Below are 57,671 nucleotides of genomic sequence, written 5' to 3' on the forward strand. Positions count from 1 at the left end.
TCCCTGGGCACGAACAGTCCGCACACCAGGAATTGCGGCAGGATGGCGGCGGGGAGGAACTGCACGGCCTGGAATTCGTTGCGCGCGAAAGCGCTGACGAGCAGTCCGAGTGCCAGGCCGAGCAGCGCGCCGAGCATGGCGATGACCATGAGGAGATACGCGGGCCCTTTGATGTCCAGCCCCAGTGGGCCGATCGCCAGCAAGGTGGAGAGCACTGCCTGGAGCATGGCCAGGAACCCGAAAGCCAGGCTGTATCCCAGAATGATGTCGAGGCGTTGCACCGGCAGTGTCAGCAGGCGCTCTGCGGTGCCCGAGGTCCGCTCGCGCAGCGTGGACACCGAGGCGACCAGATACATCACGATGACCGGGAAAACCCCGAAGACACGGGTGCCCACTCGCTCGAAGGCCTCGTCGGCGTCATGGAACATCAGCCTGAGCAACACCATGAGCATGCACGGGATGACCAGCATCAGCGCGGCGCTGCCCCGGTCCCGGGATAACTGCTGGAGCACTCTGCGGGCGGTGGCCGCGGTGATGCCCGGTGAAAAGGGCAGCGGGCGGCCCCCCAGCCGTGGCACGGAGGGATGGTCCGGGGTCACCGGGCGGCTTCCGAGGCGAAGTAGGGAGTGTTCTGGTCGGGCAGGACATCGGTGATCGCCGGAATACCCTTCTCGGCCGGCCGCGGCCCGTTCTCGGCCTTCGCCGCGGAGCTCACCACGGACATGAAGGCCTCCTCCACGCTGGTACAGCCTGTGTGCAGCAGCAGATCCTCGCGCCCCGCGGCGGCGATGAGCCGGCCCCCACGCATCAGCAGCAGCCGGTCGCAGCGGTCGGCCTCGTCCATGACATGGCTGGAGACCAGCAAGGTCGTTCCCTCCTCCGCCAGACGCCTGAAGACGGTCCAGAGTTCGGAACGCACCATGGGGTCGAGCCCTACGGTTGGTTCGTCCATCACCAGCAGTTCCGGAGTACCCAGCAGGGCCACCGCCAGTGAGACCCGCGAATACTGCCCGCCCGAGAGGCGTCCGACGGGCTTGTCGGCGTAGTCGGCCAGATCCACTTCCTTCACCACACGGACGACGGCGTTCTCACGCCGCCACCCCCGCAGGCCCAGAGCGGCGGAGAAGTACTTCAAATTCTCCAGGACCGTGAGATCCGAATAGACCGAAGGCGCCTGGGTGACGTATCCGACCCGTCTGCTGAGCACCGGGGATCCCGCGGGGAATCCCAGAACCTGGACATGGCCCGCCGTGGTCGCCTGAATTCCCATGACGGACCGCAGCAACGTGGTCTTACCGCAGCCGCTGGGGCCCAGAAGCCCGACGATGGCGCCCTGTGGCGCCGTGAAGCTGATGTCCTGGAGCAGGGTGTGCCTGCCGCGCATGACGTGCAGGCCGTACACGCTGACGGCCAGGGGGCCCGACACGTCTCCGCCCCCTCTCGTGTGAATATCGTGGAATTCACGATCCACGATTCTCACCGGTCGATGATTACGCTCCCTGAAGAGGAACGCACCGGCGACGCCCTTGGTTACGGACAACAAGTCGCCGCATCAAGGCACTTCCCGCCGACGCCTCGCGTCAGCGGTCCCGGGCCGTCAGAAGCGTGGCGAGCCCGTGCATCTGGCCGTACACCTCCGCGTTCGGTTCCGCTCGTGACAGGGCCCGCATGGCCGCCGTGGTCTGGCGCTTCACTTCCTGTTCGGTCCGTTCCCGCCCTCCGGCCTGTTCGATGAGTTCGGCCGCGAACGCGACGGTCGCCTCGTCCAGTGGTTCCGGGCGTTCGTAGAGAGCGGCCAGACGCCTTCCCGCGGATCCGTCATCGGCCAGAGCGGCCACCACAGGCAGCGATTTCTTGCGTGCGACCACATCCGCCCCGACGGGCTTGCCGCTGTGCACGCTCTCCCCCCAAATGCCGAGGAGATCGTCCACGCATTGGAAGGCCACCCCCAGACAGCGGCCGAACTCCCTGAGCCCCGAGACGCGTTCGTCTTCCGCGCCGGCCAGGACGCCGCCCAGCGCACAGGCGCACCCCATCAGCGCGCCCGTCTTGCCCGCGGCCATGGACAGGTACTGCTGCACCATGACGTCGGAGCACTTCTCGAAAGCCACGTCCTGGCTCTGTCCCACCATGAGTTCGCCCAGCGTTTCCAGCGCTTCGCGCACCGCCGTGTCCGCGAACGGAGCGGGCGAAGCCGCGAGTGTGCGCAGCGCGCTGACCAAAAGGGCGTCACCGGTCAGTACGGCCGCGGGTGTTCCGTAGACCATCCAGGCGGTGGGCCGGTGCCGGCGCAGCGTGTCACCGTCGATCACATCGTCGTGCAGGAGCGAGAAGTCGTGAATCAACTCCACTGCCACAGCGGCGGGTACGGCACATTCGGCGGAACCTCCCACCGCTCGAGCCGCCAGAAACACCAGGGCCGGCCGCACGGCCTTACCGCCGCGCTCGCCGGCCCGTGGGTCGCGGGGCGGACTGCCGTCCGCCTCGTGCCAGCCGCGGTGATAGCCGGCGACGAGACCCTCCGGCTCCGGCATGCGGGCAATGGTGTTCCTCAGTGCCGGCGAAACGATTCCGCGGGCCCATCTCAGCAACGACTCGACGGACGAGACGGTCGTCCGGGTTTCCATGGTGGTCAGACCCGTCATGCACGGCCTCCGATCAGTGCGCCAACGCAGCGGTCCTGATCGCATGTTGCCCGTCCGCGCCGCCCCGGGGGCGGTGGGAGGCGAAAGGTCACCTCACTGGCACAAGAAAACAGATCGGCCGGTTATCTCTTCCGCCCGGTTATCTCCGTCGACTCCGCCCGGTTGTCTCCGTCGACGGCGCGTGAGGGGCCGCCCCCTGCCGGCGGCGGCCCGTCGGATCACCAGCCCCGGGCTCGCCACTCCGGCAGGTGCGGGCGCTCGGCGCCCAGCGTGGTGTCGTTGCCGTGGCCGGGGTAGACCCAGGTCTCGTCCGGGAGCGTGCCGAAGATCTTGGTCTCCACGTCGCCGATGAGGCTGGCGAAGGCCTCGGGGTCGTCGTGCGTGTTGCCCACGCCGCCGGGGAAGAGGCAGTCGCCGGTGAAGACGTGCGCGTGGCCGTGCGGGTCGTCGTAGACCAGCGCGATGCTGCCCGGCGTGTGGCCGACCAGGTGGCGGGCCGTCAGCTCCACGCGGCCGACCTTGATGGTGTCGCCGTCGTCGACGAGGACGTCGGTGGCCACCGGGATGCCCTCGGCGTCGAGGCGGCCGGCATGGGTGCGGGCCCCGGTGGCGTCCACGACCTCCCGCAGCGCGCCCCAGTGGTCCGCGTGCTGATGGGTGGTGACCACCGAGGCGATGCCGCTGTCCCCGATCAGGGAGAGCAGGGTGTGCGGCTCGGCGGCCGCGTCGATCAGCAACTGCTCGTCCGTCGCGCGGCAGCGCAGCAGATAGGCGTTGTTGTTCATCGGCCCGACCGCGACCTTGGAGATCATCAGGTCGGCCAGCTCGTGTACGTCCGCAGGTCCGCCGACCTCTACCACTCCGCTGTACGTCATGAGTTCACCCTATAGCGCGGGCAGAACGGGCAGCGGAGCGCCACCTGTGTCGAGCTTCGCGCCGTCGCGCCGTCCGGCCAGCCAGCCCAGCAGGTCGGCCGCCGGGCCGGTGACGGTCAGCGGGGTGCCGTCCGATCGCCCGGTGTGCCACCGGCGGCCGTCGGACGCGGTCACGGTGATCGCCGGGACGGCGGGGTTGCCGGAGAAGCGGTCGGTGAGGAAGTCGATCTCCCGGCCGGTGAACTCGTCCGGCAGGTCCTCCAGCTCGTAGCCGACGCCGAGGTCGACGTGGTGCAGCTCGAGCTCGATCAGGCGGCGGAAGGGGACGCGGGAGGCGCTGTCCGTGACGCCGTTGCGCAGGGTGACCGTGCGGTTCCAGTCGGCCGGCGCGGCGGCCGTGCGCTCGAAGCCGGCGGCGCTCTCGCGCAGGTCGGCGAGGTGGACGTCGAGCGGGCGCGGGGCGTCGCGCTCGATGTCGGCGTCGCGGACCTCGCCGCTCGCGTACATGGGGCGCCCCTCGAGCACGTTCACCAGGGCGTCGGCGTTGCGCGCGAGGTGGGCGAGCACATGGCCGCGGGACCAGCCCGGGAGCCGTGACGGGGCGGAGACGGCGGCGTTGTCCAGTTCGCCGGCCGCGCGGAGCAGGCGGTCGGTCGCCTCACGTACAGAGTTCAGGTCGTGCACATGATCGATCATGCCGCCGACGATAGCCCCGCCACTCCTTCGGGTGAAGGAGTCGGCTCCCCGCCGTAAATCGAATGTGCGTGCTATACGCTCGTGGGTGGCATCGCTTACGACATCCGGGCGAACCGTGCTTGTCAGACGCCCCCCGTACTCTGGATCGAGGGGCGCGGCCCACCCCCGCAGCTCTCCAGAGCCGACTCTCACGAAAGGTGCCGACCCGCGTGGCTGACCGTCTCATCGTCCGTGGCGCTCGCGAGCACAACCTCAAGAACGTCTCGCTCGACCTCCCGCGTGACTCCCTCATCGTCTTCACCGGGCTCTCCGGGTCGGGCAAGTCGTCGCTCGCGTTCGACACGATCTTCGCCGAGGGGCAGCGCCGCTACGTGGAGTCGCTCTCCTCCTACGCACGGCAGTTCCTGGGCCAGATGGACAAGCCCGACGTCGACTTCATCGAGGGCCTGTCCCCGGCCGTTTCCATCGACCAGAAGTCGACCTCGCGCAACCCGCGCTCGACGGTCGGCACCATCACCGAGGTCTACGACTACCTCCGCCTGCTCTTCGCCCGGATCGGCAAGCCGCACTGCCCCCAGTGCGCGCGGCCCATCTCCCGGCAGTCCCCGCAGGCCATCGTCGACCGGGTGCTGGAGCTGCCGGAGGGCAGCCGCTTCCAGGTGCTCTCGCCGCTGGTGCGCGAGCGCAAGGGCGAGTTCGTCGACCTCTTCGCCGACCTGCAGACCAAGGGCTACAGCCGGGCCCGGGTCGACGGCGAGACGATTCAGCTCACCGACCCGCCCAAGCTGAAGAAGCAGGAGAAGCACACCATCGAGGTGGTCGTCGACCGCCTCACCGTCAAGGACAGCGCCAAGCGCCGCCTGACCGACTCCGTCGAGACCGCGCTGGGCCTCTCCGGCGGCATGGTGATCCTCGACTTCGTCGACCTCGCCGAGGACGACCCCGAGCGCGAGCGGATGTTCTCCGAGCACCTGTACTGCCCGTACGACGACCTGTCCTTCGAGGAGCTGGAGCCGCGCTCCTTCTCCTTCAACTCCCCCTTCGGCGCCTGCCCCGACTGCACCGGCATCGGCACCCGCATGGAGGTCGACCCCGAGCTGATCGTCCCCGACGAGGACAAGTCCCTCGACGAGGGCGCCATCAGCCCCTGGTCGCACGGCCACACCAAGGACTACTTCGCCCGCCTGGTCGGCGCGCTCGCCGACGCGCTCGGCTTCCGCACCGACATCCCCTGGGCCGGGCTGCCCCAGCGCGCCAGGAAGGCGCTGCTCAACGGGCACAAGACGCAGATCGAGGTGCGCTACCGCAACCGCTACGGCCGCGAGCGCGCCTACACCACCGCCTTCGAGGGCGCCGTGCCGTTCGTCAAGCGGCGACACTCCGAGGCCGAGAGCGACGCCAGCCGCGAGCGCTTCGAGGGCTACATGCGCGAGGTGAACTGCCCCACCTGCGAGGGCACCCGCCTCAAGCCGATCGTCCTCGCCGTCACCGTCCAGGGCCGCTCCATCGCGGAGGTCTCCGCGATGTCGATCAGCGACTGCGCCGACTTCCTCCGCGACATGCAGCTCACCGGCCGCGAGAAGAAGATCGCCGAGCGGGTGCTCAAGGAGGTCAACGAGCGGCTGAGGTTCCTGGTCGACGTCGGCCTGGACTACCTCTCCCTCAACCGCGCGGCCGGCACCCTCTCCGGTGGCGAGGCCCAGCGCATCCGGCTGGCCACCCAGATCGGCTCCGGCCTGGTGGGCGTCCTCTACGTCCTCGACGAGCCCTCCATCGGCCTGCACCAGCGCGACAACCACCGCCTCATCGAGACGCTCGTGCGCCTGCGGGACATGGGCAACACCCTGATCGTCGTCGAGCACGACGAGGACACCATCAAGGTCGCCGACTGGGTCGTCGACATCGGCCCCGGCGCCGGTGAGCACGGCGGCAAGGTCGTGCACAGCGGCCCCCTGAAGGAGCTGCTGAGCAGCGAGGCGTCGATGACCGGGCAGTACCTGTCCGGAAAGCGGTCCATCCCCACGCCGGACATCCGCCGCCCCGTGGACCCCGAGCGCCGGCTGACGGTGCGCGGCGCCCGCGAGAACAACCTGCGCGACATCGACGTGTCCTTCCCGCTCGGGGTGCTCACGGCCGTCACCGGAGTCTCCGGCTCCGGCAAGTCGACGCTGGTCAACGACATCCTGTACACCCACCTGGCGCGCGAGCTCAACGCCGCCCGCGCGGTGCCCGGCCGGCACACGCGCGTGGACGGCGACGACCTCGTCGACAAGGTCGTCCACGTCGACCAGTCGCCCATCGGCCGCACCCCGCGTTCCAACCCGGCCACCTACACCGGCGTCTTCGACCACATCCGCAAGCTCTTCGCGGAGACCATGGAGGCGAAGGTCCGCGGCTACCTGCCCGGCCGCTTCTCCTTCAACGTCAAGGGCGGCCGCTGCGAGAACTGCTCCGGCGACGGCACCATCAAGATCGAGATGAACTTCCTGCCGGACGTGTACGTGCCGTGCGAGGTCTGCCACGGCGCGCGCTACAACCGGGAGACCCTGGAGGTCCACTACAAGGGCAAGTCCATCGCCGAGGTGCTGGACATGCCGATCGAGGAGGCCCTCGGCTTCTTCGAGGCCGTGCCGACGATCGCACGCCACCTGCGCACGCTCCACGAGGTGGGCCTGGGCTACGTACGCCTCGGCCAGTCCGCGCCGACGCTCTCCGGCGGCGAGGCCCAGCGGGTCAAGCTCGCCAGCGAGCTGCAGAAGCGCTCCACGGGACGGACGGTCTACGTCCTGGACGAGCCGACCACCGGCCTGCACTTCGAGGACATCAGCAAGCTGATCTCGGTGCTGTCCGGGCTCGTCGACAAGGGCAACACGGTCATCGTCATCGAGCACAACCTCGACGTGATCAAGACCGCCGACTGGGTCGTCGACATGGGCCCGGAAGGCGGCGCCGGCGGCGGCCTCGTGGTCGCGGAGGGCACGCCGGAGGAGGTCGCCTCGGTGCCCGCGAGCCACACGGGCAAGTTCCTGCGCGAGATGCTGGGCGGTCGCGTGAGCGACGCGTCGGCCTCGGCGCCGGTGGCGCGGAAGACGGCGAAGAAGGCTGTGGCGAAGAAGGCGGCGCCCGCCAAGAAGGCGGCTCGGCGCGCCTAGCGGCCACCGGGCGCGGCCGGTCCGGCACCGCCGGGCCGCGCCGCGTCGGTCGCGCGCCGTCGCGGCGGGAGTTGTTTCCCCAGGCCCGCCCCTTTCCCCGAACCGGGGGCAGGCCCCCGGCCCCCCGGCTCAGACGCCGAGCTCCGCCGCGAACGGCGGTTCCGCCCCAGCCCTGGAGCACGTCGCGGCCGCCGCGCGGGCCGCGTAGGTGAGGGTGTCCGCCCAGGCCGGGCCGTCCAGGGCGGCCAGGGAGGCGGCCGACAGCGCGTCGCGTCCCGCCAGCCGGTGGAGCAGGGCGGCGTTCACCGTGTCGCCCGCGCCGATCGTGTCCACGATCCGCACCGGCTCCGCCGGGACGGCGTACGTCCGGCCGTCCCGCAGATGCACGGAGATCCCCTCCCCGCCCCTGGTCACCACGACCGCGGCCGGACCCGACGCGAGCCAGTCGGCAGGCGAGCCGCCCAGCCATCGCGCGTCCTCGGCGGACACCTTCAGCAGGCGCACGTCCGGCAGCCACGAGCGGAACCGCTCACGGTAGGCGTCGGCGTCCGGGATCAGGCCCGGCCGGACGTTGGGGTCGAGCAGGGTGAACAGCCCCCGCCCGGCCTCGCGGCGCAGCAGCGCCTCGTACGCGCTCGCCCCCGGCTCCAGCACCAGCGAGCACGTCCCCAGGCACAGCGCGCGGGCCCCGGCCGGCAGGGCAGCCGGCAGTTCGAAGAGCCGGTCGGCCGTGCCGCCCGCGTAGAAGCCGTAGCCGGCCGAGCCGTCCGCCCCGACCGCGGCCACCGCCAGCGTCGTCGGCTCGGGACCGCGCTGGACGAGCGAGACGTCCACGCCCGCCACCCGCAGCCCGTCCAGCAGCGCCTCGCCGAAGCCGTCCGTCGACACCCGGGAGCAGAACGCGGCCGGTGTCCCCAGTCTGCCGAGGGCCACCGCCGTGTTGTACGGGCCGCCGCCGCGCCGGGGCAGCAGCGCCGGAAGGCCGTCGTCGCCTCCGGGACCGCCGGGCACAAGGTCGATCAGCGCTTCACCGGCGACGACGATCACGGGGATTCCCTTCGGTGGGCGGGTCGGCGAGCGGGGCGACCGCTGCCGGTATTGTCACTGTGTCCGCGCGCCCGTATCACCGCTGGAGCCCCATATGTCCACCCCCGCTGTTCCGCCGGCCTCCCGCCGTACCGTGCTGCGCGGCGTCGCCCTGGCCGGGGCCGCCGGGCTCGGCACCGCCGCCTGCGCCGGTGGCGACGGGGCCCGGGGCAAGGGCCCCGCCGTTCCCACCGCCCCGGTGGACCTGGGAGCCGCGGGCGAGGTCCCGGTCGGCGGGGCGCGGCTCTACCGCGAGCAGCGACTCGTCGTGGCCCAGCCCGTCAAGGGGCAGTACAAGGCGTTCAGCGCCGTGTGCACGCACGCGGGCTGCGTGGCCGACAAGATCGTGGAGGGCGAGGTCAACTGCCCCTGCCACGGCAGCAAGTTCGACGCGGCCACCGGCAAGGTCCTCCAGGGCCCGGCCACCGTCCCGCTGCCGGCCGTACCGGTCAAGGCGGACGGCGGCAAGCTGATCGCCGGACCCGACGCCTGACACGGCCCGGACGCCCGGAACGGGCCCGCTCACGTCCAGTCCCAGGTGATCCCCAGGATTCCCGGCCGCACCCCCTGCTCCACCAGGTGCACCCCCCGGTGCAGTCCCGACAGTGTCAGCTCCTGCTGCCCGCACCGGGGTGCCGCCGCCGAGCTCTGCGCGAAGCGGCGGCAGCGCACGGGCAGGGCCTCGTCGTCGAAGCGCACCTGCAGCACGTACTGCCCGCCCGCGAAGCTGAACCCGCGTACGTACTCGCTGCTGGGGCCGCCCGTGCCGTCGTCGAAGCCGTAGCCGAACACGTACGTCTCCCCGGCCCGCAGCCGGGTGTCGAAGAGCAGTTCCGCCACCAGCACCCCGGACGCCGTGTGCCACCGCACGCGTCCCACCCGGCAGTTCTCGCCCGCCCGCACGATCACCCGCCCCGGGTCGCAGCCCGCGTCGCCGTGGTGGATGGCCACGTACCGGTCCACCCCGTCCCGGTGCGCCCGCACCACATGGTGCGAGTCGCGCACGCGCATCTCCCGCCCCGCGCCGATGAAGACCCGCTCCAGCTGGCAGACGGTGTGCAGCCCGCCGTCGGCGGGCGACTCCAGCTCGGCCAGCAGCCGTTCCACGGCGCCCGCCTCCTCCACCAGCGAGCGGTACGAGCGCGCCGCCGGGCGCTCCGGGCGCACCTGCGGGGGCGGGTCCAGCAATAAGCGGGTCAGGGCGTGGGCGGGCAGGTCCAGAACCTCCTCCAGCAGCCGCACGGCCTTGAGCGACTCCGCGCGCCGGGGCCGCCGGACGCCCTGCTGCCAGTAACTCAGGCTCGTCACCCCCACTTTCACCCCGCGCTGCTCCAGCCGGTGCTGCACCCGGTGCAGGGCCAGCCCGCGTGCCGACAGTGCCGTGCGCAGGGCCAGGTGGAACGGGCCCGTGCTCAGTGCCTGTGCCAGTTCGGCCTCGGCGGCGCGGGTGCTGATGCGTGCCATCCGCTCGCTCCTTGCGTGAATGTGAATATTCACGAACGGTGGAAGAGGGCCCGGTGGCCGGGGGTGCCGCATTCCTCCTGGGCGGGCACCGCTTGTTCACATCCGATTCGATCCGTTCACAGCGTGCTCTCACGCGGTATTGAAGCTGGTTGACCAGTCCTCGACAACACCCGATGCTCCTCACACGCGTCCGGACGCGCTCCTCCACCACAACCCCCCAGGCATGTGAGGAACGCGAAAATGCACCGTGCTCCGGCATCGGCACATACAGGAAAGACCCGCATACGCGGCAGACGGCTGTCCATAGCCGCTCTCTTCGCCTCCGCCCTGCTCGCCGTCCCCACAACGGCGACTGCGGCCACCACGGCGACGGGTGCGGCGACCACGACGGCGAGTGCGGCCGCCACGGCGACGAGTTCGGCCGCCGGCGAACAGGCGTCGCTGCGCGCGGTGAACAAGCTCGGCATCACCATGCAGGCGCAGCAGAAGACCAATTGGTGCTGGGCGGCCTCCGGAAACACCATCGCGACCTGGCTCGGGCGCAATTACAGCCAGAACCAGTTCTGCAATGCCGCCTTCAACCGCCAGCAGGGCACCACGTGCCCCAACAACCAGGCCACGCTCGGCAATGTGCAGAACGCCCTCTCCTGGGCCGGCATCAACCGCGGCTCGTACGTGAACGGCTGGCTGCGCTACTCCACCGTGCAGAGCGAGATCAACGCGGGCCGCCCGGTCGAGACCCGCATCCAGTGGTCCTCCGGCGGCGGCCACATGCACGTCATCTACGGGTACGACGACTCGGGCAGCATGGTCTACTGGGGCGATCCGTGGCCCTCCAGCAACCGCTACAACTGGGCGTCGCACAACTGGTACGTCAACAACAACCAGTTCTCCTGGACCCACTCGCTCTACCGGATCGGAGCGTGAGGGCGATGACCGAGCGCACGCACAGCTACTCGCGCGGCAACGCCGCCCGCGCGGCCGCGGCCGGTGCCCTGACCGTCGCCCTGCTCGGCCTGGCACCCCTCGCGCACGCCGCCCCGCCCCCGGCGGCCCCCACGCCCCCGCCCGCGGCGGGCGTCGCCGCCGCGCACGAGGCGGCCGCCGCTCCCGCGAACCTCGAGACCCTCTCCCGCTTCTTCGCCCGCGACGGGGCCGTCGCCAGGAGTCGGGCGAAGCCGCGGATCGAGGGCGCCACCGTGCCCGTCTACACCCTCTCCCCGCGGTTCGTGGTCGGCGGGACGGGCGCCGCTATCGCCGAGCTGGACTTCCTCGCCAGCGCGGCCGTCTCCTCCGACGGCCAGAAGGCCTCGGTGTGGACCGCGCGCACCGGGGACGGCTGGAAGGTCGTCAACATCGCCACCGGCGACGACGAGACCCGCTACGCCGCCGAGGGCGCGCGCCGGCTCAGCGGCGGCACCGTCTTCCGCGAGCCGCAGATCAACGCCTGGTACGTACAGCGCGGCGAGCGCGTGCTGCCCCTGGACGAGGACGCCGTCCGGGCGATCGGCGACAAGGGCACCACCGTCGACGCCTACCGGGACCGGGTCCGCCAGGCCTACGGCGACAAGCTGCCCGGCTCGGCCTACGCGAAGAAGGGCGCGGCCGGCGGCTTCGACGCGAACGCGGGGAGCGCGGAGGACACCGCTGCGGCCGGGTCCGGTGCGGACCGGCCGGCGACCGCGGCACCGCACGGTGACGGCGGTCCGTCGGTCGCGGCCCCGGCCGTGACGGCCGGAGGGGCGGCGGCCCTGGGCCTCGGCCTGGCGGTCGTGGCGGCGCGCAGGCTCCGGCGCCGCTGACCCCCGCCACGGGGCCCCGGGCCGAGCGCTCGGAGCCCCGGGGGAAATCGCCCCTCCACTCCGGCCCCGGCGGGTCACCCCCGCCGGGGCCGGAGCCATGCCCTCCGCATCCCCGCACCGGCCCGTCCCGCCCGGCTGGACGATGGAGTTGTCAGTGCCCGCAAGTAGGGTGTGTGACATGGCCGACCCCAGCAGCTACCGACCCAAGCCGGGACAGATCCCCGACTCGCCGGGGGTCTACAGATTCCGGGACGAGCACGGCCGCGTGATCTACGTCGGGAAGGCGAAGAGCCTGCGCCAGCGGCTCTCCTCGTACTTCCAGGACCTCGCCGGCCTGCACCCGCGCACCCGCACCATGGTCACCACGGCCGCATCCGTGGAGTGGACCGTGGTCTCCACCGAGGTCGAGGCGCTGCAGCTGGAGTACTCCTGGATCAAGGAGTACGACCCCCGGTTCAACGTGAAGTACCGCGACGACAAGAGCTACCCCTCCCTCGCCGTCACGCTGAACGAGGAGTTCCCGCGCGTCCAGGTCATGCGCGGCCCCAAGAAGAAGGGCGTGCGCTACTTCGGCCCGTACGCCCACGCCTGGGCCATCCGCGAGACCGTCGACCTGATGCTGCGCGTCTTCCCCGTACGCACCTGCTCGGCCGGGGTGTTCAAGCGCTCCCACCAGATCGGCCGCCCCTGCCTGCTCGGCTACATCGGCAAGTGCTCCGCCCCCTGCGTCGGCCGCGTCAGCGCCGAGGAGCACCGCGAACTGGCCGAAGAATTCTGCGACTTCATGGCCGGCCGTACCGGCGCGTACATCCGCCGTTTGGAACGGCGGATGCAGGATGCGGCCGAGGAGATGGAGTACGAGAAGGCCGCCCGGCTGCGCGACGACATAGAGGCGCTGCGCCGCGCCATGGAGAAGAATGCCGTCGTCCTGGCCGACGCCACCGACGCCGACCTGATCGCGGTCGCCGAGGACGAACTCGAAGCCGCCGTGCAGATCTTCCACGTCCGCGGCGGCCGGGTGCGCGGCCAGCGCGGCTGGGTCACCGACAAGGTCGAGGCCGTCGACACGGCCGGGCTCGTCGAGCACGCCCTGCAGCAGCTCTACGGCGAGGAGAGCGGCGACGCGGTGCCCAAGGAGGTCCTGGTCCCCGCCCTGCCGGCCGCCCCCGTCGCCCAGTGGCTGACCGGGCGCCGCGGCTCCCGCGTCGACCTGCGCATCCCGCAGCGCGGCGACAAGAAGGACCTGATGGCCACGGTCCAGCGCAACGCCCAGCAGGCCCTGGTACTGCACAAGACCAAGCGCGCCTCCGACCTGACCACCCGCTCCCGCGCCCTGGAGGAGATCGCCGAGGCGCTGGGCCTGGACTCCGCGCCGCTGCGCATCGAGTGCTTCGACATCTCCCACCTCCAGGGGCAGGACGTGGTGGCCTCGATGGTCGTCTTCGAGGACGGCCTGGCCCGCAAGAGCGAGTACCGCCGCTTCCAGATCAAGAGCTTCGCCGGGCAGGACGACGTCCGCTCGATGCACGAGGTCGTCGGCCGCCGCTTCCGCCGCTACCTGCAGGAGAAGCTGAAGACGGGGGAGTGGGCGGAGGAGACCGACGGCGAGGTGCCGGAGGAGGACGAACGGCCCAAGCGCTTCGCCTACCCGCCGCAGCTCGTCGTCGTCGACGGCGGCAAGCCGCAGGTCGCCGCCGCCAAGCGGGCACTGGACGAGCTCGGGGTCACCGACGTCGCCGTCTGCGGGCTCGCCAAGCGGCTGGAGGAGGTCTGGCTGCCGGACGAGGACGACCCGGTCGTCCTGCCGCGCACCAGCGAGGGCCTGTACCTGCTGCAGCGCGTGCGCGACGAGGCGCACCGCTTCGCCATCTCCTACCAGCGCGGCAAGCGCGCCAAGAGCATGCGGGCCGGCCCGCTGGACGCGGTCCCCGGCCTCGGCGAGACCCGCAAGCAGGCGCTCCTGAAGCACTTCGGCTCGCTCAAGAGGCTGCGGGCCGCGTCGCTCGAGCAGATCTGCGAGGTCCCCGGCATCGGCCGCAAGACCGCCGAGACGATCACGGCTGCGCTGGCCGCGGCGGCCCCGGCCGCACCGGCCGTCAACATGGCCACGGGCGAGATCATGGACGACGCGGAGGAATGATGGACCTGTCCGGACAGGACCTGGGCCCGCGGAAGCCGCAGTATGGAAGACGTGACGACGCCCGGAGCGTCGCCGGCAGAAACGGGGGAACGAGCAGCATGAACGCGACCGAGCGGGACGGAGCAAAGGTGAGTACGGGCACGACGGCGGACGCCACCGGCGAGACGACGGGGATCCCCGAGCTGGTGATCATCTCGGGCATGTCGGGGGCGGGCCGCAGCACCGCCGCCAAGTGTCTGGAGGACCTCGGCTGGTTCGTCGTGGACAACCTGCCGCCCGCCCTGATCCCCACCATGGTGGACCTCGGCGCCCGCTCCCAGGGCAACGTGGCCCGCATCGCGGTGGTCGTCGACGTGCGCGGCCGCCGCTTCTTCGACAACCTCCGCGAGTCGCTGGCCGACCTGGAGGCCAAGAAGGTCAAGCGCCGGGTGATCTTCCTGGAGGCGTCCGACGACGCCCTGGTGCGCCGCTTCGAGTCGGTGCGCCGCCCGCACCCCCTCCAGGGCTCCGGCCGCATCGTCGACGGCATCGCCGCCGAGCGCGACCTGCTGCGCGAGCTGCGCGGCGACGCCGACCTGGTCATCGACACCTCCAGCCTCAACGTCCACGAGCTGCGCGCCAAGCTGGACGCCCAGTTCGCCGGCGAGGAGGAGCCCGAGCTGCGGGCCACCGTGATGTCCTTCGGCTACAAGTACGGCCTGCCCGTCGACGCCGACCTCGTGGTGGACTGCCGCTTCCTGCCCAACCCGCACTGGGTACCGGAGCTGCGCCCCTTCACCGGCCTGAACGAGGAGGTGTCGGGCTACGTCTTCAACCAGCCCGGCGCCAAGGAGTTCCTGGACCGCTACACCGAGCTGCTCCAGCTCATCGCCGCGGGCTACCGCCGCGAGGGCAAGCGCTATGTGACCATCGCGGTCGGCTGCACCGGCGGCAAGCACCGCTCCGTGGCCATGTCCGAGAAGCTCGCCCACCGCCTGGTCTCGGAGGGTGTCGAGACCGTCGTCGTCCACCGGGACATGGGGCGCGAGTGACCGGCCGCACCTCCCGGATGCGCCGCGTCCGCAGGCTCGTCCCGGGCCGGGCGCGCGGTGGCGCCGAGGGCCGCGGCAGGCGCGGCGCGCAGCCCAAGGTCGTCGCCCTCGGCGGCGGCCACGGGCTGTCCGCCTCCCTCGCCGCGCTGCGCCGCATCACCGGTGACCTGACGGCCGTGGTGACCGTCGCCGACGACGGCGGCTCCAGCGGCCGGCTCCGCGACGAGCTGGGCGTGCTGCCCCCGGGCGACCTCCGCAAGGCGCTCGCGGCGCTGTGCGGCGACGACGAGTGGGGCCAGACCTGGGCGCGGGTGATCAAGCACCGCTTCGAGAGCCAGGGCGAGCTGCACGACCACGCCGTCGGCAATCTGCTGATCGTCGCCCTCTGGGAGCAGCTCGGCGACCACGTCCAGGCCCTGGACCTGGTCGGCAAGCTGCTGGGCGCCCACGGCCGGGTGCTGCCCATGTCGGCGGTCCCGCTCGAGCTGCAGGCGCTCGTACGGGGCCACGACCCGGCCGCGCCCGACGCCGTGACCACCGTGTGCGGCCAGGCGACCGTGGCGCTCACCCCGGGCGAGGTGCAGTCCGTGCACGTCGTCCCCGAGGACCCGCCGGCGGTGCCCGAGGCCGTCGCGGCGGTGCTGGACGCGGACTGGGTCGTCCTCGGTCCGGGCTCCTGGTTCTCCTCCGTCATCCCGCACCTGCTGGTGCCCGAGCTGCTCGAGGCGCTGCAGGAGACGAAGGCCCGACGGGTGCTGTCGTTGAACCTTGCACCACAACCCGGGGAAACCGATGGCTTCTCCCCGCAACGTCATTTGGAGGTTTTGGCCCGACACGCCCCTAAACTCGCCCTGGACGTGGTGCTGGCCGACGAGGCCGCCGTGCCCGACCGGGAGAGCCTGACGGACGCCGCCAAGCGGCTGGGTGCCACGGTCGAGCTGGCGCCGGTCGCCTCGCCCGACGGCTGCCCGACGCACGACCCGGAGCTGTTGGCCGCCGCGTACGACCGTATTTTTCGGATGCATGGAAGGATCGGCCCATGGCGATGACGGCAGCGGTGAAGGACGAAATCTCCCGGCTCCCCGTCACCCGGACCTGCTGCCGGAAAGCGGAGGTCTCGGCGATCCTGCGCTTCGCGGGCGGTCTGCACCTGGTCAGCGGGCGCATCGTGATCGAGGCGGAGCTGGACACCGGGATCGCGGCCCGGCGGCTGCGCAAGGACATCCTGGAGATCTTCGGACACGCCTCCGACCTGGTGGTGATGGCCCCCGGCGGGCTGCGCCGCGGCAGCCGGTACGTGGTGCGGGTGGTGGCGGGCGGTGACCAGCTGGCGCGCCAGACCGGCCTGGTCGACGGCCGCGGCCGGCCGATCCGCGGGCTGCCCCCGCAGGTCGTCTCGGGTGCCACCTGTGACGCCGAGGCCGCCTGGCGGGGCGCCTTCCTGGCCCACGGCTCGCTGACCGAGCCCGGCCGCTCCTCCTCCCTGGAGGTGACCTGCCCCGGTCCGGAGGCGGCGCTGGCGCTGGTGGGCGCCGCCCGTCGGCTGCAGATCGCGGCGAAGGCCCGTGAGGTGCGCGGAGTGGACCGGGTGGTCGTCCGGGACGGTGACGCCATCGGCGCCCTGTTGACGCGGCTCGGTGCCCACGAGTCCGTACTGGCCTGGGAGGAGCGGCGGATGCGCCGCGAGGTGCGGGCGACCGCCAACCGCCTGGCCAACTTCGACGACGCCAATCTGCGCCGCTCGGCGCGGGCCGCTGTCGCGGCGGGCGCGCGCGTCCAGCGGGCGCTGGAGATCCTCGGCGAGGAAGTCCCCGAGCACCTCGCTGCCGCGGGCCGGCTGCGCATGGAGCACAAGCAGGCCTCGCTGGAGGAGCTGGGCGCCCTCGCCGACCCGCCGCTGACCAAGGACGCGGTCGCCGGCCGGATCCGCCGCCTGCTGGCCATGGCCGACAAGCGCGCCCAGGACCTGGGCATCCCCGGCACGGAGTCCAACCTCTCCGACATCTCGGACCTCTCCGAGGAGATGGCCGAGGGCATGGTCGGCTGAGCCCGCGGTCCCCTTCGACGCCCCCGTCGCCCACCAGGGCGGCGGGGGCGTCGTGCTGCCCGCACCGGTACCGGATCCGGCGTGAAACGCACCGTTGACATGATCATGATGTGTTACGAGGCTGGCGGCCACGCACGCAGGTGGCAGACAACAGCAAGGGGGGCTCATGAGACGCAGGGCGGGATCGGCCCTCGTGGTGGCTTCGCTGTTCCTCGGCGGGCTCGCCGCGACGCCCTTCGCACACGCACGACCAGCCGCCGGAGCGGCCCAGGAGGCCGGCTCCGGCGCACTGTCCGTATGGACCGCCCAGGTCACCGCCGCCCAGGTCCCGCTGCTGCTCAAGGCGGGCGTCGACGGTCATGAACTGGGCGAGCGCGTCACCGGCGACAAGCCCGTACCGGTGGAGGTCCATCTCACCGGCGACCAGGCACGGGAGCTGCGCGGCCAGGGCGTGGCCCTCACCGAGAAGCGCGTCCCCCAGGGCGTCCGCGAGCGCACCGAGGCCGCCGGTGACGGCGTCTTCCGCCCGTACAGCGGGAAGAACGGGCTGCAGCGGGAGATCCAGGAGACCGGCCGGGCCCACCCCGGCCTGACCAAGGTCGTCAGCATCGGCAAGACCGTGCGCGGCCAGGACATCCTCGCCGTGAAGGTGTCGAAGAACGCGGCGAAGAGCCCCGACGGCGCCCGGCCCGCGGTGCTCTACATGTCCAACCAGCACGCCCGTGAGTGGATCACGCCGGAGATGACCAGGCGCCTGATGCACCACTACCTCGACCGCTACGGCAAGGACCGGCGGATCACCAGGATCGTGGACTCCACCGAACTGTGGTTCGTGCTGTCCGCCAACCCCGACGGCTACGACTACACCTTCCAGAGCCCGGCCACCCGGCTCTGGCGCAAGAACCTCCGCGACAACAACGGCGACGGGAAGATCACCCCCGGCGACGGCGTCGACCTCAACCGCAACTTCCCCTACAAGTGGGGCTACGACAACGAGGGTTCGTCCCCGCGCCCGGCGTCCGAGACCTACCGCGGCCCGGCGCCCGCCTCCGAGCCGGAGACCCGGGCCATCGACGCGTTCGAGAAGCGCCACCGCTTCCGCTACGCCGTCAACTACCACTCGGCGGCCGAGCTGATCCTCTACGGCGTCGGCTGGCAGGTCGCCACCCCCACCCCCGACGACGTCCTCTACCGGGCGCTCGCCGGAACCCCGGACAAGCCCGCCATTCCCGGCTACCGGCCGCAGCTCTCCTCAGAGCTGTACACCACCAACGGCGAGGCCGACGGCCACGCGGGCAACGTCAACGGCATCATGATGTTCACCCCCGAGATGTCGACCTGCCAGACCGCTTCCCGGGTGGATCCCGACGACCGCTGGAACCCCGCCGACTGCCGGTCCGGCTTCACCTTCCCGGACGACGAGAAGCTGATCCAGCAGGAGTTCGCGAAGAACATCCCCTTCGCCCTGTCCATCGCCGAGACCGCCGCCCGAGGCGACCGCCCCGCCTCCGCCGCCGGCCTGGACGCCCCCGACTTCACCCCGCACGCCTTCACCACCTCCTACGCGCGCGGCGGCGACCAGACCGTCGCCGTCACCGCCCGCAAGAGCGTCCGCGACAAACACCTCAACTACCGTGTGAACGGCGGCCGTACACACACCGAGGAGCTCAGGGCCTGGGACGGCGGCGACCGTTACGGCGGCGAGGACAACATCCGCTTCGACCAGTACCGCGCCACCGTCGAGGGCGCCCGCCCCGGCTCCACCGTCAGCGTCTGGTTCACCGGCCGCACCCGCGAGGGCAGGGCGACCGCGAGCGAGCCCTTCACCTACACGGTGGCCAGGACGCCCCGCGCCGACACCCTGGTCATCGCCGACGAGGGCGGCAAGGAGGCGGCACGCGCCGCCGGCCTGTACACCGCGGCCCTGAACGACAACGGCCGCAAGGCCGTCGTCTGGGACGTCGCCCGGCAGGGCGCGCCCCCCGCGCTCGGTGTGCTCGGCCACTTCGACACCGTGCTCTGGTACACCGGCACCGCCCGCCCGGACGGCGCCACCCTGCTGGCCGTACGCGACTTCGTCAACGAGGGCGGCAAGCTGATCACCGCCGGGGTGAAGGCGGGGGCCAGCTCCACCGTCGGCGCGGCGGACACCGACGACTTCGCCCAGTACTACCTGGGCGCCGGCAGGCGCACGCCGTTCGAGGGGGCCGCCCGCTTCACCGGCGCCGGCGAGCTCGCGGGCACCACGGCCGCCCTCGGCACCGGCGGAAGCCCGCTGGCGGCCGCCGGGGCCTACAGCCCCATCTCGCAGGAACTGCCGCCCGAGACCTTCCCGCAGTTCCGCAGCGCCGCGGGCGGCGAATACCGCTCGACGGTGACGCAGAGTGACGATCCGGGAGTGCGGGCGGGCCTCGCCGCGGCCGTCACCACCCGCGACACCGTGCTGCTCGGCTTCGGTCTCGAGCACGTGTCCGACCCGCGCGAGCGGGCGGGGCTGACCGGCGCCGCGCTGCGCGCCATCGGCGGCTGACCTGCAGCTGAGCGCGTCAGGGCACGGCTGAGCGCGTTCGTGTGGACCCGCCGCCAATGTCACGTACCTCCCCTGTTAGAGGTAGGGTCGGTGGTGGTCGGGGACATCCCAATACACCGCCGGCGGATAGTCCGGCACACCAACGAGGAGATCGGTTCGTGACGATCCGCGTAGGCATCAACGGCTTTGGCCGTATCGGTCGTAACTACTTCCGTGCGCTCCTGGAGCAGGGTGCGGACATCGAGATCGTCGGTGTCAACGACCTGACCGACAATGCCACCCTGGTGCACCTGCTGAAGTACGACTCGATCCTGGGTCGTCTGAAGCAGGAGGTCAGCCACACCGACGACACGATCACCGTCGGCAACATGACCTTCAAGACGATGGCCGAGCGCGACCCGGCCGCCCTCCCGTGGGGCGAGCTCGGCGCCGACATCGTCATCGAGTCCACCGGTATCTTCACCAAGCGCGAGGACGCGGCCAAGCACCTGGCCGCCGGCGCGAAGAAGGTCCTCATCTCGGCCCCGGCCAAGAACGAGGACATCACCATCGTGATGGGCGTCAACCAGGACAAGTACGACGCGGCCAACCACCACGTCATCTCCAACGCCTCCTGCACCACCAACTGTGTGGCGCCGATGGCCAAGGTCCTCGACGAGACCTTCGGCATCGTCAAGGGCATGATGACGACGGTCCACGCGTACACCAACGACCAGCGCATCCTAGACTTCCCGCACTCCGACCTGCGTCGCGCCCGCGCCGCCGCGGAGAACATCATCCCGACCTCCACGGGTGCCGCCAAGGCCACCGCGCTGGTCCTCCCGCAGCTGAAGGGCAAGCTGGACGGCATCGCCATGCGCGTCCCGGTCCCGACCGGCTCGGTCACCGACCTGGTCCTCGAGCTCGACCGCGAGACCAGCAAGGAAGAGATCAACGCCGCCTTCCAGAAGGCCGCCGAGGGTCAGCTCAAGGGCGTCCTCGAGTACACCGAGGACCCGATCGTCTCCTCGGACATCGTCAACTGGCCGGCCTCCTGCACCTTCGACTCCTCCCTGACCATGGTCCAGGGCAAGCAGGTCAAGGTCGTCGGCTGGTACGACAACGAGTGGGGCTACTCCAACCGCCTGGTCGACCTGACCGTCTTCGTCGGCGGCCAGCTCTGACCGCTGCCTGACGCGACGGCCGCGGGCAACGGGATGTAGATGTAGGGGACGGGGCTCGTACGACGCGATGACGCGCCGTACGGGCCCCGTCCCATGGCTGACACTTTGCAAGTCACCGGAGTCACTGCATGAAGACGATCGACGAACTCATCCAGGGCGGAGTCGAGGGCAAGCGGGTCTTCGTCCGCGCCGACCTCAACGTGCCCCTCGAGGGCACCACCATCACCGACGACGGCCGCATCCGCGCCGTCGCCCCGACCATCGCCAAGCTCGCCGAGGCGGGCGCCAAGGTGATCGTCGCCTCCCACCTGGGCCGTCCCAAGGGCGCCCCGGACCCCCAGTTCTCCCTCGCACCGGCCGCCGAACGGCTCGGCGAGATCCTGGGCAGGAACGTCTCGTTCGCCACCGACACGGTCGGTGACAGCGCGAAGGCCACCGTCGCCGCACTGGCGAACGGCGAGGTCACGCTGCTGGAGAACCTCCGTTTCAACGCGGGCGAGACCAGCAAGGACGACGCCGAGCGCGGCGCCTTCGCCGACGCCCTGGCGTCGCTGGCCGACCTCTACGTGGGCGACGGCTTCGGCGCGGTGCACCGCAAGCACGCCTCGGTCTTCGACCTCCCGGCGCGCCTGCCGCACGCCGCGGGCGATCTGATCGCCACCGAGGTCGGCGTCCTGAAGAAGCTCACCGACGAGGTCCAGCGGCCCTACGTCGTCGTCCTGGGCGGCGCCAAGGTCTCCGACAAGCTCGGCGTGATCGACAACCTGCTGGAGAAGGCGGACCGCATCCTCATCGGCGGCGGCATGTCCTACACCTTCCTCAAGGCCAAGGGCCACGAGGTCGGCATCTCCCTGCTGCAGGAGGACCAGATCCCGGTCTGCCTGGAGTACCTGGCGCGCGCCGAGAAGCGCGGCGTGGAGTTCGTCCTCCCCGTCGACGTCCTGGTCTCCGCCGACTTCCCGGACCTGAAGACCAAGGCTCCGGCCAACCCCGAGCTCGTCGCCTCGGACGCCATCCCGGCGGACAAGGAGGGCCTGGACATCGGCCCGAAGACCCGCGAGCTCTACGCCTCGAAGCTCGCCGATGCCGGCACCGTCTTCTGGAACGGTCCGATGGGCGTCTTCGAGCACCCCGACTACGCGAACGGCACCAAGGCCGTCGCGCAGGGCCTGCTGGACTCCGAAGGCTTCACCGTCGTCGGTGGTGGCGACTCGGCCGCGGCCGTGCGCATCCTGGGCTTCGACGAGAATGCTTTCGGCCACATTTCGACCGGCGGCGGCGCCAGCCTCGAGTACCTCGAGGGCAAGACGCTCCCCGGCCTCGCCGCACTGGAGGACTGAACCACTGTGAGTGCACGTACCCCGCTGATGGCGGGCAACTGGAAGATGAACCTCAACCACCTCGAGGCCATCGCGCACGTCCAGAAGCTCGCCTTCGCGCTCGCCGACAAGGACTACGAGGGCACCGAGGTCGCCGTCCTGACGCCCTTCACCGACCTGCGCTCGGTGCAGACCCTGGTCGACGGCGACAAGCTGAAGATCAAGTACGGCGCCCAGGACATCTCGGCCCACGACTCCGGCGCCTACACCGGTGAGATCTCCGGCCCGATGCTCGCCAAGCTCAAGTGCTCCTACGTCGCCGTCGGCCACTCCGAGCGCCGCCAGTACCACGGCGAGACGGACGAGCTCTGCAACGCCAAGGTCAAGGCCGCCTTCCGCCACGGCATCACCCCGATCCTGTGCGTCGGCGAGGGCCTGGAGGTCCGCAAGGCCGGCAACCAGGTCGCCTACACCCTGGCCCAGGTCGACGGCGCCCTGAAGGACCTCCCGGCCGAGCAGGCCGAGACCATTGTCATCGCCTACGAGCCCGTGTGGGCCATCGGCACCGGCGAGGTCGCCACCCCCGAGGACGCCCAGGAGGTCTGCGGGGCGATCCGCGCCCGTCTGGCCGAGCTCTACGACCAGGAGCTGGCCGACAAGGTCCGCATCCAGTACGGCGGCTCGGTCAAGTCCGGCAACATCGCGGCGATCATGGCCCAGCCCGACGTGGACGGCGCCCTGATCGGCGGCGCGGCGCTGGACGCGGACGACTTCGTCAAGATCGTGCGCTTCCGCGACCAGTAGCAACTATGACGACGGCCCCGCGCCGTCGTACCCTGTCGGGGCCGGGACCGGCGCAAACGCGCCCCCCGGCCCCGCAGCATTGTCCATCCGAGTCAGTCCGAGAGAGTTGGTCCAGCCGTGGTCATCGGGTTCTCGATCGCCCTCATCGTCTTCAGCCTGCTGATGATGATGCTGGTGCTCATGCACAAGGGGAAGGGCGGCGGCCTGTCCGACATGTTCGGCGGCGGCATGCAGTCCTCCGTCGGCGGTTCCTCGGTCGCCGAGCGCAACCTGGACCGGATCACCATCGTGATCGGTCTGCTGTGGTTCGCGTGCATCATCGCGCTCGGCCTGCTGATGAAGCTCGACAGCTGACATACCGTCGTATCAGCCGCCTATGATGGGGGCTTGCGTCCTTTCGGCCGGGCTGTAACTCCTGCCACTGGACGCGCGTTGGGCCTTACGTAGACTGGGGCGCCCGCAGCGGAGCCGACCGACGACTCCTGCGGCGCAGCCGCTATCCGGCACAGTGCAGCACCATCACGCAGGGAGTTACGACCGTGGCAAGTGGCAACGCGATCCGGGGAAGCCGGGTCGGGGCGGGGCCGATGGGTGAGGCCGAGCGGGGCGAGTCCGCGCCGCGCCTGCGCATCTCCTTCTGGTGCTCCAACGGGCACGAGACGCAGCCGAGCTTCGCCAGTGACGCACAGGTGCCGGACACCTGGGACTGCCCGCGTTGCGGCTTCCCGGCCGGCCAGGACCGGGACAATCCGCCGGACCCGCCGCGCACCGAGCCCTACAAGACGCACCTGGCGTACGTCCGCGAGCGGCGCAGCGACGCCGACGGCGAAGCGATCCTCGCCGAGGCGCTCGCCAAGCTCCGCGGCGAGATCTGAGCGCGAGCGGCGACCGACGGCAGTACAGAGCGACGAACGGCCCGGCCGCACACCCCTGTGGTGTGCGGGCCGGGCCGTTCCGCTACCCGCACTACCCGCCGGTTGCCCGCGGAATCGGCGGAATCGACGGCTGATCAATTAGGTTGGAGGACAGCGGGGCCGTTACGAGAAGAAGTGGGCTGATGTCCGAGATGAACGCAGAGGGCCGCACCCGGCTGGACCGGACTCCCGAGTGGAACGCGCTGGCCAAGCACCGGGACGAACTGGGGGAGGTGCACCTGCGCGAGCTGTTCGCCGCCGACCCGCAGCGAGCCGAGAAGTACTCCGTCAACGTCGGTGACCTGCACCTGGACTATTCCAAGCACCTGGTCAACGACGAGACGCTGCGCCTGCTGCGCGAGCTGGCGGCCGCGGCCGATGTGGCCGGGCTGCGGGACGCCATGTTCCGCGGCGAGAAGATCAACACCACCGAGGGCCGCGCGGTACTGCACACCGCGCTGCGCGCCCCGGAGTCGGCGGTCGTCGAGGTGGACGGCCACAACGTCGTCCCCGCCGTGCACGCGGTCCTGCGCAAGATGCAGGTGTTCACCGACCGGGTGCGCTCGGGCGACTGGAAGGGCCACACCGGACGGCGCATCAAGAACGTCGTCAACATCGGTATCGGCGGCTCCGACCTCGGCCCCGCGATGGCGTACGAGGCCCTGCGCGCCTGCACCGCCCGGGACATGACGTTCCGGTTCGTCTCCAACGTCGACGGCGCCGACCTGCACGAGGCGGTGCGCGACCTCGACGCCGCCGAGACGCTGTTCATCGTCGCCTCGAAGACCTTCACCACGATCGAGACCATCACCAACGCGACCTCCGCGCGCGACTGGCTGCTGAGCGAGCTGGACGCGGGCGAGGAGGCGGTGGCCAAGCACTTCGTGGCGCTGTCGACGAACGAGGAGAAGGTCGCCGCGTTCGGCATCGACACCGCCAACATGTTCGAGTTCTGGGACTGGGTCGGCGGCCGCTACTCGTACGACTCCGCCATCGGGCTCTCCCTGATGCTCGCCATCGGCCCCGACGCCTTCCGCGAGATGCTGGCCGGCTTCCACCTCGTCGACGAGCACTTCCGCACGGCGCCCTTCGAGGAGAACGCGCCGGTGCTGCTGGGCCTGCTCGGCATCTGGTACGGCAACTTCCACGACGCCCAGTCGCACGCGGTGCTGCCCTACAGCCACTACCTGTCGAAGTTCGCGGCGTACCTGCAGCAGCTGGACATGGAGTCCAACGGCAAGTCGGTCGACCGCGACGGGCAGCCCGTCGGCTGGCAGACCGGCCCGGTGGTGTGGGGCACGCCCGGCACCAATGGGCAGCACGCGTACTACCAGTTGATCCACCAGGGCACCAAGCTGATCCCGGCGGACCTGCTGGGCTTCGCCCGGCCCGTCGGCGACCTGCGGCCGGGGCTGGTGGCCCAGCACGACCTGCTGATGGCCAACCTCTTCGCCCAGGGCCAGGCCCTGGCCTTCGGCAAGACCCCCGAGGAGGTCGCGGCGGAGGGCGTCCCGGCGGAGCTCGTCCCGCACAAGACGTTCCGGGGCAACCACCCGACGACGACGATCCTGGCGAGCGAGCTGACTCCGTCGGTGCTCGGTCAGCTGATCGCGCTGTACGAGCACAAGGTGTTCGTCCAGGGGGCGGTCTGGAACATCGACTCCTTCGACCAGTGGGGGGTCGAGCTGGGCAAGGTCCTCGCCAAGCGGGTTGAGCCGGCGCTCACGGAGGGCACGGAGGTGGCGGGGCTGGACGCGTCGACGGCCGCGCTGGTGTCGCGGTACCGGGCCCAGCGGGGGCGCTAGGCGCTGGGCCCCGGCTGGGCACCGGCCCGGCACCGCCGGTCAGGTGGACGGGGGCCGATCGCCGTTGCGGCGGGTTTTCTTTCCCCAGCCCCGCCCCTTCCCGTAACCGGGGCTCCGCCCCGGACCCCGGGGGCGGGTGGGGCTGAAGCCGGGGCTCCGCCCCAGGCCCCCTGGGGGGCTGGGGCTTGCCCCCAGGAAACGGTGAAATGGGGGCACCTCCCAGCGGTAGCTGGGGGAGGGACCGGGGCTCCCTCCCGTCCTCGCTCCCACCCCGCCCATACGGCGATGGCCCGACCCTCTTCCGAGGGGCGGGCCATCGCCGTATGGGTGCCCGTCAGGGCGACGCCGGTGGATACAGGTCGCGCGGCAGCTGGGCCGCCGCGGCCTGGTCCAGGAGCCACAGGGTGCGGCGCGAGCCGTACGCGCCGGCCGCCGGGGCCTGGATCTCCCCGGCACCGGACAGCGCCATCGCCACCGCCCCCGCCTTGTCCTCGCCCGCCGCCAGCAGCCACACCTCGCGCGCCGCCCGGATCGCCGGCAGGGTCAGGGAGACCCGGGTCGGCGGCGGCTTCGGCGCGCCGTGGACGCCGACGACCGTGCGCTCGGTCTCCCGCACGCCCGGGAGCTCCGGGAAGAGGGAGGCCACGTGGGTGTCCGGGCCGACGCCCAGGAGGAGGACGTCGAAGGACGGGACCGGGCCGTGGTCCTCGGGCCGGGCCGCGGCGGCCAGTTCGGCCGCGTAGGCCTCCGCCGCCGCGTCCGCGTCGTCGTGCGTACCGTCCGCCGCGGGCATGTAGTGCACCCGCGCCGGGTCGAGCTCCACCGCGTCCAGCAGCGCCTCGCGCGCCTGGGTGGCGTTGCGCTCGGGGTCGCCCTCCGGCAGGAACCGCTCGTCGCCCCACCACAGGTCCAGGCGCGACCAGTCGACCGCGTCCCGGGCGGGCGCCGCGGCGAGGGCCGCGAGCAGCCCGTTGCCGTTGCGCCCGCCGGTCAGGACGACGGAGGCCGAGCCGCGCGCGGCCTGGGCGTCCACGATCTTCGTGATCAGCCGGGCCGCCGCGGCCTGGGCCATCAGCTCCTTGTCCCGGTGGACGACGATCTGAGGCGTGCTCACTTGGACGCCGCCTTCTTGCCCGTGGCCTTCTTCGCCGGGGCGGTGCCGGCCTGCTCCGTGGACTCCGCGGGCTTGTCCTCGCCCGACGGCGCCTGCGGCGCCTTGGGCGCCTCGGCCGCCGGCCGGCCGAGCCGTTCCACGCCGTACTTCAGCGCGGAGCCGTAGATGTCGTCCGGGTCCAGGCGCCGCATCTCCTCCGCCAGGAGCTCGGAGGTGTCGCGCCGCTTGAGCGCCACGGCGCGGTCCGGCTGGCCGCGCATGGAGAGCGTGGCCAGGGAGCCGTCCGGGCGGTCCAGGGTGATGACGCCGTTCTTGGTCTCCAGGCGCACGGCCGTCAGGCCGGGGCCCTCGGAGACGGTCCGGGTGGCGGTCACCCCGAGGCGGTCGGCGAGCCACATGGCCAGCAGTTCCGCGCTGGGGTTGTAGGCCTCGGCCTCGACCTGGGCCGAGGTGACCTCGATGCCGGGCTGCTGGTCCAGGGCGGCCGCGAGCATCGAGCGCCACGGCGTGATCCGGGCCCAGGCCAGGTCGGTGTCGCCGGGCGCGTAGTTCGCGGCACGGGCCGAGAGCTCGGCGACCGGGTCCTCGGCGGCGTAGGTGTCGGTGACCCGGCGCTGGCCGAGCGCGCCCAGCGGGTCCTGCTGCGGGTCGACGGGGGAGGCCACCGGCCACCAGACGACCACGGGGGCGTCCGGCAGCAGCAGGGGCAGCACGACCGACTGGGCGTGGTCCATGACCTCGCCGTGCAGTCGCAGCACCACCGTCTCGCCGGTGCCGGCGTCCGCGCCGACGCGGACCTCGGCGTCGAGCCGGGCACGGGCGCGGTCGCGCGGCGAGCGGCTGACCCGCTTGATGACGACGAGCTTGCGCGAGGGGTGCTCGCGGGAGGCCTCGTTGGCCGCCTTGAGCGCGTCGTAGGCGTGCTCCTCGTCGGTGACGATGACCAGCGTGAGCACCATGCCGATCGCGGGGGTGCCGATCGCCCGGCGCCCCTGGATCAGGGCATTGTTGATCTTGCTGGCCGTGGTGTCCGTGAGATCGATCTTCATGGCCGACGCCAGCTCCGTCCATCTCGTGCGAGCATCTCGTCCGCCTCGACCGGCCCCCAGGTGCCGGCCGCGTACTGCGCGGGCTTGCCGTGCTTGTCCCAGTACTCCTCGATCGGGTCGAGGATCTCCCAGGAGAGCTCCACCTCCCGCAGGCGCGGGAAGAGGTTGGCGTCACCGAGCAGCACATCGAGGATGAGCCGCTCGTACGCCTCGGGGCTGGACTCGGTGAAGGACTCGCCGTAGGCGAAGTCCATCGAGACGTCCCGGACCTCCATCGAGGTGCCGGGCACCTTCGAGCCGAACCGCATGGTGACGCCCTCGTCCGGCTGCACCCGGATGACCAGGGCGTTCTGCCCCAGCTCCTCGGTGGCGGTGTGGTCGAAGGGCGAGTGCGGGGCGCGCTGGAAGACCACCGCGATCTCGGTGACGCGGCGGCCGAGCCGCTTGCCGGTGCGCAGGTAGAAGGGGACGCCCGCCCAGCGGCGGTTGTCGATCTCCAGCTTGATCGCGGCGTAGGTGTCGGTCTTCGACTTGGGGTCGATGCCCTCTTCCTCGAGGTAGCCGACGACCTCCTCGCCGCCCTGCCAGCCGTGCGCGTACTGGCCGCGCACGGTCTCCTTGCCGAGGTCCTTGGGCAGCCGCACGGCGCCCAGCACCTTGGTCTTCTCCGCGACCAGCGCGTCCGCGTCGAAGGAGGCGGGCTCCTCCATGGCGGTCAGCGCCAGCAGCTGGAGCAGGTGGTTCTGGATGACGTCACGGGCGGCGCCGATGCCGTCGTAGTAGCCGGCGCGGCCGCCGATGCCGATGTCCTCGGCCATGGTGATCTGTACGTGGTCGACGAAGGACCGGTTCCAGATCGGCTCGAAGAGGGTGTTGGCGAAGCGCAGCGCCAGGATGTTCTGGACCGTCTCCTTGCCCAGGTAGTGGTCGATCCGGAAGACCGACTCCGCGGGGAAGACCTCGTGGACGATCCGGTTGAGCTCCTGGGCGCTGGCCAGGTCGTGGCCGAAGGGCTTCTCGATGACGGCACGCCGCCAGGAGCCCTCCTTCTGGTCGGCCAGGCCGTGCTTCTTGAGCTGCTGGACGACCGTGGGGAAGAACTTCGGCGGCACGGACAGGTAGAAGGCGAAGTTGCCGCCCGTGCCCTGTGCCTTGTCCAGCTCCTCGATCGTGTGCTTGAGGGTCTCGAACGCCTCGTCGTCGTCGAAGTCGCCCTGGACGAAGCGGCAGCCCTGGACCAGCTGCTGCCAGACCTCCTCGCGGAAGGGGGTGCGCGCGTGCTCCTTGACGGCGTCGTGCACCACCTGGGCGAAGTCCTCGTCCTGCCACTGCCGGCGGGCGAAGCCGATCAGGGAGAAGCCCGGCGGCAGCAGGCCGCGGTTGGCCAGGTCATAGACGGCGGGCATCAGCTTTTTACGGGACAAATCGCCCGTGACGCCAAAGATGACCAGGCCCGACGGCCCCGCGATGCGCGGGAGCCGTCGGTCCAGAGCGTCACGCAGCGGATTGCTGCTGCTCAATTCATGCCTCCGGTGAAAGGCGCTTGAGCTCCGCCTCGGTGGACTTCAGAAGGTCGTTCCAGGACTGCTCGAACTTGTCGACGCCCTCGTCCTCGAGGAGCTGCACGACGTCGTCGTACGAGATCCCCAGCTTGGCGATGGCGTCCAGCTCGGCCTTGGCCTGCTCGTAGGTGCCGCGCACCGTGTCACCGGTGATCCGGCCGTGGTCGGCGGTGGCCTCCAGGGTGGCCTCCGGCATGGTGTTCACCGTGTTCGGGGCGACCAGGTCGTCCACGTACAGGGTGTCCTTGTAGGCCGGGTCCTTCACGCCGGTCGACGCCCACAGCGCACGCTGCTTGTTGGCGCCGGCCTTCTCCAGGGCGAGCCAGCGGTCCGAGGAGAAGACCTCCTCGTAGGCCTGGTAGGCCAGACGGGCGTTGGCCAGGGCGGCCTTGCCGCGCAGCGCCTTGGCTTCCTCGGTGCCCAGCGCGTCCAGGCGCTTGTCGATCTCGGTGTCCACGCGGGAGACGAAGAAGGACGCGACCGAGTGGACCAGGGACAGGTCCTGGCCGGCGGCCTTGGCCTGCTCCAGACCGGTCAGGTAGGCGTCCATGACCGCGCGGTAGCGCTCGAGCGAGAAGATCAGCGTGACGTTGACGCTGATGCCGCGGCCGATGACGTCGGCGATGGCCGGCAGGCCCGCCTTCGTCGCCGGGATCTTGATGAGGGTGTTGGGGCGGTCCACCAGCCAGGCCAGCTGCTTGGCCTCGGCCACGGTCGCCTTGGTGTCGTGCGCCAGACGGGGGTCGACCTCGATGGAGACCCGGCCGTCCTGGCCGCCGGTCGCGTCGAAGACCGGGCGCAGGATGTCGGCGGCGTCGCGGACGTCCGCCGTGGTGATCATCCGGATGGCCTCGTCGACGGTGACCTTGCGGGCCGCGAGGTCGGCGAGCTGCTGCTCGTAGCCCTCGCCGCCGGAGATCGCCTTCTGGAAGATCGACGGGTTGGTGGTGACGCCGACGACGTGGCTCTGGTCGATCAGCTCGGCCAGGTTGCCGGAGGTGATGCGCTTGCGGGACAGGTCGTCCAGCCAGATCGCGACGCCTTCGTCGGAGAGGCGCTTGAGTGCGTCTGTCATGGGATTGGCTCCTACTGGGGTGGTGTTGGGCGGCGTCAGCGGCGGTTGGCGTCGGCGATCGACTCGCGGGCGGCCTCGACCACGGCGTCGGAGGTCAGGCCGAACTCGCGGTAGAGCACCTTGTAGTCGGCGGAGGCGCCGAAGTGCTCCAGCGAGACGATCCGGCCGGCCTCGCCGACGTAGCGGTGCCAGGTCAGGCCCACGCCGGCCTCGACGGCCACGCGCGCCTTGACGTCCGGCAGCAGCACGCCGTCGCGGTACGCCTGGTCCTGCTCCTCGAACCACTCGACCGACGGCATCGAGACCACGCGGGTCGGGATGCCCTCGGCCTGCAGCGCCTCGCGGGCCTCGACGGCCAGCTGGACCTCGGAGCCGGTGCCGATCAGGATCACCTGCGGGCGGCCGCCCTCGGCCTCGAACAGGACGTAGCCGCCCTTGGCGGCGCCCTCGTTGGCCTCGTACGTCGGCACGTTCTGGCGGGTCAGGGCCAGACCGTGCGGCGCGGGCTTGGTGGTGTGACGCTTGGTGATCTCGCGCCAGGCGATCGCCGTCTCGTTGGCGTCGGCCGGGCGGACCATGTTCAGGCCCGGGATGGCACGCAGCGCGGCCATGTGCTCGACCGGCTGGTGGGTCGGGCCGTCCTCGCCGAGACCGATGGAGTCGTGCGTCCACACGTAGGTGACCGGCAGCTTCATCAGCGCGGCCAGGCGCACGGCCGGACGCATGTAGTCGGAGAACACCAGGAAGGTGCCGCCGTAGACGCGGGTGTTGCCGTGCAGCGCGATGCCGTTCATGGTCGAGCCCATGGCGTGCTCGCGGATGCCGAAGTGGATCGTACGGCCGTACGGGTTCGCCTCCGGCAGCGGGTTGCCCTCCGGGAGGAAGGACGACGTCGCGTCGATGGTGGTGTTGTTCGAGCCCGCGAGGTCGGCGGAGCCGCCCCACAGCTCGGGGATCACGCCGCCCAGCGCCTTGAGGACCTCGCCGGACGCCTTGCGGGTCGCGACGTCCTTGCCGGCCGGGAAGACCGGCAGGGCCTTCTCCCAGCCGTCGGGCAGCTCGCCCGCGGCGATGCGGTCGAACTCGGCGGCGCGCTCGGGGTTGGCCTCGCGCCACTCCTGGATCCGCTTGTCCCAGGCGGCGTGCGCCTCGCGGCCGCGGTCGACGACCTTGCGGACGTGCGTGAAGACCTCGTCCTCGACCTGGAAGTGCTGCTCGGGGTCGAAGCCCATCACGCGCTTGGTGGCGGCGACCTCGGCCTCGCCGAGCGCCGAGCCGTGCGAGGCCTCGGTGTTCTGGGCGTTGGGGGCCGGCCAGGCGATGATCGTGCGCGCGGCGATGATCGAGGGACGCTCGGTCTCGGCCTGCGCCGCCTTGAGCGCCGCGTACAGCGCCTGGACGTCGAAGTCGCCGTTGGCGGCCTGCTCGATGCGCTGGACGTGCCAGCCGTAGGCCTCGTAGCGCCCCAGGACGTCCTCGGAGAAGGCGGTCTCGGTGTCGCCCTCGATCGAGATGTGGTTGTCGTCGTACAGGGCGACGATGTTGCCGAGCTTCTGGTGACCGGCCAGCGAGGACGCCTCGGCGGAGATGCCCTCCTCCAGGTCGCCGTCGGAGACGATCGCCCAGACGGTGTGGTCGAAGGGGGACTCGCCCTTCGGGGCCTCCGGGTCGAACAGACCGCGCTCGTAGCGGGCGGCCATGGCCATGCCCACCGCGTTGGCGATGCCCTGGCCCAGCGGGCCGGTGGTGGTCTCCACGCCGCGGGTGTGACCGTGCTCCGGGTGGCCCGGGGTCTTGCTGTCCCAGGTGCGGAAGGCCTTGAGGTCCGCGAGCTCCAGGCCGTAGCCGGCCATGAAGAGCTGGACGTACAGGGTCAGGCTGGTGTGACCGGGGGAGAGGACGAAACGGTCGCGGCCGGTCCAGTCGGCGTCATTGGGGTCGTGCCGCATCAGCTTCTGGAACAGCAGGTAGGCGGCGGGCGCCAGGCTCATGGCCGTGCCCGGATGGCCGTTGCCGACCTTCTGCACGGAGTCCATGGCCAGGACGCGGGCGGTATCGACGGCCCGCTGGTCCAGTTCGGTCCATTCGAGGTCTGTGGTGGTCGGCTTGGTGCTCACCCTCGGATCAGGGCTCCTCTCCACATGTTCAATCTGCCGGGGGCGGTATTGCCCGCCACGACGCGGCGCGGTCGAGCCTACCCCCGCTGGGACGCGCATTTTTTCGACGTACAGTCGGGCTGCGGGGCACTCATTTGAGAGGCCTCGTCCGGTCCACGAAGCCGGGAACCTCCTGGGGACGGCAAAGATTCCCGCCGTCGCGCGGCGGTCACTCCTCCAGCCTGCCGGGCGCACCCCGGGCCCGCCTGTCGAGCGCGACCGTTCTGCGGGGATTCGGCCACCCGCGCTCCGGCGGCGCTGTGGGCCCAACACGACCCCACCCCGGCGGAGGACGGGCTGACCCCTGCGTCTAGAGTGGCGTGGTACGCGCAAGCCTTCACCCGGGACGACCACCCGGACGCGCTTGCTGGCCTTATCTCTGTCAGGGGTGTGCGTGACGGCCGTCGAATCCCGTCCTGCGGGGGTGCTTGCTGAAAGCCCCGTTCACCGGCCGTTCGGGGCCCGTGTCAAGGCGTTCGTGGCCCTGACGAAGCCGCGCGTCATCGAGCTGCTGCTGATGACGACGGTGCCGGTGATGTTCCTGGCGGCCGAGGGTGTGCCGGACCTGTGGCTGGTACTGGCCACCTGTATCGGCGGCTACCTGTCCGCCGGCGGCGCCGGCGCGTTCAACATGTACTACGACCGTGACATCGACGCGCTGATGGACCGTACGTCCCAGCGTCCACTGGTCACGGGCATGGTCTCGCCCCGTGAGTGCCTGGTCTTCGCCACCGCGCTGACCGTCGGGTCGACCGTGTGGTTCTGGTATCTGGTCAACCCCCTGTCGGCGATGCTGTCGCTGGGCGCGTCGGTGTTCTACACCGTCGTCTACACGATGATCCTCAAGCGGCGTACCGCGCAGAACATCGTCTGGGGCGGCATCGCGGGCTGCCTGCCGGTCATCATCGGCTGGTCCGCGGTGCGCAACGAGGTCTCCTGGGCCTCCCTGATCCTCTTCCTCGTCATCTTCTTCTGGACGCCGCCGCACTACTGGCCGCTGTCGATGAAGGTCAAGGACGACTACGAGCGCGCGGGCGTGCCCATGCTGCCGGTCATCGCGGGCAACAAGGCCGTGGCCAAGCAGATCGTCCTCTACAGCTGGGTGATGGTCGCCGTCTCCCTGCTGCTGACGCCGCTGGGCTACACCGGCTGGTTCTACACGGTCGTCGCGGTGGTGTGCGGCGCCCTGTGGCTGAAGGAGGCGCACGCCCTGCAGGCCCGCGCCAAGGCGGGGATCACGGGCGCGAAGCTCAAGGAGATGCGTCTGTTCCACTGGTCGATCACCTATGTGTCGCTGCTGTTCACCGCGGTCGCGATCGACCCGTTCCTGCGCTGACGCACAACCCCGGGGATCCGCTCCTACGATGGGCGATGGGGGTACCCCCATGCCGTTCAGGCCATGGGGGCGGGTGGTCAAGGCCACCCGTACCGCCCATCGTGGTTTTCCCTACTCGTCGGTAGCATCCTGGCCATGGCAGACAACAAGCAGGCGACGAAGCTCGCCCGGCAGATCACGGCCTTCGCCCGCAGCCACGGCGGCAGCGCCGAGGGCCAGCTCGCCCACATCGCCCGCGGCACCACCCGCATCGCCCTCGTCGGCGCCAACGGCGAGTGGGGCAACCTCGTGGCCCGCTCCCACGAGACCGCCCGGCAGGCCGCCGAGCTCGCCGGGATCACCCTGCACGACGACTTCGACGGCGAGCTCGCCGCCAAGGTCCGCACCGGCCCCTACGAGTGGTCCCGCATGGCCGGCATCCAGGTCGGCGGCCCCTCCAACGGCCCCGGGGACACCCCCGCGCAGCCGCCGGCCGAGGCCGAGGCCAAGCCCTCCGCCGATAACTGACGGCCCGCTCGCCCGTTAGACCCACCGGGAGCGGCGCCACGGCGCCGCGCGGTGGGGGACGGGGCGAGGAGGCGGGGCATGGACGGCCTGACCGAGGGCATACCGCCGCTCGTCGACCAGTACAGCCACGGAGCCGTCCACGGCGAGGTGGGGCTGGGGGAGTTCGAGACCCATCTGGCCGAGGCCGCCGGGGCCACCGGCCCCGCGCCGCCCGGCACCACCTTCTTCGACAGCCGCGCCGGCCTGGCCGTACGCCGCTGGTGCCCGCCCCTGCTGGGCCTCGAGCCGCACTGCGCGCCCGTGCGCTACCTGGCCAGACGCCGCGAACTGGGCGCCTACCGCGCCGGCCACCTGCTGCTGCGCGGCACCGGCATCGGCACGTTCCTGCTGGACTCCCGGGCGCCCGGCGGCCTCACCTCGCCCGCCGAGCTGGCGCGTGCCGCCGAGGGCCGCGCCCACGAGGTCGTCCGGCTCGAAGCGCTCGCCGCACGGACTGCCGACACCGCCGGCGGCACGGACGTCTTCCTCGCCCGCACGGCCGAGGAGCTGTACGCCGCGGCCCGCACCGCCACCGCCTTCGCCTCCGGCGCCGCCTCCTGCGACGACACCCCGCCCGGGGCCGCCGAGGTGCGCGAGGCCGCCGGACGCTGGCTGCGCGCCCGCCGCACGGGCGAGGCGCCGGCGGATCCGGTCCTGGGCCGTTACCTGCTGTGGAGCGCGGTCGCCACGGGCCTGCCCGTACAGCTGCACTGCCCCGACCCGCGCCGGCTGACGGGCTTCCTGGGGGCCACCGCGAGCCGCGGCGTCGACCTGGTGCTGCTGCCCGACCCCTGGCACCGCCGCCCGGCCGCCCAGCTGGCCGCCACGTTCCCGCACGTCTACGCGGACGTCGGCACCCGGCCCGGGGAGACCCTGCGCGAGGCGCCGTTCGGCAAGCTGCTGTTCTCCACCGGCGCGCGCGGGCCGGCGGAGCTGTACGTGGTGGCCGCCCGGCTGTTCGTACGGGCCATGCAGCGGCTGATGGGCGACTGGGTCGCCGACGGCTGGTGCCGGGCGGCGGAGGCGGGGCGCATCACCGCGCTCGTCGCCGCCGGCACCGCGCGCCGGGTCTACCGGCTGGACGCCGCCACGGGCTGACCGGCCGCCGGCGTCTCCCGCTCGCCGGAGGGCGCCGGCAGGTCCGCCGCCCCGCCGCGCTCGCGCAGCGACAGGAAGACCCGCAGCACCGCGATCCATACCAGGCAGGATCCGAACATGTGGGTGCCGACGATGAGCTCGGGCGAGTCGTTGAAGTACTGCACGAAACCGACGACGCCCTGCAGCATCAGGACGGCGAACAGCTCGGCCACCCGGCGCCGCGCCGCGGCGGGCGCCTTCACGGCCCGCAGCGCGAACCACAGGGCCACGGTCAGGCCCAGGACGATGAAGACGAAGTCGACGTGCAGCTGGGTGATCTGATGCCAGTCCAGCGGGATGCGGTGGATGTCCTTGGCCGCGTCGCCCGCGTGCTTGCCCGAACCCGTCACGACCGTGCCGGCCACGATCAGCAGGGCCGTCGCGGCGACCAGGAGCCCGGTCAGCTGGCGCACCGGCCGGGCCACCAGGTCGCGCGGCGCGTCGTCGCCCTCGCGCGAGCGGTGCCACATCACCACGGCCACTGTCAGCAGCGCGGTCGCCGCCAGGAAGTGCGAGGCGACGATGTACGGGTTGAGGCCCGTGAGCACCGTGATGCCGCCGATGATGCCGTTGCCCGCGATGAGCCAGAACTGGATCCAGCCCAGCTTGGTCAGGGACCGGCGGCGCGGGGTACGCGCGCGTGCCGCGACGATGGCCACGCCGACCACCGCGCACAGCACGTAGGTCAGCATGCGGTTGGTGAACTCGATGACGCCGTTGATGCCCATCGCGGGCGTCGGCGTCAGGCTGTCCTCGGTGCAGGTCGGCCACGTCGGGCAGCCGAGCCCGGACTGCGTGAGCCGCACCGCCCCGCCGGTCACAACGATGATCACGGCCATGACGACGCAGGCGAGCGCGGCGCCCCGGACGAAGCGGGCGGAGGGCTGCCAGCGATCGGCGACCAGCTGGAGGGGGTTCAGCGTTTTCGGCACGGTAGTCATCGTAAGGGTGAGCTTGTGCACGGATTCACGAGGGGTGCGCCGAGGGCGCGTCCTACTCCCAGCGGAACCAGCGCGCCGCCGCGCCCAGGCCCAGCGCCGCCCACGCGGCGAGGATCCCCAGGTCGGCCCACGGCATGCCGGCGCCGTCGCGCAGGACGTCGCGCAGCCCGTCGGAGAGCGCCGAGACGGGCAGCAGGGCGAGCACCGACTGGGCGGCGTCCGGGAACTTCTCCAGTGGCACGATGACGCCGCCGCCGACCAGCAGCAGCAGGAAGACGAGGTTGGCGGCGGCCAGTGTCGCCTCGGCCCTGAGCGTGCCGGCCATCAGCAGGCCCAGCCCGGAGAAGGCCGCCGTGCCGAGGACGAGCAGCAGGAGCACGGCCAGCGGGTTGCCGTGCGGCGACCAGCCGAGCGCGAAGGCGATGGCGGTCAGCAGGACGATCTGCAGGACCTCGGTGACCAGCACCGAACAGGTCTTGGCGGTCATCAGCCCCCAGCGGGGCAGCGGCGAGGCGCCCAGGCGCTTGAGCACCCCGTAGCGGCGCTCGAAGCCGGTGGCGATGGCCTGCCCGGTGAACGCCGTGGACATCACCGCCAGCGCCAGCACACCGGGCGCCAGGAAGTCGACGGCTTCGCCCTGTCCGCCCGCTGTTCCGACCGGCACAGTGATGATGTCGACGGTGCTGAAGAGCAGCAGCAGGAGGGTGGGGATGACGACGGTGAGCAGCAGCTGCTCGCCGTTGCGCAGCAGCATCCGGGTCTCCAGCGCCGCCTGCGCGCGGATCATCCGCCCGAGCGGGGCGGCGCCGGGCTTCGGCGCGAAGGTACCGGTGGCGGCCGTATCGGCGGTCACGAGCGCAGCTCCTTGCCGGTGAGTTCCAAGAAGACGTCCTCGAGCGTGTGCCGCTCGACTGTTATGCGGTCCGGCATCACGCCGTGCTGGGCGCACCAGGCGGTCACCGTGGCGAGCAGCTGGGGGTCGACCCTGCCGTTGACGCGGTAGCTGCCGGGGACCGCCTCCACGGCGGCGGAGTCGGCGGGCAGTGCCTTGAGGAGCGAGGCCAGGTCCAGGCCGGGGCGGCCGTTGAAGCGCAGGCTGTTCTCGGCGCCGCCGCGGCACAGCTTCTCGGGGCTGCCCTGGGCGATGACCTTGCCGCCGTCGACGATGGCGACGTCGTCGGCCAGCTGTTCGGCCTCGTCCATGTAGTGGGTGCTCAGCACGACCGTGACGCCGTCCGCGCGCAGCTCGCGCACCAGCGCCCAGGTGGCGTGGCGGGCCTGCGGGTCGAGGCCGGCGGTCGGCTCGTCGAGGAAGACCAGCTCCGGGCGGCCGACGACGGCCATGGCGAGGGACAGGCGCTGCTGCTGCCCGCCGGACAGGCGCCGGTAGGTGGTGCGGCCGCAGTCGCCCAGCCCGAGGCGCTCGATGAGGGCTCCGACGTCCAGGGGGTGGGCGTGCAGGGAGGCGGTGTGGCGGAGCATCTCCTCCGCGCGGGCCCCCGCGTAGATCCCGCCGCTCTGCAGCATCACGCCGATGCGCGGGCGCAGGGCTGCGGAGTCGGCCAGGGGGTCCAGCCCGAGGACGCGGACGGTGCCGGCGTCGGGGCGGCGGTAGCCCTCGCAGGTCTCGATGGTGGTGGTCTTGCCGGCACCGTTGGGGCCGAGTACGGCGGTGACGCCGCCGGTCGCGACGGTCAGGTCGAGACCGTCGACCGCGGCCTTCGTCCCGTACCGCTTGACCAGGCCGTGGACCTCGACCGCGGGCTCTGCATGCATGCGGGGAAGTGTACGGAGCCGGGGGCCGTCCGGACCCCGGCGGGGTGGCCGCTTAGGTAACCCTAAGTGATCAAAGCCACCGTTGCGTGATCCAGTCGGCGCTTGTCGGCCTTCGGGCAATTACGCAACAATGGTGTTGTGAAATACGCGGGCGAGGCTCCCCAGGGCCCCGCGGCCGAGTCGGCCGCCGGGTCGGGTCCCGTCCTGCCCGGGTCCGGGCAGGAGGCCCAGCGCGCCCACGACGAGCAGCGCGGCACCCGCAACAGGGTCGCCCGCTCCATCCTCGACCACGGTCCGTCCACGGCGGCCGAACTGGCCGTCCGCCTGGAGCTGACCTCGGCGGCCGTCCGCCGCCACCTCGACACCCTGGTCGCCGAGGGCGTCGTCGAGGCCCGCGAGAAGCGGGTCTACGGCACCCGGACGCGCGGCCGCCCGGCGAAGGTGTTCGCGCTGACCGACTGCGGCCGGGACGCCTTCGATCAGGCCTACGACAAGCTCGCCGAGGACGCCCTGCGCTGGATCGCCCAGTCCGCCGGCGGCGGCGAGATGGGCGAGGCGGCCGTCGCCGCGTTCGCCCGCGCCCGGATGGCCGCCCAGGCCGACGCCTACCGCAGGGCCCTGGAGGCCGTCGCCCCCCAGGACCGCACCCAGGCGCTCGCCAGGGCATTGACCGCGGACGGGTACGCTGCTACGGCGCGCAGCGCACCGGTCGGCGAACAGCTTTGCCAGCACCACTGCCCGGTCGCCCATGTCGCCGAGCAGTTCCCGCAGCTGTGCGAGGCGGAGACCGAGGTCTTCTCCCGCCTGCTCGGGACTCATGTGCAGCGTCTGGCCACCATCGCCCACGGCGACGGAGTGTGCACGACGTTCATCCCCAAGAGCAGCACCCCCAAGACCACCACCGCATCCACCAGCACGGCCGGGAGGAACCCCGCATGACTCTCCCCACGGAGACTGCCCACCCTGAGCTCGAGGGCCTGGGCACCTACGAATACGGCTGGGCCGACTCCGACGTGGCCGGTGCCGCGGCCAAGCGCGGCCTGTCCGAGGAGGTCGTCCGCGACATCTCGGCCAAGAAGTCCGAGCCGGAGTGGATGCTCAAGCTCCGCCTCAAGGGCCTGAAGCTCTTCGAGAAGAAGCCCATGCCGACCTGGGGCTCCGACCTCACCGGCATCGACTTCGACAACATCAAGTACTTCGTCCGCTCCACCGAGAAGCAGGCCGCCACCTGGGAGGACCTGCCGGAGGACATCAAGAACACCTACGACAAGCTGGGCATCCCCGAGGCCGAGAAGCAGCGCCTGGTCGCCGGCGTCGCCGCCCAGTACGAGTCCGAGGTCGTCTACCACCAGATCCGCGAGGACCTGGAGGAGCAGGGCGTCATCTTCCTGGACACCGACACCGCCCTGAAGGAGCACCCCGAGCTCTTCCAGGAGTACTTCGGCACGGTGATCCCGGTCGGCGACAACAAGTTCGCCTCCCTGAACTCCGCCGTGTGGTCCGGTGGCTCCTTCATCTACGTCCCCAAGGGTGTCCACGTCGACATCCCGCTGCAGGCCTACTTCCGCATCAACACGGAGAACATGGGCCAGTTCGAGCGGACGCTGATCATCGTCGACGAGGACGCCTACGTCCACTACGTCGAGGGCTGCACCGCCCCGATCTACTCCTCCGACTCGCTGCACAGCGCCGTCGTGGAGATCATCGTCAAGAAGGGCGGCCGCTGCCGCTACACGACGATCCAGAACTGGTCGAACAACGTCTACAACCTGGTCACCAAGCGGGCCGTGGCCTACGAGGGCGCGACCATGGAGTGGGTCGACGGCAACATCGGCTCCAAGGTGACGATGAAGTACCCGGCCGTCTACCTGATGGGCGAGCACGCCAAGGGCGAGACCCTGTCGATCGCCTTCTCCGGTGAGGGCCAGCACCAGGACGCCGGCGCCAAGATGGTCCACATGGCGCCGAACACCTCCTCCAACATCGTCTCCAAGTCGGTGGCGCGTGGCGGCGGCCGCACCTCCTACCGCGGCCTGATCGAGATCGGTGAGGGCGCCCACGGCTCCAAGTCGAACGTGCTCTGCGACGCCCTGCTCGTGGACACCATCTCCCGGTCCGACACCTACCCCTACGTCGACGTCCGCGAGGACGACGTCTCCATGGGCCACGAGGCGACCGTCTCCAAGGTCAGCGACGACCAGCTCTTCTACCTGATGAGCCGCGGCCTGTCCGAGGACGAGGCCATGGCCATGATCGTCCGTGGCTTCGTCGAGCCGATCGCCCGCGAGCTGCCGATGGAGTACGCGCTGGAGCTCAACCGGCTGATCGAGCTGCAGATGGAAGGCGCGGTCGGCTGACCGCCCCCCGTCCGCAGCGAACCCCTTTGTGACAGGAAGAGAGCACGACGACAGCCATGGCTGACAACACTCCCGCCGGCAGCACGACCGACGGCGCCATCCAGGTGGGTGGGCCCCAGCAGCCCATCGACGCGCGGGTCAGCGCCCCCGCCTCGTACGACGTCGCGGACTTCCCCGTGCCGCACGGCCGCGAGGAGGAGTGGCGGTTCACCCCGCTGCAGCGTCTCCGCGGCCTGCACGACGGCACCGCCGTCGCCGACGGCGCGGGCGTCAAGGTCGAGGTGAGCGCCCCCGAGGGCGTGACCGTGGAGACCGTCGGCCGCGACGACGCCCGGCTCGGCAAGGCCGGCAAGCCGGTCGACCGGGTCGCGGCCCAGGCGTTCAGCTCCTTCGAGAAGGCCTCGGTCGTCTCCGTCCCCAAGGACGCGGTGCTCACCGAGCCCGTCCGGATCTCCGTGCACGGCGAGGGCGGGGTGGCCTTCGGCCACCAGCTGATCGAGATCGGCGCCTTCGCCGAGGCCGTCGTCGTCCTCGACCACACCGGCGACGCCACGCTCGCCGCCAACGTGGAGTTCCTCGTCGGCGACGGCGCCAAGCTCACCGTCGTCTCCATCCAGGACTGGGCCCCCACCGCGGTGCACGCCGCCCAGCACACCGCGCTGGTCGGCCGCGACGCCTCCTTCAAGTCCGTCATCGTCACCTTCGGCGGCGACCTGGTCCGTCTGCACCCCCGGGTCGTCTACGGCGCCCCCGGCGGCGAGGCCGAGCTGTACGGCCTGTACTTCACCGACGAGGGCCAGCACCAGGAGCACCGCCTCCTCGTCGACCACGACACCCCGCACTGCCGCAGCAACGTCGCCTACAAGGGCGCCCTGCAGGGCAAGGACGCGCACGCGGTGTGGATCGGCGACGTGCTCATCCGCGCGGCGGCCGAGGGCACCGACACCTACGAGCTCAACCGCAACCTCGTCCTCACCGACGGCGCCCGCGTCGACTCGGTCCCCAACCTGGAGATCGAGACCGGTGAGATCGTCGGCGCCGGCCACGCCTCGGCCACCGGCCGCTTCGACGACGAGCAGCTCTTCTACCTGATGGCCCGCGGCATCCCCGCCGACGAGGCCCGCCGGCTGGTCGTGCGCGGCTTCTTCGCCGAGCTCGTCCAGCAGATCGGCATCCCCGAGCTGGAGGAGCGCCTCATCGCCAAGATCGAGGCCGAGCTGGAGGCATCGGTCGCATGAGCGAGTTCGTCAAGGTGGCCGCCCTGAGCGAGCTGGAGGAGGACACCCCCAAGCGGGTCGAGGTCGACGGCACGCCGGTCTCCCTCGTCCGCACCGAGGGCGAGGTGTTCGCGATCAACGACATCTGCTCGCACGCGAACGTCTCGCTGTCCGAGGGCGAGGTGGAGAACTGCCACATCGAGTGCTGGCTGCACGGCTCCAGCTTCGACCTCCGCACGGGCAAGCCCGACAGCCTTCCCGCGACGCAGCCCGTCCCCGTATACCCCGTCAAGATCGAAGGGGACGACGTGCTCGTCTCCGTCACCCAGGAGTCCTGAGTTCCCCATGGCAACGCTTGAGATCCACGACCTGCACGTCTCCGTCGAGGCCGAGAACGGCCCCCGGGAGATCCTGCGCGGCGTCGACCTGACCGTGAAGCAGGGCGAGACCCACGCCATCATGGGCCCCAACGGCTCCGGCAAGTCCACCCTGGCCTACTCCCTGGCCGGTCACCCCAAGTACACGATCACCGGCGGCACCGTCACCCTCGACGGCGAGGACGTCCTCGAGATGTCCGTCGACGAGCGCGCCCGCGCCGGCGTCTTCCTCGCCATGCAGTACCCGGTCGAGGTCCCCGGCGTCTCGGTCTCCAACTTCCTGCGCACCTCCGCCACCGCCATCCGCGGCGAGGCCCCCAAGCTGCGCACCTGGGTGAAGGAGGTCAAGGAGTCCATGGAGCGCCTCCAGATGGACCCCGCCTTCGCCGAGCGCAACGTCAACGAGGGCTTCTCCGGCGGTGAGAAGAAGCGCCACGAGATCCTCCAGCTCGAGCTGCTCAAGCCGAAGATCGCCATCCTCGACGAGACCGACTCCGGCCTGGACGTCGACGCGCTGCGCATCGTCTCCGAGGGCGTCAACCGCGTCCGCGAGACGGGCGAGGTCGGCACCCTGCTGATCACCCACTACACGCGCATCCTGCGCTACATCAAGCCCGACTTCGTGCACGTCTTCGCGAACGGCCGCGTCGTGGAGTCCGGCGGCGCCGAGCTCGCCGACAAGCTGGAGAACGAGGGCTACGAGGCGTACGTGAAGGGTGGCGTAACGGCGTGACCATACTGCTGCCGGGCCTCCTCGACACCGACGCGATCCGCAAGGACTTCCCGATCCTGGACCGCGTGGTCCACGACGGGAAGAAGCTCGTCTACCTGGACAACGCCGCGACCTCGCAGAAGCCGCGCCAGGTGCTCGACGTGCTCAACGAGCACTACGAGCGGCACAACGCCAACGTCCACCGCGGCGTGCACGTCCTCGCCGAGGAGGCCACGGCGCTCTACGAGGGCGCTCGCGACAAGGTCGCCGCCTTCATCAACGCCCCGAGCCGCGACGAGGTGATCTTCACCAAGAACGCCTCCGAGTCGCTCAACCTCGTCGCCAACATGCTGGCCTGGGCCGACGAGCCCTACCGCGTGGACCACGACACCGAGATCGTCATCACGGAGATGGAGCACCACTCCAACATCGTGCCGTGGCAGCTGCTCGCGCAGCGCTCCGGAGCGAAGCTGAAGTGGTTCGGCCTCACCGACGACGGCCGCCTGGACCTGTCCAACATCGACGAGATCATCACCGAGAAGACCAAGGTCGTCTCCTTCGTGCTGGTCTCCAACATCCTGGGCACGCTCAACCCCGTCGAGGCCATCGTCCGCCGGGCCCAGGAGGTCGGCGCCCTCGTGGTCGTCGACGCCTCCCAGGCCGCCCCGCACATGCCGCTGGACGTGCAGGCCCTGCAGGCCGACTTCGTGGCCTTCACCGGCCACAAGATGTGCGGCCCGGACGGCATCGGCGTCCTGTGGGGCCGCCAGGAGCTGCTCGAGGACCTGCCGCCGTTCCTCGGCGGCGGCGAGATGATCGAGACCGTCTCGATGCACTCCTCGACCTACGCCCCCGCGCCGCACAAGTTCGAGGCCGGTACCCCCCCGATCGCCCAGGCCGTCGGCCTCGGCGCCGCGGTGGACTACCTCACCTCGATCGGCATGGAGAACATCGCCCGCCACGAGCACGCGATCACCGAGTACGCGATCCGCAGGCTCCAGGAGGTCCCCGACCTGCGCATCATCGGCCCCACCACGGCCGAGGACCGCGGCGCCGCCGTCTCCTTCACGCTCGGTGACATCCACCCGCACGACGTGGGCCAGGTACTCGACGAGCAGGGCATCGCCGTGCGGGTCGGCCACCACTGCGCCCGTCCTGTCTGCCTGCGGTACGGAATTCCGGCGACCACGCGAGCGTCGTTCTACCTGTACTCCACCCCCGGCGAGGTCGACGCCTTGATCGAGGGCCTGGAGCACGTACGGAACTTCTTCGGCTGACGAGGACTGGCTCACTGTGAAGCTTGATTCGATGTACCAGGACGTCATCCTGGACCACTACAAGCACCCGCACGGCCGCGGCCTGCGGGACGGCGACGCCGAGGTGCACCACGTCAACCCGACCTGCGGCGACGAGATCACGCTGCGGGTGCGGATGGCCGGGCAGACCGTCGAGGACGTCTCCTACGAGGGCCAGGGCTGTTCGATCAGCCAGGCCAGCGCCTCGGTGCTCAACGAGCTGCTGGTCGGCAAGGACCTCGACGAGGCCCGCCGGATCCAGGAGACGTTCCTGGAGCTGATGCAGTCCAAGGGCCGGATCGAGCCGGACGACGCGATGGAGGAGGTGCTGGAGGACGCGGTCGCGTTCGCCGGCGTCTCCAAGTATCCGGCGCGCGTGAAGTGTGCTCTGCTGAGCTGGATGGCGTGGAAGGACGCGACCGCCCAGGCGCTGGGTGAAGGACCCGAAAGCACAGTAAGGAAGACCGCATGAGCGACAACGTGGACGCGACCACCAAGCCGGCCACCGAGGAGGAGGTCCGCGAGGCCCTCTACGACGTGGTCGACCCCGAGCTGGGCATCGACGTCGTCAACCTCGGCCTGATCTACGGCATCCACATCGACGACGCCAACATCGCCACCCTCGACATGACCCTGACGTCCGCGGCCTGCCCGCTGACCGACGTCATCGAGGACCAGGCGAAGTCGGCCACCGAGGGGATCGTCAACGAGCTCCGGATCAACTGGGTCTGGATGCCGCCGTGGGGCCCCGACAAGATCACCGACGACGGCCGCGAGCAGCTCCGGGCACTGGGCTTCAACGTCTGAGCGCGCCCCGGGCACGTCGTTCCCCGCACAGCCCGCCCCTGACGAGTGGTCAGGAGGCGGGCTGTTGCTGTGTGGCGCAGTGGATGCCGCCGCCGCCCTCGGCCAGGGTGGGGATCTCCACCGGGCGCACCACCCGGCCCGGGTGCAGGGCGCCCAGCAGGGCCGCCGCCTCGTCGTCGGCGTGCCCGTCCCCGAAGCGCGGGACGATCACCGCGCCGTTGGCCAGGTAGTAGTTGACGTAGCTGCCCAGGAAGTCGGGGCCGCGGTCGCCGAGGCGGTCCGGGTCCGGCTCGGGGAGCTCGACGATCTCCAGGGCCCTGCCCTCGGCGTCGGTGGCGGCCTCCAGGGCGGCGCGGGCCCGCTCGTACACCCGGATCCACACGTCGCCGGGCTCCGCGCCGGCCGGCGGCTTGCTGAGCAGCACCATGGCGGGCACCACGAAGCGGGCGAGAGCGTCGATGTGGCAGTCGGTGATGTCCTCGCCGCGCACCCCCTCGAGCCAGATCACCTTGCGCACGCCGAGCAGGCGCTTCAGCTTCCGCTCGATGTCGTCGCGGGAGCGGCCGGGGTTGCGGTTGTCGTTCACCAGCGAGCTCTCGGTGACCAGCAGGGTGCCCGCACCGTCGCTCTCCAGGGAGCCGCCCTCGGCGACGAGGGGCGCCTCGATCCGGGGGACGCCGAACAGCTCCAGCACCCGGCGGGCCAGCGGGCCGTCGTTCGGGTGGGCCTGCTTGCCGCCCCAGCCGTTGAAGCCGAAGTCGACGCCGGCCAGGGCGCCGTCGGCACCGGTGACGAACGTGGGGCCCGCGTCGCGCAGCCACAGGTCGTCCACCGGCATCCCGACGATCTCCACGGCGTCGCCGCACGCGCGGTGCGCCCCCGCCGCGTCCTCGGGCGAGGCCAGCATCACCACCGGCTCGTGGTCCGCGATGGTCCGGGCGATCGCGGCCACGTCCCGGCGCACGTCCTCGATGTCCCGGCCCCAGACCGGGCCGGCGGGGGGCCAGCCCATCAGCGTCCGGGCGTGCGGCACTGACTCGGACGGCAGGTGATGCATCGTCGGCTTCCCTCGGGCTGGGCGGACGGCGGGCGCGGTGCTTTCTCACGGTACGCCCGCCCGGGGGCCCGGACCTCAGAGGCCGCCCGTGTACAGCAGGCGGTTGGGGGTGCCGGCCTTGACGTCGGTCACCGCGTTCTTCGTCGACTGGTTGACGATCCAGTTGGCCACCTCGGCCGAGCCCGCCTGCGGGTGCTGGGCCTTGTACAGGGCCGCGACCCCGGCGGCGAAGGGGGCCGCCTGCGAGGTGCCGCTCTTCGTGGTCGTGCCGCCGCCCATGGCGGTGGAGACGATGTCCGCGCCGGGGGCGAGGATCCGTACGCAGGGGCCGTAGCTGCTGAAGTCGGTCATCCGGTCCGAGCGGTCGGTCGCCCCGACCGCGAGGGCCGCCACCGCGCCGGAGGGGGAGTGGTCGCAGGCGTTGTCGTTCTCGTTGCCCGCCGCGACGACGGGCAGCACGCCCCGGGAGGCGACCCCGGCAATGGCCATGTTCACCGTCTGCGAGGCGGGTCCGACGATCGAGGCGTTGGCGACGGAGGCGGGAGTGGCGGACCTGGCGACGTAGTCGAGGCCCGCCACGAACCGGGCGACGGTGGTGCGGCCGTCGCAGTTCAGCACGCGCACGCTCACCAGCGTCGCCTTGCGTGCCACGCCGTGGGTCGCGCTGCCGAGCACGCCCGCCACATGGGTGCCGTGACCGCTGCCGGTGCGGCAGTCGCTGCCGTCGCCGCCGACGGTCACCAGGTCGATGCCGCCCCGGGCGCGGCCGCCGAAGTCGGGGTGGGAGTAGTCGATGCCGGTGTCGATCACATAGGCGGTGGCGCCCTCGCCGGTGGCGGTGACGGTGAACTGGTTGTCGAGCGGCGGATTGTGCTGGTCGATGCGGTCCAGGCCGTAGGAGTCGGTCGGGATCCGGGGCAGGGCGGCGGGGGAGACGGGGGAGACGGGGGCGGCGGCCCGGCGGGCGGAGCGGGGCGCGTCCGCCTGGTCCGGGGCCGCCTGGTTCCGGTCTGCCTGGTTGAGGTCTGCCTGGTTGAGATCTGCTTGGTTGAGGACTGCGTCCTGCTCGACCGCCACCACGTCGGGGGCGCTGCGGACCGTCGTCAGCTGCTCGGGGGTGAGCGTGGCGGCGAAGCCGGTGAAGGCGTGGGTGTAGACGTAGTCCGGGTTCACGCCCAGCCGGCTGACCAGGGCGCGGGGGCTGGCGCCCTTGCGGAGGGTGACGATGTAGTGGTCCGGCACGGGCACGCCCCAGGTCCGGTGCAGCGGGGCGAGGCGCGGGGTGCGGGACGGGTCGGGGTCGGCCGAGGCGGCCGGGCCGGCGGTCAGGGGGAGGAGGGCCATCAGGAGTGCGGCCGGCAGGGCGAGTCTGGCCAGTTTCATGCGGGTCTTCCGTTCCGGGCGAAGAGCAGAGTGATCGATTTGTCGCATTCAATGGATATGTCGACTAATTGCCGTTCGCGAACCGGGCTGGGCCATCCGCGCCGGTTCGCCTTGAGAGGCCAGGTCCGGTTAGGTTTTCGGGCATGACCGATGCTGTTGCCCCCGCCTCCCGTACCACCGGCGCCGCCGCCGCAGGCCTCGCCACCGTCGCCGCCGACGGCACCGTCCTCGACACCTGGTTCCCGGCCCCCGCGCTGGCCGACGCGCCCGGCCCCGCCGGCACCCGGCGGCTGACCGCCGACGAGACCGCCGAGCTGCTGGGCGAGGCCGCCCTGAAGGCCGTCGGCCCGGACCCCCGCCGCGGAGTCGAGGTCGTCGCCGTCCGCACGGTCATCGCCTCGCTCGACGAGAAGCCGCTCGACGCGCACGACGCCTACCTCCGCCTGCACCTGCTCTCCAGCCGCCTGGTCAAGCCGCACGGCCAGAACCTGGACGGCATCTTCGGCCTGCTCGCCAACGTCGCCTGGACCTCGCTCGGCCCGGTGGCCGTCGACCAGCTCGAGGCCGTGCGCCTGAACGCCCGCGCCGAGGGCCTGCACCTGCAGGTCACCAGCGTCGACAAGTTCCCGCGCATGACCGACTACGTGGCCCCCTCCGGCGTGCGCATCGCCGACGCCGACCGCGTCCGCCTCGGCGCCCACCTCGGCTCCGGCACCACCGTCATGCACGAGGGCTTCGTCAACTTCAACGCCGGCACCCTGGGCACCTCCATGGTCGAGGGCCGTATCAGCGCCGGCGTCGCCGTCGGCGACGGCACCGACATCGGCGGCGGCGCCTCCACCATGGGTACCCTCTCCGGTGGCGGCAAGCAGATCATCTCCATCGGCGAGCGCTGCCTGCTCGGCGCCGAGTCCGGCATCGGCATCGCGCTCGGCGACGAGTGCGTCGTCGAGGCCGGCCTGTACGTCACCGCCGGCACCCGCGTCACCCTGCCGGACGGCCAGGTCGTCAAGGCGCTCGAGCTCTCCGGCGCCGACAACATCCTCTTCCGCCGCAACTCCACCACCGGCGCCGTCGAGGCCCGCCCCTACAAGAGCACGTGGGGCGGCCTCAACGAGATCCTGCACAGCCACAACTGATCACCGGCGGCCGGCACCGGCGCACACACCCGGAGCGGCCGGGCAGCGGAATCCCCGCTGCCCGGCCGCTCTGGTGATCTCGGGACAAACTGCGCCACCATGATGACCACGCACCGGAACCGGCCATAACGGGAGGCGTCATGAGGCTCGGCAAACCACTCGCCGTCGGCATCGCCGAGGAACCGCCCGACGAGACGCCCGCCCCCGAGGCCGCCCACGAGCAGGCCGGTCAGGACCCGGCGCGCCACGGAGCCCCCGCCGAGGCCCCGGCCACCGCCCGATGAGGCTACGGCTCCCCCGGGAGCGCCCCACGACGCCGCCCACCGGCTACAAGATCGCCTACCCCGTGCTCTCCCACGACGGCACCCGGACCGGCTTCACCGGCGTCTCCCTCGGCGGCAGCAGCCCCTACGGAGTCCTGGCCGACGCCCGCTGCGCCTACGGCCGCCGCCACAGCGCCCCCGCCCGCCGCTGCGACTGCGGCTTCCACTGCCTGCACTCCCTCACCGAAGCCCTCGGCCTCACCTGCGACGGCGCCCACCGCCGCGCCGTGGTCCTCGAGGTCGGCGTCCTCGGCTCCTACATCCGCTACGAGCACGGCATGCGCTACGCCCGCCAGCGCGTACGGACCGTCCGCGTCGGCCCCTGCCCCTGCGGCCGGGCGGCCACCCGCCTCGCGGACGCCGACTGGGGACGTCCCGGATGGCGGGCCCTCATGGCCGACTGCGGCGGCTGCGCCCCGGGACGCACGGGCCTGACGTTCCCGGAGTTCGCGCGGCGGGCGGGTGGCGGCGCGCTGGCGATCACCGCGCAGCAGGGGGAGCGGAGCCGGGAGCCGGACGCCACGACCGTCACCGAGCTCCTGGCCGAGGCCGCGCTGCTGCAGGCCCGGCTCGACTGGTTCCAGGGCCGGCTGGCCGAACTGGCCGGACCGGGCTACCGGGACAGCGAGCTGTAGGCCTCGAGCAGCGCCCGCGTCCGGTCCTCGCCCGCCGACCGGAGCGGCGCCCGCACCGGGCCGCCGGGCAGGCCGAGCGCGTTCAGCAGCGCCTTGGCGGTGACCGTGCCCGGCAGCCCGGCGGCCATCATCAGCTCCGCCAGCGGCAGGACGCGCTGGTGCAGCGCGGTCGCCTCGGCGTTCGCGCCGCGGTCGAAGGCGTCGAGGGCGCCGGCCAGGACGGTCCCGGCGACGTTGGCGACCGTGCTGACGAAGCCGGTGCCGCCCACGGCGAGCAGCGGAAGGTTGAGCTCCTCGACGCCGGAGTAATAGGCGAGCCCGGTCCGCGCGATCACCTTCGAGCTGCCCAGCAGGTCGTAGGCGCAGTCCTTCACACCCGCGATGCGCGGGTGCTCGGCCAGCCGCAGCATCGTCTCCGGCTCGATCCTGGTGCCGGTGCGGCCCGGGATGTCGTAGAGCATCACCGGCACACCGACCGCGTCGGCGACCGTGCGGAAGTGCTCCGCGACGTCCTCCTGCGGCGGCTTGCTGTAGTACGGCGTCACCACCAGCACGCCGTGCGCCCCGGCCTGCTCGGCCGCCCGCGCCAGCCGGGCCGTGTGCCGGGTGTCGGCCGAGCCGACGCCCGCCGTGATGCGGGCGCGGTCGCCGACGGCCTCCACGACGGCCCGGATCAGCGCGCTCTTCTCCGCGTCGCTGGTGGTCGGCGACTCGCCCGTGGTGCCGTTCAGCACCAGCCCGTCGCAGCCGCCGCCGTCCCCCACGAGGCGGTCGGCGAGGCGCTGGGCGCCGTCGAGGTCGAGATGGCCGTCCGGGGTGAACGGGGTGACCATCGCGCAGACGGTACGGCCGAAGGGGCTGGTGGCGGGCGGCATGCGGCACTCTCCGGGTGGGCTTGGGTGCTGTTCCCCGGATTCTGGGCCCCTTCAACCGTACAGGTCCATTTAAATGTTCTCGCCTGTACCGCTAAGTACTGCTACGGCTTCCAGCGCAGCACCTGCGGGTCGTGGTCGCTGGCCTGGTCGGCGAACTCCGCGTTGATGTGCACGATGTCGTAGTCGACCCGGCCCAGGTGGCGGCTCGTCAGCATGTGGTCCAGGACCTGCGAGTTGCCCTGGTAGACATAGCCGTAACGTTCCTTCTTCGGCAGCTTGTCGACCAGGTCCGTCAGGACGCCGCCCGAGGTGAGGGCCTTGACCGCCGGGGAGAACTGGTAGTCGTTGAGGTCGCCGGCGACGATCACGTTCGCGCGCCGGTCCGCGGCCAGCAGCTGCTTGACGAAGGCGTTGACGACCTTCGACTGGGCGACGCGCTGCTTCTCGGACGTACGGGCCGGCAGCTGGAAGCGGCCGTCGACGGCCTGGTCGCCGCCCTTGGAGTTGAAGTGGTTTGCGACGACGAACACGTCCTCGCCGCGGAAGGCGAACTGGCCCACCAGTGGCTTGCGGCTGTTCGTCCACGCCGCGTCGGCCGGCTCGATCCGGCCGGGGGAGGCCGACAGGCCCGCCTTGCCGCCCTCGCGGGTGACCTTCACCGCCGTGCCGGCGTCACCGCCGGGAATGTCCTTGAACGACACACGCGCGGGGTTGAAGAGGAAGGCGGTACGGATGTTGCCGCCCGGCTGGCCGCCGTCCTGCCCGTTGACCGGGCTGATCTGCCGCCACTCGTACGCGGGCCCGCCCGCCGCCACGATCGCGTCCGTCAGCTTCTTCAGCGTCTGGCCGGCGTCCACGACGCCGTCGTTCGTCGTGCCGTTGTCGTCCTGCACCTCCTCGAGGGCGACGATGTCGGGCGAGGCGAGGTTGGTCACCAGCGCGGCCGCCAGGCGGTCGAACTTCGCCTGCGGGGTCGTGGGCGAGAGGTTCTCCACGTTGTACGTGGCGACGGCCAGCTCGTCGCTCTTCTGCTTGCGCGTCACCTCGCGCCGCAGCTTGCCGTCCTTGAGCGTGCCCAGCTCGGTGGCCTGGATCGTGTAACCGCCGAAGTTGTTGTAGTCCAGCGGGCCGGCGGTGCTGCCGGTGAGCTCGTCGCCGACGTTCGCGACGGGGAAGGCGCGCTGCGCGTAGGGGATCAGCGAGGCGATCTTGACGCGGCCGGCGTTCGGGTCGGCGTACGAACCGTAGACCGTGCCGCCACGCACCGTGCGGTTGTGGCGGGGCTCGGCCGTCACCCACAGGTCCTTGTGCTCGCTGGTCGCGCCGACGACCGGCGCGTCGCGCACCTCGACCCGCATGCCCTCCAGGGACTCGTAGCGGTCCAGCGCGTAGCGGCCCGGCTGGAGCGGAAGCTTCTCGATGGAACCGCCGCGCGCGTCGGGCGCGTACCGGTCCGGGATCACGGACGGGCGCAGCCGCACCGGGGCGGGCAGGACGTTGCCGGACGACTTCACGGTCACGGTCGGCTTGGTCAGCTGGGTGACCGACTGCAGGCCCGCGGCCTCGCCGCCCGGGTAGTACTCGGAGACCGTGCCGGACACCAGGACCGCGTCGCCGACGGCGACGCCCGGCGCGTTCTGGCCGGTGAAGACGAACACGGCCTCGCTGGTCGCCTCGTTCCGGTCGGCCTCGGGGTCCTGGAACCAGAAGCCGCGCGCCGAACCGAAGTTCCGGACGGCCGTGACGACGCCCGGCACGTCCTGCACCTGCTGCCCGGCGAGCGGGGACACGCGCGTGGTGCCCTGGATGTCGTGGATCCGCGTCCCCGAGCCGGGGGCCGCGCTCGCGGACTGGGCCGGGGCCAGCAGGCCGGCCGCGAGCGCGCCGGCTATCAGGGAGCCGGTGGTCGCCGCGCGGCGGCGCGTGGACGTGGAACGGCGGTTGGGCAGCACGGAATCCTCCGGTGGGGGAGTGATGAGGGGGGTGGACCGGGCACGGCCGGTCTCGAGTGGTGCTGGGTGATTACAAGACGTCGCGGTAGCAACACGCAATCTACGCGCGTCAATGTCGGGTGTGCGCAGGGCAGTTGTCAAGGGTTCCGGAGCAATCCGCCGCCGTACCGCCGGTAGCGCGTTCGTGAACCGGGCGGCTCGGGACGAAACACGTCTACGCTGGAGCCTCGCGCGTCCGGATCACCCACGCAACCCGGGCGCGGCCGTCACGACGAGGAGAGACCCCCCTGATGTCCGGAGACCGCCCGACCATGCCGCCGGTGCGGCTCCCCTCCGACGCGGAGCTCGCCCGCGACGCGCTCAGCGCGCCGCTCTTCGCGCGCGCCGCGAGGCTCGCCCGCTGGGCGGGCGAGGGCACCCCGGTCGGGGAGGGCGGCGAACTCCTCGCCGGACAGCTGCGGACCGCCACCGGCCTGCTCGGCCTCGAGGACGACGAGGACGGGCGGACGTTCGCGGCCGAGGCGTGGCAGCTGGCGCTGGACACCGGGCTCGTCGAATTCACCGAAGCCCCGGAGGACGGGGCCGGGGCCGGGACCGGGGCCGGGGTCGGCGAAGCCGGCGGTGACGCGCCCGCCGGCACCGCGCGTGTCGGTGAGGAGCTCGGCACGCTGACCTCCGGCAGCCCCCAGGACGTCCTCGAACTGTGGCTCGGCGGCCTCGAGACCGTCCTCGCCGACGCCGCCGCGCCCGACCTCGGCGACCTCGTCGACCAGCTCTCGGACACCGGCGACATCGACCTCGACGCCATCGACTGGAACCCCGAGGAGGAGGCCGACTTCCTCGACGGCATCCTCGGCAACCTCTACCTGCTCACCGCGATCGACGAGGGCGAGGCCGGACGGTCCGTGCCGCTGCCCGCGCTCGCCGCGTCCCTGATCGTCCCCGACGACATGGACGAGCCCACGGACGACGTCCTCGAGGAGGTCTCCGACGCGATGATGCGGCTGGACGACCAGTTCCGGATGCTCGAGCCGACCGGCCTCGTGCGCTACCAGCCCGTCGACGAATCCCTCATCGAGGAGGTCGACGGCGAGGGCCACATCCGTGAGTCCGTCGACGGCGTGGCCTCCGACCTCCCCGAGGAGGAGGACGTCACCCGCTACGGCATGGTCGCCCTCACCCCCCTCGGTCTCTATGCCGTACGGGCCCGCATGCTCGACGCCGGCATCGACGCCCCGGCCGTCGGCGACCTCGCCGACGCGGACGCCGACGCGCTGCTCGCGGCCCTGCCCGGCCATCCCGAAGGGATGGTCCGCACCGAGACCGAACTCTGGCTCGCCGGGCGCGCCCCGCTGGACGCGGCCCGCGACCTCCTCGCCGCCGCGCGCGGCACGGACGAGTCGGCGCCCCGGCGCCGGCTCGTGTGCCAGCAGACGCTCTCCCTGCTGGGCGCCGAGGCGGAGCCGGCGCTGCGCGAGGTCCTCGACGACCCGCAGCTCGGCGGCCTCGCCCGCGTGTGGCTGGCCGAGCGCGGCGCGACGGACATTCCCGAGCCCGGCGAGGCCATGGTCTTCTGGCTGACCATCGACACCATTGCCGCCCAGCTGGCGGCTCAGGGCGACGACGCCGTGGCCTCGTCGGAGGAGCTGCGGGGGCTGGTGGTGGGCCTGGTGGGCGGGCACAGCGGGTTCTTCGACGCGGCGTGGAAGGTGGACCATCCGGCTACGGCGGAGGTGCTGGAGGCGATGGGTCGCCTGCATCCGGACAAGAAGGTGGCCAAGGAGGCGCGGAAGGCGGCCTTCAAGGCGCGTTCTCGTCGTTGACGGTCCGCGGGCTTGTGCGGTGCGGGTGCGGGTTCGGGTGCGGGTGCGTTGTGGGGCGGGGCCGGGTCGGTCTGGGCCGGGCCCTTCTGGGGCTGGATTATTTACGGCCTCGGGTTACGTGTTGAGCTCACCCGGCAGGTCGCCGCAAATAACCCTTACGCCCCTGCCAGGGCCCGTCCCAGCCCGCCCCGGCCCCTCACGCCGCCTGCTACCTGCGGGTTGTGGGCAGTCCTTCCGATGGGGCGGAACGGGTGGGCACAACCCGACCACCGGGCCGCACCCGAGGTCGGTACGCAACCCGTTCCGGGCACGGTCGTCAGTGCTCCGTCGCCTTGGCTTCGTGGTGTGTTCATCCGGGATTCCGCGGGCAACGGGAACGTAAGCCGCGGCGTCCCGGGAGGTCCGGGCCGGCACAGTCCTGGAGAAGACGATGAGCCTCAGCCGAAGAGACTTCGCCAAGCGGTCCGCCCTCACCGGTGCCGGAGTGGCCCTGGCCGGCAGTGCCGGTGTGCTGGCCAGCGCGCCCGGTGCGCTGGCCGTGGGACAGGAGGCCGGCGCCGCCGGCCGCATCGGATACGGGCCGCTGCGGCCCGACCCCGCCGGGCTGCTCGCGCTGCCCGCCGGGTTCTCGTACCGCGTCATCACCCGGACGGGTGTCACCAAGCTGGAGTCGGGGGAGCCCACGCCCTCCAACCACGACGGCACCGCCGCCTTCGAGGGGCCGCGCGGGGTGACCCTGCTGGTCAACAACCATGAGCTCGGCGGCTCCCGGTCCAAGTGGCCGCACCCCGTCCCGCTCGCCGACGGGCTCGTCTACGACCCCGCCGCGGCCGGCGGCTGCACGGTCGTCGAGGTCTCCCGGCACGGCGACCACGTCGCCGAGTGGGTCGGCATAGCCGGCACGTCCACGAACTGCGCCGGCGGCAGTACCCCCTGGGGCACCTGGCTCACCTGCGAGGAGACCGAGGACAAGGCCGGGAAGAACGGCATGACCAAGGACCACGGCTACGTCTTCGAGGTCGACCCGCAGGACCGGCGCGCCAACCGTGCCCCCAAGCCGATCAAGGCGCTCGGGCGGTACGCCCACGAGGCCGTCGTCGTCGATCCCGGCCGCGGTCACCTCTACCTCACCGAGGACGCCTCCGGGCCCAACGGCCTGTTCTACCGCTGGACGCCGCCCGCCGGCTTCCGGCACGGCCGGGGCAAGCTGCGGACGCTCGCCGACGACGCCGGCGTGCTGCAGGCGTTCCGGTGCTTCGACTCCGGCGGGCGGTTCGTCGACGACCTCGCGCGCGCCACGCGCACGGGCACCGTCTACGGCGTGGACTGGATCGATGTGCCCGACCGCGACGCCGTCTCCGTCTCCGTCCGCAAGCAGTTCAAGGACGGCCAGGTCACCCGGGCCCGCAAGCTCGAAGGCATGTGGTGGGGCGACGGCGGCGTCTACGTCGTCTCCTCCTTCGCCCGCGCGGAGAGCCCCGCCCAGCACGACGGCCAGGTGTGGTTCTACAACCCGCGGCGGCGCACACTCACCCTGAAGGTCCGCTTCGGCGTCAACCAGCACCCCGAGCGCGACGGTGCCCCCGACGGGCCCGACAACATCACCGTCTCCCCCTACGGCGGTCTGGTGATCGCGGAGGACGGCGAGGGCATCCAGCACCTCTTCGGCGCCTGCGACGACGGGCGCACGTACCCGATCGCGCGCAACGAGCTCAACATCGGGTCCGCGGAGAAGCCGGAGTACAGCGAATTCACCGGCGTGACGTTCTCCGCGGACGGGCGGACACTGTTCGCCAACATCCAGGACCCCGGCATCATGCTCGCGATCACCGGCCCCTGGCGGCGGCAGGGAGGGCGCCGGGAATCCTGAGCCGCGGACGATGTTGAAGGGAGAATGACCTCCCTTCGGCTCTCCGTGCTCGATCGTTCCCGCACCCGGCATGGACGGGAGCCCGGCGAGGCGCTGCGCGAGACCGTGCGATTCGCGCAGCGCGTCGAGGCTCTCGGCTATCACCGGTTCTGGGTGTCCGAGCACCACAGCGTGCCCGGCGTCGCCGGTTCGGCGCCCACGGTGCTCGCTGCCGCCGTGGCAGGGGCCACGTCGCGCATCCGCGTGGGCACCGGTGGAGTGATGCTGCCCAACCACCGTTCGCTGGTGGTCGCCGAGCAGTTCGGGGTGCTCGAGTCGCTGTTCCCCGGCCGGATCGACATGGGTCTGGGCCGCTCGGTGGGTTTCACGAACGGCATCCGGCGCGCGCTGGGCACCGGCAAGGACGCCATGGCGGACTTCGGCGAGCAACTGGAGGAACTGGCGGGTTGGTTCACCGGCGGCCTGCCGGAATTCCCCGGCGTGCACGCCTTCCCGGCCGAGGGCTTGCGACTGCCGCTGTTCGTCCTCGCGAATGACGCAGGGGCCGAGGTGGCCGCCCGCGCCGGAGCCGCCCTCGTCATCGGCGGCCTGAAGGGGGAGGAGCCAATGCTCGCCGCCGTGGAACGGTACCGGTCGGGATTCCGCCCTTCGGCGGCATGGGATCAGCCGTATGTCGTCGTGGCGGGCAATGTGGCCGTGGGCGACACGCGAGCGGCGGCCAGACGCCTGCTGCTCTCCGAGGCCTGGGCGCTGGCGTACTCGCGCACCCACGGCGTCTTCCCGCCGCTGCTGCCGCCCGAAGAGGTGGAAGAACTGGCCATGACGGAGCGGGAGCGGGGTTTCTACGAGGCCGGGTTGCGGGGCCACCTGTACGGGACCGAGGAAGAGGTGGGAGCCGGCCTGGACGAGTTGGTGCGGCGAACCGGTGCCGACGAGGTGCTGGTCACGACCAGCACCTACGACAGGGACGAGTTGCTGGACTCGTACCGACGGCTTGCCCGCCGCACTTAGAGGACGACCGCGCCCTACCCACCCACCGGCCCGATTGCCCGGAACGGGTTGCGTACCGACTTCGGGTGCGGCCCGGTGGTCGAGTTGTGCCCACCCTCCCCCAGTTACCGCTGGGAGGTGCCCCCAGCCCAGCGGAACGACTGCCCACAACCCGCAGGTAGCAGGCGGCCTGAGGGGCCGGGGCGGGCTGGGACGGGCCCTGGCAGGGGCGTAAGGGTTATTTGCGGCGTCGTTCCGGCCCACCGTTACGCAGAAGGGGGGCCGTAAATAATCCAGCCCCAGAAGGGCCCGGCCCAGACCGCCCCGGCCCCGCCCCACAACGCACCCGCACCGCACAAGCCCGCACCCCGCACACCGGGCCCAGGCGCAGCCGTTACAGCGCTTGCGCCGCCGGCTTCACCAGATCCCGGACCGTCTTCGCCTTGACGTAGTCGCCCATCGCCGTCATCTCCCACTCGCCCGAGTACTGGCGGATGAACTTGCACATCAGCACGCCCGTCTTCGGCTCCGACCCCGTGAGGTCGAAGCGGACCAGCTCCTCGCCGGTCTGCGCGTCCAGCAGGCGGCAGTACGCCTTGGCGACCTCCGTGAACTTCTGGCCGTTGAACGAGCTGACCGTGAAGACCAGGCCCGTCACCTCCGGCGGCAGGCCGCCCATGTGCACGGTGATGGT

The 57,671-nt window shown here is 71.5% G+C and carries 50 protein-coding genes and 2 pseudogenes (2 of these 52 only partly in view); 32 read left to right on the forward strand and 20 right to left on the reverse strand.

Features of this window, described 5'->3' with window-relative positions; all coding sequences use genetic code 11:
- The 5 genes from ACIG36_RS04620 to ACIG36_RS04640 form a co-directional block, all read right to left on the reverse strand.
- On the reverse strand, positions 1-578 hold the 5' portion of the coding sequence (locus ACIG36_RS04620) for an ABC transporter permease (protein WP_399921761.1). 181 nt of this gene lie to the left of the window's left edge; only the first 578 of its 759 coding nucleotides appear in the window; the start codon lies at positions 576-578; its stop codon lies beyond the left edge, outside the window.
- A gap of 17 nt (positions 579-595) precedes the next feature.
- On the reverse strand, positions 596-1,384 hold the full coding sequence (locus ACIG36_RS04625) for an ABC transporter ATP-binding protein (RefSeq protein WP_399922208.1): 789 nt from the start codon (positions 1,382-1,384) through the stop codon (positions 596-598).
- Between the two features lie 196 nt (positions 1,385-1,580).
- On the reverse strand, positions 1,581-2,534 hold the full coding sequence (locus ACIG36_RS04630) for a polyprenyl synthetase family protein (protein ID WP_399921764.1): 954 nt from the start codon (positions 2,532-2,534) through the stop codon (positions 1,581-1,583).
- 329 nt (positions 2,535-2,863) lie between these two features.
- Entirely contained in the window at positions 2,864-3,520 is a 657-nt protein-coding gene (locus tag ACIG36_RS04635; protein WP_399921767.1) for an MBL fold metallo-hydrolase, read from the reverse strand.
- 9 nt (positions 3,521-3,529) lie between these two features.
- On the reverse strand, positions 3,530-4,216 hold the full coding sequence (locus ACIG36_RS04640; RefSeq protein ID WP_399921770.1) for a maleylpyruvate isomerase family mycothiol-dependent enzyme: 687 nt from the start codon (positions 4,214-4,216) through the stop codon (positions 3,530-3,532).
- A gap of 209 nt (positions 4,217-4,425) precedes the next feature.
- Here ACIG36_RS04640 and uvrA point away from each other — a divergent pair, with 209 nt between their 5' ends.
- Positions 4,426-7,368: an excinuclease ABC subunit UvrA gene (gene uvrA / locus ACIG36_RS04645; protein WP_399921773.1), complete on the forward strand. Its 2,943-nt coding sequence runs from the start codon at positions 4,426-4,428 to the stop codon at positions 7,366-7,368.
- A 129-nt stretch (positions 7,369-7,497) separates the two neighbouring features.
- Here uvrA and ACIG36_RS04650 read toward each other — a convergent pair whose 3' ends face one another.
- Positions 7,498-8,415 (reverse strand): carbohydrate kinase, encoded by a 918-nt coding sequence (locus tag ACIG36_RS04650; protein WP_399921776.1) that lies wholly within the window; start codon positions 8,413-8,415, stop codon positions 7,498-7,500.
- Positions 8,416-8,509: 94 nt separating this feature from the next.
- On the opposite strand from ACIG36_RS04650, the gene ACIG36_RS04655 reads away from it, so the two are divergent.
- Entirely contained in the window at positions 8,510-8,947 is a 438-nt protein-coding gene (locus ACIG36_RS04655) for a Rieske (2Fe-2S) protein (RefSeq protein WP_399921779.1), read from the forward strand.
- Positions 8,948-8,976: 29 nt separating this feature from the next.
- Here ACIG36_RS04655 and ACIG36_RS04660 read toward each other — a convergent pair whose 3' ends face one another.
- Positions 8,977-9,918: a hypothetical protein gene (locus ACIG36_RS04660; RefSeq protein WP_399921782.1), complete on the reverse strand. Its 942-nt coding sequence runs from the start codon at positions 9,916-9,918 to the stop codon at positions 8,977-8,979.
- A gap of 240 nt (positions 9,919-10,158) precedes the next feature.
- Here ACIG36_RS04660 and ACIG36_RS04665 point away from each other — a divergent pair, with 240 nt between their 5' ends.
- The 13 genes and pseudogenes from ACIG36_RS04665 to pgi all read left to right on the forward strand — a co-directional run bounded on the left by ACIG36_RS04665 (position 10,159) and on the right by pgi (position 25,473).
- A complete protein-coding gene (locus ACIG36_RS04665; RefSeq protein ID WP_399921785.1) occupies positions 10,159-10,845 on the forward strand; it encodes a papain-like cysteine protease family protein in 687 nt (228 codons plus the stop codon).
- Between the two features lie 5 nt (positions 10,846-10,850).
- Positions 10,851-11,720 (forward strand): hypothetical protein, encoded by an 870-nt coding sequence (locus ACIG36_RS04670; protein ID WP_399921788.1) that lies wholly within the window; start codon positions 10,851-10,853, stop codon positions 11,718-11,720.
- A gap of 178 nt (positions 11,721-11,898) precedes the next feature.
- A complete protein-coding gene (gene uvrC / locus ACIG36_RS04675; RefSeq protein WP_399921791.1) occupies positions 11,899-13,860 on the forward strand; it encodes an excinuclease ABC subunit UvrC in 1,962 nt (653 codons plus the stop codon).
- Between the two features lie 98 nt (positions 13,861-13,958).
- Positions 13,959-14,891, forward strand: a complete 933-nt coding sequence (gene rapZ, locus ACIG36_RS04680; RefSeq protein WP_399921794.1) for an RNase adapter RapZ — start codon at positions 13,959-13,961, stop codon at positions 14,889-14,891.
- A complete protein-coding gene (gene yvcK / locus ACIG36_RS04685; protein ID WP_399921797.1) occupies positions 14,888-15,940 on the forward strand; it encodes a uridine diphosphate-N-acetylglucosamine-binding protein YvcK in 1,053 nt (350 codons plus the stop codon). Before rapZ ends, yvcK begins: the two co-directional genes overlap by 4 nt.
- Entirely contained in the window at positions 15,931-16,938 is a 1,008-nt protein-coding gene (gene whiA, locus ACIG36_RS04690) for a DNA-binding protein WhiA (protein ID WP_399921800.1), read from the forward strand. The genes yvcK and whiA overlap by 10 nt, the downstream gene beginning before the upstream one ends.
- Positions 16,939-17,104: 166 nt before the next feature.
- Positions 17,105-19,342 (forward strand): annotated as a pseudogene (locus tag ACIG36_RS04695) (M14 family metallopeptidase); the annotation flags it as partial.
- 284 nt (positions 19,343-19,626) lie between these two features.
- A complete protein-coding gene (gene gap, locus ACIG36_RS04700) occupies positions 19,627-20,631 on the forward strand; it encodes a type I glyceraldehyde-3-phosphate dehydrogenase (RefSeq protein ID WP_399921803.1) in 1,005 nt (334 codons plus the stop codon).
- Between the two features lie 128 nt (positions 20,632-20,759).
- Positions 20,760-21,971 carry a phosphoglycerate kinase gene (locus tag ACIG36_RS04705; RefSeq protein WP_399921806.1) on the forward strand — a complete coding sequence of 404 codons (1,212 nt, stop codon included), beginning with the start codon at positions 20,760-20,762 and terminating at the stop codon, positions 21,969-21,971.
- A gap of 6 nt (positions 21,972-21,977) precedes the next feature.
- Complete coding sequence (tpiA, locus tag ACIG36_RS04710; protein ID WP_399921809.1) at positions 21,978-22,754, forward strand: triose-phosphate isomerase; 777 nt, start codon at positions 21,978-21,980, stop codon at positions 22,752-22,754.
- Between the two features lie 117 nt (positions 22,755-22,871).
- Entirely contained in the window at positions 22,872-23,108 is a 237-nt protein-coding gene (secG, locus tag ACIG36_RS04715; RefSeq protein WP_399921812.1) for a preprotein translocase subunit SecG, read from the forward strand.
- Positions 23,109-23,293: 185 nt separating this feature from the next.
- The gene (locus ACIG36_RS04720) at positions 23,294-23,629 is read left to right on the forward strand and encodes an RNA polymerase-binding protein RbpA (protein WP_003957010.1); all 336 of its coding nucleotides are present in this window, start codon (positions 23,294-23,296) and stop codon (positions 23,627-23,629) included.
- Positions 23,630-23,820: 191 nt separating this feature from the next.
- On the forward strand, positions 23,821-25,473 hold the full coding sequence (gene pgi / locus ACIG36_RS04725) for a glucose-6-phosphate isomerase (RefSeq protein ID WP_399922211.1): 1,653 nt from the start codon (positions 23,821-23,823) through the stop codon (positions 25,471-25,473).
- Between the two features lie 334 nt (positions 25,474-25,807).
- Here pgi and pgl read toward each other — a convergent pair whose 3' ends face one another.
- Genes pgl through tkt form a run of 5 tightly spaced genes read right to left on the reverse strand, consistent with a single transcriptional unit; the run spans position 25,808 to position 32,390 of the window.
- A complete protein-coding gene (pgl, locus tag ACIG36_RS04730) occupies positions 25,808-26,587 on the reverse strand; it encodes a 6-phosphogluconolactonase (RefSeq protein ID WP_399921815.1) in 780 nt (259 codons plus the stop codon).
- Complete coding sequence (gene opcA / locus ACIG36_RS04735) at positions 26,584-27,636, reverse strand: glucose-6-phosphate dehydrogenase assembly protein OpcA (protein WP_399921818.1); 1,053 nt, start codon at positions 27,634-27,636, stop codon at positions 26,584-26,586. Before opcA ends, pgl begins: the two co-directional genes overlap by 4 nt.
- Complete coding sequence (gene zwf / locus ACIG36_RS04740) at positions 27,633-29,156, reverse strand: glucose-6-phosphate dehydrogenase (protein WP_399921821.1); 1,524 nt, start codon at positions 29,154-29,156, stop codon at positions 27,633-27,635. Before zwf ends, opcA begins: the two co-directional genes overlap by 4 nt.
- A 1-nt stretch (position 29,157) precedes the next feature.
- Complete coding sequence (tal, locus tag ACIG36_RS04745) at positions 29,158-30,273, reverse strand: transaldolase (protein WP_399921824.1); 1,116 nt, start codon at positions 30,271-30,273, stop codon at positions 29,158-29,160.
- Between the two features lie 35 nt (positions 30,274-30,308).
- A complete protein-coding gene (gene tkt / locus ACIG36_RS04750; protein ID WP_399921826.1) occupies positions 30,309-32,390 on the reverse strand; it encodes a transketolase in 2,082 nt (693 codons plus the stop codon).
- 427 nt (positions 32,391-32,817) lie between these two features.
- Here tkt and ACIG36_RS04755 point away from each other — a divergent pair, with 427 nt between their 5' ends.
- The 3 genes and pseudogenes from ACIG36_RS04755 to ACIG36_RS04765 all read left to right on the forward strand — a co-directional run bounded on the left by ACIG36_RS04755 (position 32,818) and on the right by ACIG36_RS04765 (position 35,409).
- Positions 32,818-33,765, forward strand: coding sequence for a heme o synthase (locus tag ACIG36_RS04755; protein ID WP_399922214.1), 948 nt, complete (start codon positions 32,818-32,820; stop codon positions 33,763-33,765).
- 135 nt (positions 33,766-33,900) lie between these two features.
- Positions 33,901-34,206 (forward strand): annotated as a pseudogene (locus tag ACIG36_RS04760) (hypothetical protein); the annotation flags it as partial.
- 144 nt (positions 34,207-34,350) lie between these two features.
- Positions 34,351-35,409 (forward strand): amidohydrolase, encoded by a 1,059-nt coding sequence (locus ACIG36_RS04765; RefSeq protein WP_399921829.1) that lies wholly within the window; start codon positions 34,351-34,353, stop codon positions 35,407-35,409.
- On the opposite strand, the gene ACIG36_RS04770 is transcribed toward ACIG36_RS04765, so the two are convergent.
- The 3 genes from ACIG36_RS04770 to ACIG36_RS04780 all read right to left on the reverse strand — a co-directional run bounded on the left by ACIG36_RS04770 (position 35,382) and on the right by ACIG36_RS04780 (position 38,165).
- Positions 35,382-36,380, reverse strand: coding sequence for a heme A synthase (locus ACIG36_RS04770; protein ID WP_399921832.1), 999 nt, complete (start codon positions 36,378-36,380; stop codon positions 35,382-35,384). The genes ACIG36_RS04765 and ACIG36_RS04770 overlap by 28 nt on opposite strands.
- A gap of 61 nt (positions 36,381-36,441) precedes the next feature.
- Positions 36,442-37,176, reverse strand: coding sequence for an ABC transporter permease (locus ACIG36_RS04775; RefSeq protein WP_399922217.1), 735 nt, complete (start codon positions 37,174-37,176; stop codon positions 36,442-36,444).
- Between the two features lie 62 nt (positions 37,177-37,238).
- On the reverse strand, positions 37,239-38,165 hold the full coding sequence (locus ACIG36_RS04780; RefSeq protein ID WP_399921835.1) for an ABC transporter ATP-binding protein: 927 nt from the start codon (positions 38,163-38,165) through the stop codon (positions 37,239-37,241).
- Positions 38,166-38,303: 138 nt separating this feature from the next.
- Here ACIG36_RS04780 and ACIG36_RS04785 point away from each other — a divergent pair, with 138 nt between their 5' ends.
- From ACIG36_RS04785 to ACIG36_RS04820, 8 genes are read left to right on the forward strand one after another with little or no spacing between them, the layout of a single operon-like run.
- Entirely contained in the window at positions 38,304-39,104 is an 801-nt protein-coding gene (locus ACIG36_RS04785; protein WP_399921838.1) for a helix-turn-helix transcriptional regulator, read from the forward strand.
- Positions 39,101-40,522 (forward strand): Fe-S cluster assembly protein SufB, encoded by a 1,422-nt coding sequence (gene sufB, locus ACIG36_RS04790; RefSeq protein WP_399921841.1) that lies wholly within the window; start codon positions 39,101-39,103, stop codon positions 40,520-40,522. The genes ACIG36_RS04785 and sufB overlap by 4 nt, the downstream gene beginning before the upstream one ends.
- Positions 40,523-40,578: 56 nt before the next feature.
- Complete coding sequence (sufD, locus tag ACIG36_RS04795; RefSeq protein WP_399921844.1) at positions 40,579-41,760, forward strand: Fe-S cluster assembly protein SufD; 1,182 nt, start codon at positions 40,579-40,581, stop codon at positions 41,758-41,760.
- Positions 41,757-42,077, forward strand: coding sequence for a non-heme iron oxygenase ferredoxin subunit (locus ACIG36_RS04800; protein WP_399921847.1), 321 nt, complete (start codon positions 41,757-41,759; stop codon positions 42,075-42,077). Before sufD ends, ACIG36_RS04800 begins: the two co-directional genes overlap by 4 nt.
- 7 nt (positions 42,078-42,084) lie before the next feature.
- A complete protein-coding gene (sufC, locus tag ACIG36_RS04805; protein ID WP_399921850.1) occupies positions 42,085-42,849 on the forward strand; it encodes a Fe-S cluster assembly ATPase SufC in 765 nt (254 codons plus the stop codon).
- A gap of 2 nt (positions 42,850-42,851) precedes the next feature.
- Entirely contained in the window at positions 42,852-44,105 is a 1,254-nt protein-coding gene (locus tag ACIG36_RS04810) for a cysteine desulfurase (RefSeq protein ID WP_399922220.1), read from the forward strand.
- 16 nt (positions 44,106-44,121) lie between these two features.
- The gene (gene sufU / locus ACIG36_RS04815; RefSeq protein WP_399921852.1) at positions 44,122-44,595 is read left to right on the forward strand and encodes a Fe-S cluster assembly sulfur transfer protein SufU; all 474 of its coding nucleotides are present in this window, start codon (positions 44,122-44,124) and stop codon (positions 44,593-44,595) included.
- Entirely contained in the window at positions 44,592-44,930 is a 339-nt protein-coding gene (locus ACIG36_RS04820; RefSeq protein ID WP_399921855.1) for a metal-sulfur cluster assembly factor, read from the forward strand. The genes sufU and ACIG36_RS04820 overlap by 4 nt, the downstream gene beginning before the upstream one ends.
- Before the next feature lie 49 nt (positions 44,931-44,979).
- On the opposite strand, the gene ACIG36_RS04825 is transcribed toward ACIG36_RS04820, so the two are convergent.
- A complete protein-coding gene (locus ACIG36_RS04825; RefSeq protein WP_399921858.1) occupies positions 44,980-45,987 on the reverse strand; it encodes an agmatine/peptidylarginine deiminase in 1,008 nt (335 codons plus the stop codon).
- Positions 45,988-46,062: 75 nt separating this feature from the next.
- Positions 46,063-47,370, reverse strand: a complete 1,308-nt coding sequence (locus ACIG36_RS04830; RefSeq protein ID WP_399921861.1) for a S8 family peptidase — start codon at positions 47,368-47,370, stop codon at positions 46,063-46,065.
- Positions 47,371-47,513: 143 nt separating this feature from the next.
- Here ACIG36_RS04830 and dapD point away from each other — a divergent pair, with 143 nt between their 5' ends.
- From dapD to ACIG36_RS04845, 3 genes are all read left to right on the forward strand, one after another.
- A complete protein-coding gene (gene dapD / locus ACIG36_RS04835) occupies positions 47,514-48,509 on the forward strand; it encodes a 2,3,4,5-tetrahydropyridine-2,6-dicarboxylate N-succinyltransferase (RefSeq protein ID WP_399921863.1) in 996 nt (331 codons plus the stop codon).
- A 140-nt stretch (positions 48,510-48,649) separates the two neighbouring features.
- Positions 48,650-48,793 (forward strand): hypothetical protein, encoded by a 144-nt coding sequence (locus tag ACIG36_RS04840; RefSeq protein ID WP_399921866.1) that lies wholly within the window; start codon positions 48,650-48,652, stop codon positions 48,791-48,793.
- Positions 48,790-49,467 carry a hypothetical protein gene (locus tag ACIG36_RS04845; protein ID WP_399921869.1) on the forward strand — a complete coding sequence of 226 codons (678 nt, stop codon included), beginning with the start codon at positions 48,790-48,792 and terminating at the stop codon, positions 49,465-49,467. The genes ACIG36_RS04840 and ACIG36_RS04845 overlap by 4 nt, the downstream gene beginning before the upstream one ends.
- On the opposite strand, the gene dapA is transcribed toward ACIG36_RS04845, so the two are convergent.
- The gene (gene dapA, locus ACIG36_RS04850; RefSeq protein WP_399921872.1) at positions 49,446-50,342 is read right to left on the reverse strand and encodes a 4-hydroxy-tetrahydrodipicolinate synthase; all 897 of its coding nucleotides are present in this window, start codon (positions 50,340-50,342) and stop codon (positions 49,446-49,448) included. The genes ACIG36_RS04845 and dapA overlap by 22 nt on opposite strands.
- A gap of 101 nt (positions 50,343-50,443) precedes the next feature.
- A complete protein-coding gene (locus ACIG36_RS04855) occupies positions 50,444-52,291 on the reverse strand; it encodes an endonuclease/exonuclease/phosphatase family protein (protein WP_399922223.1) in 1,848 nt (615 codons plus the stop codon).
- Positions 52,292-52,584: 293 nt separating this feature from the next.
- Between ACIG36_RS04855 and ACIG36_RS04860 the strand changes: the two genes are divergently transcribed.
- The 3 genes from ACIG36_RS04860 to ACIG36_RS04870 all read left to right on the forward strand — a co-directional run bounded on the left by ACIG36_RS04860 (position 52,585) and on the right by ACIG36_RS04870 (position 56,998).
- A complete protein-coding gene (locus ACIG36_RS04860) occupies positions 52,585-54,117 on the forward strand; it encodes a hypothetical protein (protein ID WP_399921875.1) in 1,533 nt (510 codons plus the stop codon).
- A 430-nt stretch (positions 54,118-54,547) separates the two neighbouring features.
- Positions 54,548-55,987, forward strand: coding sequence for an alkaline phosphatase PhoX (locus ACIG36_RS04865; protein ID WP_399921878.1), 1,440 nt, complete (start codon positions 54,548-54,550; stop codon positions 55,985-55,987).
- A 24-nt stretch (positions 55,988-56,011) separates the two neighbouring features.
- Positions 56,012-56,998 carry an LLM class flavin-dependent oxidoreductase gene (locus ACIG36_RS04870; RefSeq protein WP_399921881.1) on the forward strand — a complete coding sequence of 329 codons (987 nt, stop codon included), beginning with the start codon at positions 56,012-56,014 and terminating at the stop codon, positions 56,996-56,998.
- 373 nt (positions 56,999-57,371) lie between these two features.
- On the opposite strand, the gene ACIG36_RS04875 is transcribed toward ACIG36_RS04870, so the two are convergent.
- Positions 57,372-57,671: the 3' end of a TerD family protein gene (locus tag ACIG36_RS04875; RefSeq protein WP_399922226.1), read on the reverse strand. Its footprint extends 891 nt past the window's final position; only the last 300 of its 1,191 coding nucleotides appear in the window; the start codon falls outside the window, past its right edge; it ends in the stop codon at positions 57,372-57,374.

Source organism: Streptomyces sp. NPDC053048, from assembly GCF_044547045.1.
GTDB lineage: Bacteria > Actinomycetota > Actinomycetes > Streptomycetales > Streptomycetaceae > Streptomyces.

Bases quoted from the DNA above. Each gene is read 5' to 3' on its own strand.
- ACIG36_RS04625 (WP_399922208.1), bottom strand. From the start codon at position 1,384: ATGCGCGGCAGGCACACCCTGCTCCAGGACATCAGCTTCACGGCGCCA.
- ACIG36_RS04630 (WP_399921764.1), bottom strand. From the start codon at position 2,534: ATGCCGGAGCCGGAGGGTCTCGTCGCCGGCTATCACCGCGGCTGGCAC.
- ACIG36_RS04635 (WP_399921767.1), bottom strand. From the start codon at position 3,520: ATGACGTACAGCGGAGTGGTAGAGGTCGGCGGACCTGCGGACGTACAC.
- ACIG36_RS04640 (WP_399921770.1), bottom strand. From the start codon at position 4,216: ATGATCGATCATGTGCACGACCTGAACTCTGTACGTGAGGCGACCGAC.
- ACIG36_RS04655 (WP_399921779.1), top strand. From the start codon at position 8,510: ATGTCCACCCCCGCTGTTCCGCCGGCCTCCCGCCGTACCGTGCTGCGC.
- ACIG36_RS04660 (WP_399921782.1), bottom strand. From the start codon at position 9,918: ATGGCACGCATCAGCACCCGCGCCGCCGAGGCCGAACTGGCACAGGCA.
- ACIG36_RS04665 (WP_399921785.1), top strand. From the start codon at position 10,159: ATGCACCGTGCTCCGGCATCGGCACATACAGGAAAGACCCGCATACGC.
- ACIG36_RS04670 (WP_399921788.1), top strand. From the start codon at position 10,851: ATGACCGAGCGCACGCACAGCTACTCGCGCGGCAACGCCGCCCGCGCG.
- uvrC (WP_399921791.1), top strand. From the start codon at position 11,899: ATGGCCGACCCCAGCAGCTACCGACCCAAGCCGGGACAGATCCCCGAC.
- rapZ (WP_399921794.1), top strand. From the start codon at position 13,959: ATGAACGCGACCGAGCGGGACGGAGCAAAGGTGAGTACGGGCACGACG.
- whiA (WP_399921800.1), top strand. From the start codon at position 15,931: ATGGCGATGACGGCAGCGGTGAAGGACGAAATCTCCCGGCTCCCCGTC.
- ACIG36_RS04705 (WP_399921806.1), top strand. From the start codon at position 20,760: ATGAAGACGATCGACGAACTCATCCAGGGCGGAGTCGAGGGCAAGCGG.
- pgi (WP_399922211.1), top strand. From the start codon at position 23,821: ATGAACGCAGAGGGCCGCACCCGGCTGGACCGGACTCCCGAGTGGAAC.
- opcA (WP_399921818.1), bottom strand. From the start codon at position 27,636: ATGAAGATCGATCTCACGGACACCACGGCCAGCAAGATCAACAATGCC.
- tal (WP_399921824.1), bottom strand. From the start codon at position 30,273: ATGACAGACGCACTCAAGCGCCTCTCCGACGAAGGCGTCGCGATCTGG.
- ACIG36_RS04765 (WP_399921829.1), top strand. From the start codon at position 34,351: ATGGACGGCCTGACCGAGGGCATACCGCCGCTCGTCGACCAGTACAGC.
- ACIG36_RS04775 (WP_399922217.1), bottom strand. From the start codon at position 37,176: ATGATCCGCGCGCAGGCGGCGCTGGAGACCCGGATGCTGCTGCGCAAC.
- ACIG36_RS04780 (WP_399921835.1), bottom strand. From the start codon at position 38,165: ATGCATGCAGAGCCCGCGGTCGAGGTCCACGGCCTGGTCAAGCGGTAC.
- sufB (WP_399921841.1), top strand. From the start codon at position 39,101: ATGACTCTCCCCACGGAGACTGCCCACCCTGAGCTCGAGGGCCTGGGC.
- sufD (WP_399921844.1), top strand. From the start codon at position 40,579: ATGGCTGACAACACTCCCGCCGGCAGCACGACCGACGGCGCCATCCAG.
- ACIG36_RS04800 (WP_399921847.1), top strand. From the start codon at position 41,757: ATGAGCGAGTTCGTCAAGGTGGCCGCCCTGAGCGAGCTGGAGGAGGAC.
- sufC (WP_399921850.1), top strand. From the start codon at position 42,085: ATGGCAACGCTTGAGATCCACGACCTGCACGTCTCCGTCGAGGCCGAG.
- ACIG36_RS04820 (WP_399921855.1), top strand. From the start codon at position 44,592: ATGAGCGACAACGTGGACGCGACCACCAAGCCGGCCACCGAGGAGGAG.
- ACIG36_RS04825 (WP_399921858.1), bottom strand. From the start codon at position 45,987: ATGCATCACCTGCCGTCCGAGTCAGTGCCGCACGCCCGGACGCTGATG.
- ACIG36_RS04830 (WP_399921861.1), bottom strand. From the start codon at position 47,370: ATGAAACTGGCCAGACTCGCCCTGCCGGCCGCACTCCTGATGGCCCTC.
- dapD (WP_399921863.1), top strand. From the start codon at position 47,514: ATGACCGATGCTGTTGCCCCCGCCTCCCGTACCACCGGCGCCGCCGCC.
- ACIG36_RS04840 (WP_399921866.1), top strand. From the start codon at position 48,650: ATGAGGCTCGGCAAACCACTCGCCGTCGGCATCGCCGAGGAACCGCCC.
- ACIG36_RS04845 (WP_399921869.1), top strand. From the start codon at position 48,790: ATGAGGCTACGGCTCCCCCGGGAGCGCCCCACGACGCCGCCCACCGGC.
- dapA (WP_399921872.1), bottom strand. From the start codon at position 50,342: ATGCCGCCCGCCACCAGCCCCTTCGGCCGTACCGTCTGCGCGATGGTC.
- ACIG36_RS04860 (WP_399921875.1), top strand. From the start codon at position 52,585: ATGTCCGGAGACCGCCCGACCATGCCGCCGGTGCGGCTCCCCTCCGAC.
- ACIG36_RS04865 (WP_399921878.1), top strand. From the start codon at position 54,548: ATGAGCCTCAGCCGAAGAGACTTCGCCAAGCGGTCCGCCCTCACCGGT.
- ACIG36_RS04870 (WP_399921881.1), top strand. From the start codon at position 56,012: ATGACCTCCCTTCGGCTCTCCGTGCTCGATCGTTCCCGCACCCGGCAT.